The sequence below is a fragment of the Streptomyces sp. AMJ-169 genome (assembly GCF_055597585.1).
Map to the genome: position 1 here is coordinate 57,672 of NZ_JBVLTJ010000004.1, position 55,939 is coordinate 113,610.

General features: G+C 72.1%; 51 protein-coding genes (2 of these 51 only partly in view). 23 read left to right on the forward strand and 28 right to left on the reverse strand.

Annotation, left to right across the window (positions count from 1 at the left end; all coding sequences use genetic code 11):
- Positions 1–187, forward strand: partial view of an alpha/beta fold hydrolase gene (locus ACYUD3_RS11290; RefSeq protein WP_470967525.1) — the 3' end only. The gene continues 644 nt to the left of window position 1, outside the view; the window shows 187 of its 831 coding nt (coding positions 645–831); the start codon falls outside the window, past its left edge; the stop codon is at positions 185–187.
- Positions 188–210: 23 nt separating this feature from the next.
- Here ACYUD3_RS11290 and ACYUD3_RS11295 read toward each other — a convergent pair whose 3' ends face one another.
- Entirely contained in the window at positions 211–552 is a 342-nt protein-coding gene (locus ACYUD3_RS11295) for a hypothetical protein (RefSeq protein ID WP_470967528.1), read from the reverse strand.
- A gap of 85 nt (positions 553–637) precedes the next feature.
- Complete coding sequence (locus tag ACYUD3_RS11300) at positions 638–1,261, reverse strand: flavin reductase family protein (protein WP_470967531.1); 624 nt, start codon at positions 1,259–1,261, stop codon at positions 638–640.
- A gap of 366 nt (positions 1,262–1,627) precedes the next feature.
- On the opposite strand from ACYUD3_RS11300, the gene ACYUD3_RS11305 reads away from it, so the two are divergent.
- Positions 1,628–4,183 (forward strand): C40 family peptidase, encoded by a 2,556-nt coding sequence (locus tag ACYUD3_RS11305; RefSeq protein WP_470967533.1) that lies wholly within the window; start codon positions 1,628–1,630, stop codon positions 4,181–4,183.
- A gap of 66 nt (positions 4,184–4,249) precedes the next feature.
- On the opposite strand, the gene ACYUD3_RS11310 is transcribed toward ACYUD3_RS11305, so the two are convergent.
- From ACYUD3_RS11310 to ACYUD3_RS11335, 6 genes are all read right to left on the reverse strand, one after another.
- On the reverse strand, positions 4,250–4,831 hold the full coding sequence (locus ACYUD3_RS11310) for a phosphatase PAP2 family protein (protein ID WP_470967535.1): 582 nt from the start codon (positions 4,829–4,831) through the stop codon (positions 4,250–4,252).
- 152 nt (positions 4,832–4,983) lie between these two features.
- Positions 4,984–6,357, reverse strand: a complete 1,374-nt coding sequence (locus ACYUD3_RS11315) for a diacylglycerol/lipid kinase family protein (RefSeq protein WP_470967537.1) — start codon at positions 6,355–6,357, stop codon at positions 4,984–4,986.
- A gap of 89 nt (positions 6,358–6,446) precedes the next feature.
- Positions 6,447–6,620: a hypothetical protein gene (locus ACYUD3_RS11320; protein ID WP_470967540.1), complete on the reverse strand. Its 174-nt coding sequence runs from the start codon at positions 6,618–6,620 to the stop codon at positions 6,447–6,449.
- Between the two features lie 136 nt (positions 6,621–6,756).
- Complete coding sequence (locus tag ACYUD3_RS11325) at positions 6,757–8,424, reverse strand: hypothetical protein (RefSeq protein ID WP_470967543.1); 1,668 nt, start codon at positions 8,422–8,424, stop codon at positions 6,757–6,759.
- Between the two features lie 106 nt (positions 8,425–8,530).
- Positions 8,531–9,394, reverse strand: a complete 864-nt coding sequence (locus ACYUD3_RS11330; RefSeq protein ID WP_470968482.1) for a hypothetical protein — start codon at positions 9,392–9,394, stop codon at positions 8,531–8,533.
- 421 nt (positions 9,395–9,815) lie between these two features.
- Entirely contained in the window at positions 9,816–11,243 is a 1,428-nt protein-coding gene (locus ACYUD3_RS11335) for an alkaline phosphatase family protein (protein WP_470967545.1), read from the reverse strand.
- 297 nt (positions 11,244–11,540) lie between these two features.
- On the opposite strand from ACYUD3_RS11335, the gene ACYUD3_RS11340 reads away from it, so the two are divergent.
- From ACYUD3_RS11340 to ACYUD3_RS11355, 4 genes are all read left to right on the forward strand, one after another.
- A complete protein-coding gene (locus ACYUD3_RS11340) occupies positions 11,541–14,234 on the forward strand; it encodes a SpoIIE family protein phosphatase (RefSeq protein WP_470967548.1) in 2,694 nt (897 codons plus the stop codon).
- Positions 14,235–14,391: 157 nt separating this feature from the next.
- Positions 14,392–15,756, forward strand: a complete 1,365-nt coding sequence (locus ACYUD3_RS11345) for an FAD-dependent oxidoreductase (RefSeq protein ID WP_470967550.1) — start codon at positions 14,392–14,394, stop codon at positions 15,754–15,756.
- 327 nt (positions 15,757–16,083) lie between these two features.
- Entirely contained in the window at positions 16,084–16,605 is a 522-nt protein-coding gene (locus ACYUD3_RS11350) for a hypothetical protein (RefSeq protein WP_470967553.1), read from the forward strand.
- A 427-nt stretch (positions 16,606–17,032) separates the two neighbouring features.
- The gene (locus ACYUD3_RS11355) at positions 17,033–18,202 is read left to right on the forward strand and encodes a hypothetical protein (protein WP_470967556.1); all 1,170 of its coding nucleotides are present in this window, start codon (positions 17,033–17,035) and stop codon (positions 18,200–18,202) included.
- 54 nt (positions 18,203–18,256) lie between these two features.
- Here the strand turns inward: ACYUD3_RS11355 and ACYUD3_RS11360 are convergent, their stop codons facing one another.
- The gene (locus tag ACYUD3_RS11360; RefSeq protein ID WP_470967558.1) at positions 18,257–19,597 is read right to left on the reverse strand and encodes a hypothetical protein; all 1,341 of its coding nucleotides are present in this window, start codon (positions 19,595–19,597) and stop codon (positions 18,257–18,259) included.
- A 238-nt stretch (positions 19,598–19,835) separates the two neighbouring features.
- Between ACYUD3_RS11360 and ACYUD3_RS11365 the strand changes: the two genes are divergently transcribed.
- The 4 genes from ACYUD3_RS11365 to ACYUD3_RS11380 all read left to right on the forward strand — a co-directional run bounded on the left by ACYUD3_RS11365 (position 19,836) and on the right by ACYUD3_RS11380 (position 22,429).
- Positions 19,836–20,126 (forward strand): DUF1232 domain-containing protein, encoded by a 291-nt coding sequence (locus ACYUD3_RS11365; RefSeq protein ID WP_470967561.1) that lies wholly within the window; start codon positions 19,836–19,838, stop codon positions 20,124–20,126.
- Between the two features lie 194 nt (positions 20,127–20,320).
- The gene (tgmA, locus tag ACYUD3_RS11370; protein WP_470967563.1) at positions 20,321–20,512 is read left to right on the forward strand and encodes a putative ATP-grasp-modified RiPP; all 192 of its coding nucleotides are present in this window, start codon (positions 20,321–20,323) and stop codon (positions 20,510–20,512) included.
- Between the two features lies 1 nt (position 20,513).
- Positions 20,514–21,452, forward strand: coding sequence for an ATP-grasp ribosomal peptide maturase (gene tgmB, locus ACYUD3_RS11375; protein ID WP_470967566.1), 939 nt, complete (start codon positions 20,514–20,516; stop codon positions 21,450–21,452).
- An 86-nt stretch (positions 21,453–21,538) separates the two neighbouring features.
- Positions 21,539–22,429, forward strand: coding sequence for a Gfo/Idh/MocA family protein (locus tag ACYUD3_RS11380; RefSeq protein ID WP_470967569.1), 891 nt, complete (start codon positions 21,539–21,541; stop codon positions 22,427–22,429).
- A gap of 108 nt (positions 22,430–22,537) precedes the next feature.
- Here the strand turns inward: ACYUD3_RS11380 and ACYUD3_RS11385 are convergent, their stop codons facing one another.
- Positions 22,538–23,011, reverse strand: a complete 474-nt coding sequence (locus ACYUD3_RS11385; RefSeq protein WP_470967571.1) for a carboxymuconolactone decarboxylase family protein — start codon at positions 23,009–23,011, stop codon at positions 22,538–22,540.
- An 85-nt stretch (positions 23,012–23,096) separates the two neighbouring features.
- Entirely contained in the window at positions 23,097–23,426 is a 330-nt protein-coding gene (locus ACYUD3_RS11390) for a hypothetical protein (protein WP_470967574.1), read from the reverse strand.
- A gap of 138 nt (positions 23,427–23,564) precedes the next feature.
- On the opposite strand from ACYUD3_RS11390, the gene ACYUD3_RS11395 reads away from it, so the two are divergent.
- Positions 23,565–23,753: a hypothetical protein gene (locus tag ACYUD3_RS11395; protein ID WP_470967577.1), complete on the forward strand. Its 189-nt coding sequence runs from the start codon at positions 23,565–23,567 to the stop codon at positions 23,751–23,753.
- On the opposite strand, the gene nicT is transcribed toward ACYUD3_RS11395, so the two are convergent.
- The 3 genes from nicT to ACYUD3_RS11410 form a co-directional block, all read right to left on the reverse strand.
- Complete coding sequence (nicT, locus tag ACYUD3_RS11400) at positions 23,750–24,838, reverse strand: Nickel transporter NicT (protein WP_470967580.1); 1,089 nt, start codon at positions 24,836–24,838, stop codon at positions 23,750–23,752. The two genes, ACYUD3_RS11395 and nicT, sit on opposite strands and share 4 nt — an antisense overlap.
- 197 nt (positions 24,839–25,035) lie before the next feature.
- The gene (locus ACYUD3_RS11405) at positions 25,036–26,163 is read right to left on the reverse strand and encodes a lysylphosphatidylglycerol synthase transmembrane domain-containing protein (RefSeq protein ID WP_470967582.1); all 1,128 of its coding nucleotides are present in this window, start codon (positions 26,161–26,163) and stop codon (positions 25,036–25,038) included.
- Between the two features lie 331 nt (positions 26,164–26,494).
- Positions 26,495–26,914, reverse strand: a complete 420-nt coding sequence (locus ACYUD3_RS11410; protein WP_470967585.1) for a nuclear transport factor 2 family protein — start codon at positions 26,912–26,914, stop codon at positions 26,495–26,497.
- A gap of 155 nt (positions 26,915–27,069) precedes the next feature.
- On the opposite strand from ACYUD3_RS11410, the gene ACYUD3_RS11415 reads away from it, so the two are divergent.
- Complete coding sequence (locus ACYUD3_RS11415) at positions 27,070–27,711, forward strand: hypothetical protein (protein WP_470967588.1); 642 nt, start codon at positions 27,070–27,072, stop codon at positions 27,709–27,711.
- Between the two features lie 13 nt (positions 27,712–27,724).
- On the opposite strand, the gene ACYUD3_RS11420 is transcribed toward ACYUD3_RS11415, so the two are convergent.
- The 5 genes from ACYUD3_RS11420 to ACYUD3_RS11440 form a co-directional block, all read right to left on the reverse strand.
- Positions 27,725–29,548, reverse strand: coding sequence for a hypothetical protein (locus ACYUD3_RS11420; protein ID WP_470967591.1), 1,824 nt, complete (start codon positions 29,546–29,548; stop codon positions 27,725–27,727).
- 6 nt (positions 29,549–29,554) lie between these two features.
- Complete coding sequence (locus tag ACYUD3_RS11425) at positions 29,555–30,433, reverse strand: carbohydrate ABC transporter permease (protein WP_470967594.1); 879 nt, start codon at positions 30,431–30,433, stop codon at positions 29,555–29,557.
- Positions 30,434–30,458: 25 nt separating this feature from the next.
- Positions 30,459–31,436 (reverse strand): carbohydrate ABC transporter permease, encoded by a 978-nt coding sequence (locus ACYUD3_RS11430; protein WP_470967597.1) that lies wholly within the window; start codon positions 31,434–31,436, stop codon positions 30,459–30,461.
- 44 nt (positions 31,437–31,480) lie between these two features.
- Positions 31,481–32,815 carry an ABC transporter substrate-binding protein gene (locus ACYUD3_RS11435; RefSeq protein WP_470967599.1) on the reverse strand — a complete coding sequence of 445 codons (1,335 nt, stop codon included), beginning with the start codon at positions 32,813–32,815 and terminating at the stop codon, positions 31,481–31,483.
- Between the two features lie 277 nt (positions 32,816–33,092).
- Complete coding sequence (locus tag ACYUD3_RS11440; protein WP_470967602.1) at positions 33,093–34,250, reverse strand: ROK family transcriptional regulator; 1,158 nt, start codon at positions 34,248–34,250, stop codon at positions 33,093–33,095.
- A 294-nt stretch (positions 34,251–34,544) separates the two neighbouring features.
- Between ACYUD3_RS11440 and ACYUD3_RS11445 the strand changes: the two genes are divergently transcribed.
- The 5 genes from ACYUD3_RS11445 (at position 34,545) to ACYUD3_RS11465 (ending at position 40,823) form a co-directional block, all read left to right on the forward strand.
- Positions 34,545–35,468 carry an N-acetylglucosamine kinase gene (locus ACYUD3_RS11445; RefSeq protein WP_470967605.1) on the forward strand — a complete coding sequence of 308 codons (924 nt, stop codon included), beginning with the start codon at positions 34,545–34,547 and terminating at the stop codon, positions 35,466–35,468.
- A 149-nt stretch (positions 35,469–35,617) separates the two neighbouring features.
- Entirely contained in the window at positions 35,618–37,537 is a 1,920-nt protein-coding gene (locus ACYUD3_RS11450) for a phosphatase PAP2 family protein (protein WP_470967608.1), read from the forward strand.
- A gap of 86 nt (positions 37,538–37,623) precedes the next feature.
- Positions 37,624–39,231 carry a phospholipid carrier-dependent glycosyltransferase gene (locus tag ACYUD3_RS11455; protein ID WP_470967610.1) on the forward strand — a complete coding sequence of 536 codons (1,608 nt, stop codon included), beginning with the start codon at positions 37,624–37,626 and terminating at the stop codon, positions 39,229–39,231.
- A gap of 64 nt (positions 39,232–39,295) precedes the next feature.
- Positions 39,296–40,222: a MurR/RpiR family transcriptional regulator gene (locus ACYUD3_RS11460; protein ID WP_470967613.1), complete on the forward strand. Its 927-nt coding sequence runs from the start codon at positions 39,296–39,298 to the stop codon at positions 40,220–40,222.
- Positions 40,223–40,253: 31 nt separating this feature from the next.
- The gene (locus tag ACYUD3_RS11465) at positions 40,254–40,823 is read left to right on the forward strand and encodes a hypothetical protein (protein WP_470967615.1); all 570 of its coding nucleotides are present in this window, start codon (positions 40,254–40,256) and stop codon (positions 40,821–40,823) included.
- Positions 40,824–40,865: 42 nt separating this feature from the next.
- Here the strand turns inward: ACYUD3_RS11465 and ACYUD3_RS11470 are convergent, their stop codons facing one another.
- Complete coding sequence (locus tag ACYUD3_RS11470) at positions 40,866–42,518, reverse strand: purine-cytosine permease family protein (protein ID WP_470967618.1); 1,653 nt, start codon at positions 42,516–42,518, stop codon at positions 40,866–40,868.
- Between the two features lie 242 nt (positions 42,519–42,760).
- On the opposite strand from ACYUD3_RS11470, the gene ACYUD3_RS11475 reads away from it, so the two are divergent.
- Positions 42,761–43,216, forward strand: a complete 456-nt coding sequence (locus ACYUD3_RS11475; RefSeq protein WP_470967621.1) for a MarR family winged helix-turn-helix transcriptional regulator — start codon at positions 42,761–42,763, stop codon at positions 43,214–43,216.
- A gap of 4 nt (positions 43,217–43,220) precedes the next feature.
- On the opposite strand, the gene ACYUD3_RS11480 is transcribed toward ACYUD3_RS11475, so the two are convergent.
- Positions 43,221–44,300, reverse strand: a complete 1,080-nt coding sequence (locus ACYUD3_RS11480; protein WP_470967623.1) for a substrate-binding domain-containing protein — start codon at positions 44,298–44,300, stop codon at positions 43,221–43,223.
- 171 nt (positions 44,301–44,471) lie between these two features.
- On the opposite strand from ACYUD3_RS11480, the gene ACYUD3_RS11485 reads away from it, so the two are divergent.
- Entirely contained in the window at positions 44,472–44,846 is a 375-nt protein-coding gene (locus tag ACYUD3_RS11485) for a hypothetical protein (protein ID WP_470967626.1), read from the forward strand.
- On the opposite strand, the gene ACYUD3_RS11490 is transcribed toward ACYUD3_RS11485, so the two are convergent.
- Complete coding sequence (locus tag ACYUD3_RS11490) at positions 44,832–45,527, reverse strand: peptidoglycan-binding domain-containing protein (RefSeq protein WP_470967630.1); 696 nt, start codon at positions 45,525–45,527, stop codon at positions 44,832–44,834. The two genes, ACYUD3_RS11485 and ACYUD3_RS11490, sit on opposite strands and share 15 nt — an antisense overlap.
- A 226-nt stretch (positions 45,528–45,753) precedes the next feature.
- Here ACYUD3_RS11490 and ACYUD3_RS11495 point away from each other — a divergent pair, with 226 nt between their 5' ends.
- The 3 genes from ACYUD3_RS11495 (at position 45,754) to ACYUD3_RS11505 (ending at position 47,995) form a co-directional block, all read left to right on the forward strand.
- Complete coding sequence (locus tag ACYUD3_RS11495; protein WP_470967633.1) at positions 45,754–46,602, forward strand: bifunctional methylenetetrahydrofolate dehydrogenase/methenyltetrahydrofolate cyclohydrolase; 849 nt, start codon at positions 45,754–45,756, stop codon at positions 46,600–46,602.
- A 71-nt stretch (positions 46,603–46,673) separates the two neighbouring features.
- Positions 46,674–47,399: a TetR family transcriptional regulator gene (locus tag ACYUD3_RS11500; protein ID WP_470967636.1), complete on the forward strand. Its 726-nt coding sequence runs from the start codon at positions 46,674–46,676 to the stop codon at positions 47,397–47,399.
- 188 nt (positions 47,400–47,587) lie between these two features.
- Positions 47,588–47,995 carry a Zn-ribbon domain-containing OB-fold protein gene (locus ACYUD3_RS11505; RefSeq protein ID WP_470968485.1) on the forward strand — a complete coding sequence of 136 codons (408 nt, stop codon included), beginning with the start codon at positions 47,588–47,590 and terminating at the stop codon, positions 47,993–47,995.
- Between the two features lie 7 nt (positions 47,996–48,002).
- Here the strand turns inward: ACYUD3_RS11505 and ACYUD3_RS11510 are convergent, their stop codons facing one another.
- Positions 48,003–49,277: a Gfo/Idh/MocA family oxidoreductase gene (locus ACYUD3_RS11510; protein ID WP_470967638.1), complete on the reverse strand. Its 1,275-nt coding sequence runs from the start codon at positions 49,275–49,277 to the stop codon at positions 48,003–48,005.
- A gap of 402 nt (positions 49,278–49,679) precedes the next feature.
- On the opposite strand from ACYUD3_RS11510, the gene ACYUD3_RS11515 reads away from it, so the two are divergent.
- Complete coding sequence (locus ACYUD3_RS11515; RefSeq protein ID WP_470968487.1) at positions 49,680–52,223, forward strand: alpha/beta hydrolase family protein; 2,544 nt, start codon at positions 49,680–49,682, stop codon at positions 52,221–52,223.
- 46 nt (positions 52,224–52,269) lie between these two features.
- On the opposite strand, the gene ACYUD3_RS11520 is transcribed toward ACYUD3_RS11515, so the two are convergent.
- The 5 genes in view from ACYUD3_RS11520 to ACYUD3_RS11540 are tightly spaced (at most 25 nt apart) and all read right to left on the reverse strand, a layout consistent with a single transcriptional unit that may run on beyond the window.
- On the reverse strand, positions 52,270–52,659 hold the full coding sequence (locus ACYUD3_RS11520) for a PPOX class F420-dependent oxidoreductase (RefSeq protein ID WP_470967640.1): 390 nt from the start codon (positions 52,657–52,659) through the stop codon (positions 52,270–52,272).
- Positions 52,660–52,675: 16 nt separating this feature from the next.
- Positions 52,676–53,926 (reverse strand): glucarate dehydratase family protein, encoded by a 1,251-nt coding sequence (locus ACYUD3_RS11525; RefSeq protein ID WP_470967642.1) that lies wholly within the window; start codon positions 53,924–53,926, stop codon positions 52,676–52,678.
- A complete protein-coding gene (locus tag ACYUD3_RS11530) occupies positions 53,923–54,825 on the reverse strand; it encodes a 5-dehydro-4-deoxyglucarate dehydratase (protein WP_470967645.1) in 903 nt (300 codons plus the stop codon). Before ACYUD3_RS11530 ends, ACYUD3_RS11525 begins: the two co-directional genes overlap by 4 nt.
- Positions 54,826–54,850: 25 nt before the next feature.
- On the reverse strand, positions 54,851–55,795 hold the full coding sequence (locus ACYUD3_RS11535) for a carbohydrate ABC transporter permease (protein WP_470967647.1): 945 nt from the start codon (positions 55,793–55,795) through the stop codon (positions 54,851–54,853).
- Positions 55,792–55,939, reverse strand: partial view of a carbohydrate ABC transporter permease gene (locus ACYUD3_RS11540; protein ID WP_470967650.1) — the 3' portion only. It continues 761 nt past the right edge of the window; only the last 148 of its 909 coding nucleotides appear in the window; the start codon falls outside the window, past its right edge; it ends in the stop codon at positions 55,792–55,794. Before ACYUD3_RS11540 ends, ACYUD3_RS11535 begins: the two co-directional genes overlap by 4 nt.

The window sequence follows — 55,939 nt, forward strand, 5'->3', positions numbered from 1 at the left end:
CGTCGCGGCCGGCGCCGGCTCCGAGGACCAGACCGTCCACCGCCCGGCGGTCGCCCTCGCGGAACTCCTCGGCCTGCCGCTGCTCAAGTTCCCCGGCGGGCATGTGGGGTACGCGAAGTGGCCGGAGGAGTTCGCGGATCAGCTGCGGGAGGCGTTCGCGGGGCTGCCTCGGGGGTGTGCGGGGTGAGGGCCCGCGCGGAGGTCAGCCCCTCATGCGCTGCCCCTCCCCCGCCGCGCCGTCAACGCGCACGCGAGGATCACCCCCGCCGCCGCGACGACCGCGACCTTGCCACGACGGGAGCGCCAGGACAGCACCGCCCCGGACGACTCGGCGGACAGCACGGACCCCAGGCTCAGCCAGGACCCCGCGGAGACGGCCGACGCGGCGGAGCCGAGGGAGCCCACCGACAGGAAGCTGCCGACCGAGCCGACGGACAGCGCGCTGCCCACCGAGCCGATGGAGAGGAAGGAGTCCACGGAGCAGACCGACAGCGCGGAGTTCTTCGAGCGGAACGAGCGCCAGGAACCGTCGGCGGGGTTGCGGGACGTCATGGGGCGATCCTGCCAGAGGGGCTCCGCGCGGGGAGTTCCGCCGAGGTCGGGGACGGCAGTGCCGACGCCGATGCCGGCGCCGGTGTCAGGAAGCCGGTCCCTGGCCCCCCGGCCAGTCCTGGTACGAGATGCGGGCCAGGTCCCGGATCTCCCCCATGGTCCCCCACTCGTTGCGCCCCAGCCGCGAGAGCGGGCTGAGCCGGTGGATGTCGGGATGGCCGTCGACAAGGACGTCCTGGTCGACGACGGCGTGCACCACCTCGCCCAGGACGAGGGTGGAGTTGCCGATCCCGAGGGTGGAGTGCAGCCGGCACTCCAGGGCGACGGGGGCGGCGGCCACGCGCGGGGGCTTGACGCGCAGGGACGGCTCCTTGGCGATGCCGACGGCGTCGAACTCGTCGTGTCCGGCGGGGAAGTCGGTCGCGGTGGCGTTGATCTGCTCGAAGAGCCGCTCGGGCGCGAAGTTGACGACGAACTCGCCGGTCGCCTCGACGTTGCGCAAGGTGTCCTTGCGGCCCACGGAGGTGAACTGCACGATGGGCGGGACGGTGCAGGCGACGGTGAAGAAGGAGTGCGGGGCGAGGTTCGCGGCCGTGCCGTCCGCCGTCACTGTCGAGACCCAGGCGATCGGCCGGGGTACGACGACGGCGGTGAGCAGCCGGTAGAAGCTCTGCGGGCCCTGGGAGTCGGGTGAGTAGTCGACGCGCATGGCAGCCAGTTGTACCGCCTCGTGCCGGTACGGCGCACTCGCCCCGCTGTGCGGGGGCGGGACGTGACCCGGACCTTGCGTCAACTCTCCGCCGCCGCACAGGCGTTACCAGCGGTCACCAGCAAAGAAGAGACCAAGGTCACGACTACGTATCGGACATTTAACGCTTCAATCTTCACGGCAGTCACACAAGTTGGCTAAGTTGACGCCGGGCCGCACGACCGACTCCGGTGAACCGCCGGGCCGCGCGGCCTCCGCCGGTCCGAGTGGCGACTTTCGGCGAGGTCGGACCTGACCGTCGTACCGGCGAACCAGGCTCCGTACCCGCCGGCTTGGCAGGCGGTGCACGGAAGGAGTACGTCTTCCATGGCGACGGACCGAGGCCAGGGCCCCGCAGGTAAAGGTCTTCCCGGACGTGGCTCCGCGGAGGCGGACGGCCTCAGCCTGGACGACGGACCCGAGCCGAGCCGGGCGGAGATCCAGCAGGCGGTCACCTCCCTCTACAACCGTGCCGAGACCGACAGCGGCACCTTCAACGCGACCCGCGCGATGTCGCTGCGCGGGCAGCGGGGGGGCTCCGGCGGGCGTGGGGGCGGGGGCGGGCGCCGCTCCGCCGAGCCCGGCCTTGAGGCCGTCACGCGGCAGTTGTTCGACGTCGCCCGCAATTCGCTCGGGCCGACCATCCCCGCCGTCCTCCCCCGCGACCGCCAGCAGCCCGCCGCCCGCCCCGGCGGCGGCGCCCGTCCCGCCAGGAGCGACGGGCTGCCGTCCGTACGGGAGTTGGAGGCGGCGCTGGAGAAGCGCGCCGAACTGACGGCGGGCCGCACGGCCCCCGCCCTGCCCCCGGCCCCGGAACCCCGCCAGGCCCTCCCCCCGGCCCCGCCGACGGCCGCGTTGCCTGTGGGGGGTGCGGGTGTTGGTCCCGGGGGGCCTGGCGGGGGTGCGGGCGGTGTGGCTGGGATGGCCGGCATGCCTGGTCCCGGCGCGGGCGGAATGAACGGTGTGTCCGATGCCGGGACTGGTTCGATGCCTGCGGTGTCCGCACCCGGCGCCGGTCAACTCCCCAACCCTGGCGTCCCGATGGGTGGGGCGGCCGCCATGTCCGGCCCCGGCGTAGGAGGTTCGGGCGGTGTGATGTCCGGTATGGACGCCGCTCCCACCGCCGTCATGCCGCCCGTGCCCGGGCAGACCCCTGACTCCCGTCCCGGGATGGGCAGTTGGGACACCGGACCGTTGCCGATGTACAGCCCTGCGGACAGCGCGCCGCAGACCGCCGTCCTGCCGTCCGTCCCCACGTGGGACACGGGTACGTTCCCGGCGTACGCGTCTCCCGCGCAGACCGGCGGCACGGGCGCGTTCCCGGCGGCGCCCGCCGCACCCGCCGCCCCGCAGGCGGACGCGTCCTGGAACACCGGGTCCCTGCCGATGTACAGCCCCGCAGACAACGCCCCGCAGACGGCGGTGCTGCCGTCGGTGCCGACCTGGGAGACGGGGGCATTCGCGACGTACGAGGCTGGGGGGACGTCGACTTGGCAGCAGTCGCCGCAGCAACAGGCTCCAGCGGAACCGGCGTTCACGTCGACCGTGATGACGCCGGGGGCATCGGCTCCCGCAACTCCCGCTCGTGAGCCGGAATTCACGTCCACGTTCATGGCACCCGGCGCGGGCGCGCCCGCCTCGCCCGAGGGGGGATTCACATCGACTGTGATGACCCCGGGCGCATCCGGCACCCGAACTCCGGCTCCGGAAGCGGGATTTGCAGCTACGGCCATGTCCCCGGGGACCACACCTCCCGCGACCGACCCGGGCTTCACCTCCACCGTGATGACCCCCGGCGCATCCACCCCCCACCCCCCAGCACAGCCCCAACCCCAAGCCCCCACCCCCGGCTTCACCTCCACGGTCATGTCCCCCGGCGCCGCAGCGCCCCGCCCCCCGGCCGACCCCGGCTTCACCTCGACGGTCATGACCCCGAGCGCCCCCCGCACCGCCACCGCCCCCATGTCCCCACCCCAGAACCCGGCGTTCACGTCCACCCTGATGGCCCCCGGCGCACCCACCGCCCAGCCCCGACCGCAGCCTCAGGCCCAGCCCCAGCCTCCGGCCCCGGCCCAGGTGCAGGCCCAGGCTCCGGCCCCCACCCTGGACATGCTCCTGACCTCCACCGTCATGACCCCAGGCGCCCCCCGCACAGCACCCCCCGCCCCGACCCCGCCCCAAATGCCCACCACCGACCCGGCATTCACGGCAACCCTCATGTCCCCCGGCGCCCAGACAGCCCCACCCCAAATGCCCACCATGACGCCCCCTCAGAACGGCTTCACAGCCACGCTGATGGCCCCGGGCCTCCAGACCCCCACCATGGCACCCCCAGCCCCCACAGCACCCCCTCAGGCCCCTCCAGCACCCATGGCAGCACCGGCCCCCACCATGCCGACACCTGCACAGGCACAGGCACAACCCCCCGTACCCCCCGCATCCGCCATCCCCACCCAGCCCACACCCCAGCCCCAACAACCCCCCACCTCCGCCCCCCTCCCCCCACAAGCACCCCCCACCCCCCCGGCAAAAGCCGAAAAAGCCGTCGCCTTCGCGCGCGCGCAGATCGGCAAGCCCTGTGTATGGGGCGCGAAGGGCCCGGCCGCGTACGACAACGCCGGCCTCACCCAGGCCTCTTGGACGGCAGCCGGCGTCCCCCTCCCGAGGGCGACGACCGAGCAGGCGCTGTACGGCAGGGAGGTCGACATGGCCACGCTGCAACCCGGTGACCTGGTCTTCTTCTTCGACGGCCTGACCCACACCGGCCTCTACAGCGGCAACGGGATGATGATCCACGCCCCCGGCCCGGGCGCGTTCATCCGCGAGGACTCGATCTTCCACGCGGGCGAGGCCGCGATCCGAGGAGCGATCCGCCCCGCCTGACGGACCGGCACACACGAATACACGAGTCAACGGGCCCGGCACGGAACATGTGCCGGGCCCGCGACTTCAGCGCTCTTCGGCGATCCCCGCGACCGTCAGCACCAAGGCCGCCGCCCCGGTCCCGAGAACGGCCCCGGCGATGACGTCCCCGGGATAGTGCACCCCGGTATGCACCCGGGAGTACCCCACGGCGCAGGCGAGCAGACCGAGTGGCACGGTGGCGGCGGGCAGCGCGCTGCCGACGGCCGCCGCGAAGGCCACGGCGGACGCGGTGTGCCCGGAGGGGAAGGAGGCGGAGTCCGGCATGGGGACGTGCCGGCCGGGGAACGGCGAGTCCTCCGCGCGGTGCGGCCGGGCGCGCCGTACGAGGCGTTTGCCCAGGAGGTTGGCGCTCGCGGAGGCGACGCCGACGGCGGCCACGCCGAGGACGGCCGCGCGGCGAGTGCGGCCGGGGCGCAGGGCCAGGGCCGCCGCCGTGGCGAAGGACAGCTTGGAGTGGTTCGCGGCGGTCGACAGGCGGCGCAGGGCGGTGTCCAGGGTCGGTGTCCGGGTGACGGTCACCGCCTCGTACAGCGCCTGGTCCAGCGCGGCGAGATCACGCACCAGGCTGACACCGGACAGCCGGCTGCGGGGACGGGGGTCGGGCATGGTCGTTCCCTAAGGGTGGTGGGCGGTCCGGGAGGGCCGGCGGTCGTTCTGGGTGGAGCTGGGTGAGCGGGAGGGCACGCGCGCGTGGGCGTTCGCACAACCCGCGCCCACCGAACCCGCACCCGACGAACCCGCACCCACGCGCGCGTAGTTCACTCCTCCCCCACCACCACCGGCCGGTCCAGCGCCAGCCTCACGATCCGTCGCCAGTCCACCGTGGGCGGCGCGTAGGTCGCCCCGGGCCGCCGGCGCGGGACGCGGACGCGCAGGGCCGCGGGGCGCAGGGTGCAGACGACGGGGACGGGCAGCACGAGGGCTTCGCCGTCGATGGCGACGGGGATGTGGTCGCGGTCCGCGCGGACCTCGACGCGGCGGGCGGGTACGGAGGTGATGCTGCCCGCGCGCTCTCCCAGGAGGGCGATCTCGGCGGCCTGGGCGGCGCCTTCGACCTTGATGCCGATGACGCCGAGGGCGCCGGAGTCGAGGCGGGGGCGGCGGCCGACGCCGAAGGGGTCCGCGCGCGCGTAGGGGTTGTTGCTGACGAGGACGGCCTGGGGCGCCTGGAGGCTGGTGCCGGCGATGTCGACGCTGAGGGTGGCGCCGGCGTCGCCCATGAGGAGGTCGGGCAGGAGGTCCAGGGCCGTGAAGGCTTTGGCGTCGCGGTACTCGGGGCGCTGGACTATCTCGGCGTAGGCGCCGAAGGAGACCGTGTTGACGAAGGCGCGGCCGTCGACGTCCCCGAGGTCGACGCGGAGTTCGACGCCGTCGGTGAGGGCGTCGAGGGAGGTCACGGGGTCGGTGCGGTCGAGGCCGAGGTCCATGGCGAAGTGGTTGCGGGTGCCGGCGGCGATGACCAGGAAAGGGATGTCGTGGGCGGCGGCGACGGCCGCGACGAGGGCCTGGGTGCCGTCGCCGCCCGCGACGCCGAGGAGGTCGGCGCCGGCGGCGATGGCGCGGCGGGCCTCGGCCTCGGGGTCGGTGCCGCCGTCGGGGTCGATGAGGATGACCCGCGCGCCGAGGGCTTCCGCGCGGCGCACGAGGTCGTGGCGTTCGACTTTTCCGCCGCCGGAGCGGGGGTTCATGATGAACACCGGCTGCTTGGGCGGCGGGGTCTTACGGCCGCGGCGGCGGCGCCCGTGGTGCGGCTGGCGCACGCTGCGCAGGGCCGCGCGGGCGCTGGCGAGGGCGGCGGTCCACAGGCCGATCGCGGCGACGGCGACGACCCACAGCCCGGAGGAGGCGTAGAGGGCGAGGACGCCGAGGGGCACGGAGAGGGCCAGGAGGGCCCCCAGGAGCCTCGGCCAGCCCCGGTGGGCGAGCGCCCACCACAGGCCCGCTCCGGCGAGCGCGAGGCCGCCCACGCCGGTCAGCAGGACGAGCCAGCCGTCCTTGTCGGAGCCGGCGACGACGACGAGGAACGTGAGGAAGGCCAGCAGGAGGGCGAGCCGCGCCCAGTTGCGTGCCCGGCGGGCTTCTTGTGCCCGTACGGACCGCCGCGCCGCTTCCTGCGCGCGCGTGTCGTTCACTGTGTGGCCCCCTCGGGTCCCGCGCCTGTTGCCATGATCGTGATTACCACATCGTGGCGCAGGGCGCGGTAAAGGGGGCCGCGTCAGGCTCAGTTCGGTGTCGAACCGGCGCGTGCCTGTTCCCTGCGGGCGTTGTTGTAGGCCCGCATGAGGAGTTTGGAGACCGCACAGGGGGTCGAGTCGGCATGGCACTGCCGGCAGGTGCGGGCGTGCTCCTCGTAGGCGGCGCGGGCCTGTTGGAGCGGGTCCTCGGAAAAGGTCATGGTGGTCCTCCGACCTGGGTGGGGCAGGGGGAGTGGGCCGGACACCGTGGTGTGTGTAAGCGCCACTTAAAGTCAGAGTGGATCATGTTACTTCCGGTAGTGGGAAGTTGGCTTTTCACCCACCCCACCAGGGGCCTCACTCACCCCCGCCGCAGCACCCTGAGGCCCGTCTCCGGCAGAAGCACGACGACTCCACCGGCACGTCCGCCAGCGCCCGCGCGAGCGTCAACTGCCGTGCCACCAGCGCCGCTTCCCCGTCCTTGCCGAGCCGTACGAGGCACTCGTGCAGCCCGTGCAGCGCCCAGACGTTGTTCGGGTGCTGCACGGGACGCGGCAGGGTCGTGTCCAGGCCGAGGTCCGCGCGGTAGACCGCCTCCGCCTCCTCGACGCGCCCCTGTTCGAGCAGGAGCGCGCCATAGGCGTGCCGGGTGGGCTGCATCCATCCCCAGGGTTCGTCGTAGGTGAGGCCGTCGGAGAGGGCGATCGAGCGTTCCAGGGCGGCGAAGGCCTCGTCGTAGCGGCCTTTGCGGTAGTCGAGTTCGCCGTCGAGCATGGCGGCGGCGATCTCCAGGACGTCCTGGCAGGTGTTGTTGAACAAGGTGCGCGACTCGGGGACGCGTGCGGCGGCCGCGCGGAACAGGGTGCGTTCGGTCTCGGCCTCCGGGACGCGTCCGGTGGCGGCGAGGGCGACCCCGCGCGCGTAGTGGTGCATCGCGGTGGTGGCGCAGTACAGGTCGGGGTCGGTGGGCCGGGGCAGGCTCAGGATGTCGTCCCAGCGGCCGAAGCGGATCAGCACATGGACGCGCATGGCGAGGAAGCCCTCCAGCCAGTCGGCCATGGGCGGGCTCTCCACTCTCAGCAGTTCCTCGGGGACGGCGGCCTCCAGGAGGTCGGCGGTCTCCAGGGCGATCGCGGAGGCGCCCAGGAACATCGCGCCGTAGATCCTGAAGTGCAGGTTGTGCGCGCGGTACAGGGTGTAGAAGTTCATCGCGCCCGCGCGCGTGGCCGCTTTCGCGTCGGCGGTGATCGCGGCGGTGTTGTCGGCGATCACCCTGCGGTAGTCGCCGCAGAGCACCTCCAGGTGCGACGGCATGTGCAGCAGGTGCCCGGCGTCGGGGACGAGGCCGCGCAGCCGGTCGGCGACCTGGAGGGCGGCCTCCGGGGTGGGGGACATCTCCATGAGGTGGATGTACAGGTGCGCAAGCCCTGGGTGGCGGCCCTGGGGGTCGAGTGCGAGGGCGCGTTCCAGGACGTCCCTGGCCTCCGGAGTGCGCGCGTCGGCCGCCGGTTCACCCGTGGCGGTGTCCCAGAGCTGCCATGGGGTGAGGTTCATCAGGGCCTCGGCGTACAGGGCGGCGACGTCGAGGTCGGCGGGGGCCAGGTCGTACACCTCGCGCATGGCGGCGGCGTAGGCGTGGTTCCACACCTCGCAGTCCTCGGCCGGCTGTGCGCGCGGGTAGCGGGCGCGCAGGGCGCGGATCAGGGCCTGTTCGACGGGGGGTGCGCTCTCGGCCTTCTCGTGGGCCAGTTCGACGGCGGCGTGGGTGCGTTCCACGGTCTCGGCGAGGTCCTTGTCGTCGAAGAACTCCCAGGGTTTGTTGTAGTGGGGGCCGAGCGCGTAGGCGAGGCCCCAGTAGGCCATCGCGCACTCCGGGTCGGCGTCGGCGGCCCGCTGGAAGCAGGCGGCGGCCTCTTCGTGGTGGAAGGCGTACGTCCACACCAGGCCGCGGTCGAACCAGGTCTGTGCCGTGCCGGACGCCGTGGTCACCGGGCGTCCGTGGTCCCCGAGGTCGTAGTACTCCATGGCCGCTCCCCTGTTCGCGCTCCGCCCTGCGGCGGCTCTGGGGCCGACATATACCGTCCGCCTCACGCGCGCGCGGGTGCCTCCGCGCGGGAGCACCCGAAAGGCGTCACGTCGGTGAGTGCGGAGCCGTCTCTCTGCCCATCCGCGCGGCGGCCCCCTCCTTCTCCTTGACGTCGCCCCGCGCGCCCGCTGCTGTCTCGGCGGACCCCCGCTGCCGCCCGACGAGGGCCGCCCGGGGTGTGGCCCGCGCGGGCAGCGGCACCCACTGCGGCAGCGCGGCCCGCAGCCGGGCGCGCAGGCGTGCGCCGCGCCCATGGAGGAGGCCGAGGACGACGGCGGCGGCGACGGCGATGAGGTGTTCGCGGCCGGCGAGGTTGGGCTTGGCGATGGACTCGACGACCATCGAGCCGCCGGTGAGGGTGAAGACGATGGGGGCCCGGCGGATGACGGACATGTACGTGAAGAGGCCGACGACCGCGGCGGAGGGGCCGGTGTCGAGGACCTTGCCGATCTCGGGCGGCAGGCCGAGGCCGCCCCAGCCGGGGCCGAGGGCGAGCATGATCCGGACGGTGAGGGTGCCGGAGAGGGTGGCCGCGTAGGCGATGACGAGGGTGCGGGCGCGGCCCAGGGCGACTTCGGCGAGGGCGAAGGCGAGGAACAGCTGGGTGATGCCGGCCCAGACGGGCAGGTCGAGCGCGGGGACGTAGAGCGAGACCGGGGTGCGCAGGAGGGCCTGCCACAGGGGCAGGTCGCCGTGGACGCCGCCCAGGACGCGGACCACCGTCTCCCCTCTGGGGTGCTGGGCGATCGCGTGGAAGAAGATCACGCCGCCGCAGGCGACGAAGGCCAGCGACAGGGCCGCCGGTCCGCGTCGGCGCAGTTCGATCAGAGGGTCGATGACGATCCCCTTGATCTCGCCCCACAGGGTGCGCCCGAGGAATCTGACGCCCCGGGCGGGCAGCGATCTCAGCCGTGCCCCGTCCCGGCCGGCGTCCCCGCGCCGCCGCTCCGTCTCGCCCAAGATCGTCCCCACCTGTCACCGCACACACATTCGGAAGATCGAATCTAACTCCTCAACCGGTCCGGAATCGACATACTGGCCGATTTCGGCACCGGACGCGCGAGCGGCCCATAACCCGATACGACAGCCCACACACAGAGAACGACGGAACTACGGGCATGGAGGTTTACGCGTCCCCCTTTCACAGTGACCATCACCACATCTCGCGATCAGCGGTTTGACCGCACTGTCAGTGGCCCCGGTTACAGTCCGTTCATGGACCCGTACACGTATCCGGCCCGGTACGCACTGCGCGTCACCGCCCGAGGGGGGTGACGCGCAGATGATGAGGGCGACAGGGACAAGCCCCGCCTCCCGTCGGGCGGCCGGCTCAGACGTGCGGCCTGCTCCCCCGCTCCTGCTGGGGGAACGTCTGCTTCGCCCCGGGCAGGGTCGGCTTTGGCAACGTTGCCACCTCCTCCTTGGCCTTCTCCAGCTGCTCGGCCGTGTCGTCCGGGAGGTGCGGCGGGCGGGGGCGGGCGCTCGGGAAGCGGAAGGCGGAGGTGAGGTCGCCGAAGGTCTCCCGGCGCCAGGGCGTCACGTTCGGCTCCTCCACACCCGTGAAGCGCTCCAGGAACTGGAGGGCCGAGGTGTGGTCGAAGGGTTCCGAGGCGACCCAGCCGCCCACGGTCCAGGGCGAGATGACGATCGCCGGGACGCGGAAGCCGCCGCCGATCGGCAGGCCCTGGATGAACTCGCCGGGGGTGCCGGCGCGCGGGGTCGGCGGGGCGACGTGGTCGAAGAGGCCGTCGTTCTCGTCGTAGTTGAGGATGAAGGCGGTCTTGCGCCACACCTTGGGGTTGGCCGCGATCGCCTCCAGTTTGGAGGCGACGAAGTCGGCGCCGGCGGCCGGGAGGTAGTCCGGGTGCTCCGACTGGTAGCTGGTCGGCATGATCCAGGAGACCTGCGGGAGCCGGTCGGCCCGGGCGTCGTCCTCGAACGTCCCGGCGGGCCGGCGGCGTACGCCCCGCTCGTACAGGGCCGAGCCGGGCGCCGCGTTCTTGAAGTTCGCGAACTGCTCCAGCATGTTGCAGCCGTAGTTGTCGTCCTCCTGGTACACCTTCCAGCTGACCCCGGCGGCCTGGAGGCGCTCGGCGTACGTCGTCCAGCGGTACGGCGTGGGCGCGGAGTTGCTGATGACCGGGCCGCCGCGGGTGCCCTCGGGGTCGATGGTGCCGGTCATCCACATCAGGCGGTTGGGCCAGGTGGGGCCGAACACCGAGCAGTGGTAGTGGTCGCAGATGGTGAACGTCTCGGCCAGCGCGAACTGGAACGGGATGTCCTTGCGGGTGTAGTAGCCCATGACGTACGGGCCGTTGACGCCGTCCGCCTTGCGGTGCGCGGGCAGCCAGCGGTCCATCCGGCCGCCGTTCCAGGCCTCGTGCTGGACCGACCAGGCGTGGCTGGTGGACGGGATGGCCTGGGCGCTGGAGGTGTGGGTGTCGAGGTGGAAGGGGAGCAGGTAGCCCTTGGGGTTCTCGGCGTCGGGCTGGTAGAAGACCGAGCGGCCGGTGCCGAGTCTCTGCGCGTGGGGGTCGGCGAAGCCGCGGACGCCTTTGAGGGTGCCGAAGTAGTGGTCGAAGCTGCGGTTCTCCTGCATCAGCATGACCACGTGCTCGATGTCGTGGAGGGAGCCGCGGGCGGGGGCCTCGGCGGCGACCGCCTTCTGGAGGCTGGGCGGGAGGAGGGAGAGGGCCGCGGCGCCGCCCAGCGTGCCGGCTGCGGATCCCAGAAGTCTGCGACGGGTCAACTCGGCCATGAAACATTCCCCTTGGTGAGTGACGGACGCTCCGCCTCCACTCTTCCCCCGCACCTGACGTGGCATCAGGTACCTCGGGTGAAATCGAGACAAACGTGCCCCAAGGAGTTGGCCAAGCCTTGGCCTACGCCATCATGAGGACGCCCGCCCGTCGTCCGGCCGTAAGCGCCGTACCCCGGCCGTCCACCGCGGGCCCGGTGATCACTCTCCGCCGCTCCTCCCCCGCCCCCGGCGGCCACACCATCACCCTCCGTCACGCCCCTCGCCTCACGAGGCGTGACCGTGTAGACATGGCGCATGGCCCGTCGTACCCCTGGACCGCGCGATCCGCGTCCGTCCGATCCCGCCCGCCGGGCGCTGGGCGGGCGGAGTCTGGCCACGCAGGTGTTCCTGCTCCAGGTGCTGATCGTGCTGCTGCTGGTGGTGGCGGCCGTGGTGGCGCTGGTGCTCCAGGTGCGGCACGACGGTACGCAGGAGGCCCGCAACCGCTCCCTGGCGGTGGCCGAGACGTTCGCCAACTCCCCGGGGATCGCGCAGGCGCTGGTGTCGGCCGATCCGTCGGCGGTGCTCCAGCCGCGCGCGGAGGCGGCGCGCAAGGCGGCGGACATGGACTTCATCGTCGTGATGAACCCCGACGGCATCCGTTACACGCACCCCAAGGCGGACCGGATAGGGAAACGGTTCGTCGGGACGATCGCGCCCGCGCAGGCCGGGGGCACGGTCGTCGAGGAGGTCGACGGGACGCTGGGACCGCTCGTGCAGGCCGTCATCCCCGTGGAGGACGGCGCCGGGAAGGTCGTAGGGCTGGTCTCGGCCGGGATCACCACGGAGAGTGTGGGCGGGACCGTGGACCGGCAGCTGCCGCTGGTGCTGTTCACCACCGGGGCGGCGCTGCTGCTGGCGACCGGGGGCACGGCGCTGGTCAGCAGGCGGCTGCTGCGGCAGACGCACGGGCTCGGGCCGCGCGAGATGACGCGGATGTACGAGCATCACGACGCGGTGCTGCACGCGGTGCGCGAGGGGGTCCTGATCGTCGACGGGGGCGGCCGGCTGCTGCTCGCCAACGACGAGGCGGAGCGCCTGCTGGAGCTGCCCGCGCGCGCCGAGGGGCGGGCCGTGGCGGGCCTGGGGCTGGACTCGGCGATGGCGGAGCTGCTGGTGTCGGGGCGGGCGGTGACGGACGAGGTGCGCCTGGTCGGGGACCGGCTGCTGGCGATCAGCCAGCGGCCCACGCAGCTGGCCGGCGGCCCGGCGGGGAGCGTGGCGACGCTGCGCGACTCCACCGAGCTGCGGGCGCTGTCGGGCCGCGCGCAGCAGGCACGGGAGCGGCTGGACATGCTGTACGCGGCCGGGGTCGGCATCGGCACCAGCCTGGACGTGACGCGCACGGCGGAGGAGCTGGCGGAGCTGGCCGTGCCCCGGTTCGCGGACTTCGCGACCGTCGATCTGTACGACTCCGTGCTGAGCGGCGAGGAGCCGGAGCCGGGTGCGGCGCTGCGCCGGACCGCGTCGACCGGGGTGCGCAAGGGGGCGCCGCTGTACGGGGTGGGTGAGCCGCTGAAGTTCGTGGAGTCGGCGCCGCAGGCGCGCAGTCTCGCCGAGGGGCGGGCGGTGCTGGAGGCGCGGCTCGGGCAGTCGCCGGGGTGGCGGGCGCAGGATCTCGAACGGACCGAGCAGGTCGTGGAGTTCGGTATCCATTCGCTGATCACGGTGCCGGTGCGGGCGGGCGCGCTGGTGCTGGGGGTGGTGAGTTTCTGGCGTTCGGAGCGGCCGGGTCCGTTCGACTCCGAGGAGGTGGCGCTGGCGGAGGAGCTGGTGGCGCGGGCGGCGGTGACGATCGACAACGCGCGCCGCTACACCCGGGAGCACAGCCTGGCGGAAACGCTTCAGCGCAGTCTGCTGCCGCGGACGCTGCCCGCGCAGAACGCCCTGGACATCGCCTACCGCTATCTGCCGGCGCAGGCCGGGGTGGGCGGCGACTGGTTCGACGTGCTGCCGCTGTCGGGTTCGCGGGTGGCGCTGGTGGTGGGGGACGTGGTCGGGCACGGGCTGCTGGCGGCGGCGACGATGGGCCGGCTGCGGACGGCCGTGCACAACTTCTCGGCGCTGGACCTGGCGCCGGACGAACTGCTGGGGCTGCTGGACGAGCTGGTGAACCGGATCGACCAGGAGGGCGACGCAGCCGGTCCGGTGACCGGGGCGACCTGTCTGTACGCGATCTACGACCCGGTGTCGCGGCGGTGCACGATGGCGCGGGCCGGGCATCCGCCGCCGGCCGTCGTGCACCCCGACGGGCGGGCCGACTTCGCGGAGGTGCCGGCCGGGCTGCCGCTGGGCCTGGGCGGGCTGCCGTTCGAGACGGCGGAGGTGGAGCTGGCGGAGGGCAGCCGGCTCGTGCTGTACACGGACGGTCTGGTGGAGTCGCGGGAGCGGGACATCGACAGCGGCCTGGATCTGCTGGCCGGGGCGCTGGAGCGGTCGGCGGCGGACCCGGAGTCGACCTGCCGTACGGTCCTGGACGCGCTGCTGCCGGTGCGGCAGAACGACGACATCGCGCTGATCGTCGCCCGTACGCGCGCGCTGGGCCCGGACCGGGTCGCGGAGTGGGAGGTGCCGATGGACCCGGCGGAGGTGGGCCGGGTCCGCGCGGCGGTGGCGCGGCGCCTCATGGACTGGGATCTGGAGGAGCTGTCGTTCACCACGGAGCTGATCCTGAGCGAGCTGGTCACCAACGCGATCCGCTACGGCGCCGCCCCGGTGCGGGTGCGGCTGCTGCGGGACCGGACGCTGATCTGCGAGGTCTCCGACGCGAGCAGCACGTCACCGCATCTGCGGTACGCGGCGATGACCGACGAGGGCGGGCGGGGGCTGTTCCTGGTGGCGCAGATCGCCGAGCGGTGGGGGACGCGGTACTCGAAGACCGGGAAGGTGATCTGGGCGGAGCAGCCGCTGCCGGGGGAGGCGTCAGGGGCGCCGGAGGGGGCCGGATAAACTGCTGGTCGGCTCATATGGACACCGACCGAACAGGCGCCCGACCCATAAAACCCGTTTATGGGCTCATAGACCGGACCCCCGTACCGGGTTAGGCTTGCCTTAGTTTAGGCTTCCCGTCGAGTCGATCATCCGCCGCTCGAAGGGAATCTGAATCATGCCCCGCCCCCTGCGGGTAGCCATCGTCGGAGCCGGCCCCGCCGGGATCTACGCCGCCGACGCGCTGCTCAAGTCCGATGCGGCCGCCGACCCCGGTGTCTCCGTCGACCTCTTCGAGCGGATGCCGGCCCCGTTCGGACTGATCCGCTACGGCGTGGCGCCCGACCACCCCCGCATCAAGGGCATCATCACGGCCCTGCACCAGGTGCTGGACAAACCGCAGGTCAGGCTCTTCGGCAACGTCGACTACCCGTCGGACCTCAGCCTCGACGACCTGCGCAGCTTCTACGACGCGGTGATCTTCTCGACCGGCGCCATGGCCGACCGCGAGATGTCGGTCCCGGGCATCGAGCTGGACGGCTCCTACGGCGCGGCCGACTTCGTCTCCTGGTACGACGGCCACCCGGACGTCCCGCGCACCTGGCCGCTCGAGGCCGAGAAGGTCGCGGTCCTCGGCGTCGGCAACGTCGCCCTGGACGTCGCCCGCATCCTCGCGAAGACCGCCGACGAGCTGCTGCCGACGGAGATCCCGGCCAACGTCTACGACGGCCTCAAGGCCAACAAGGCGCTGGAGGTCCACGTCTTCGGCCGCCGCGGCCCGGCGCAGGCGAAGTTCTCCCCGATGGAGCTGCGGGAGCTGGACCACTCCCCGAACATCGAGGTCATCGTCGACCCCGAGGACATCGACTACGACGAGGGCTCGATCGCGACCCGGCGCGGCAACAAGCAGGCCGACATGGTCGCCAAGACGCTGGAGAACTGGGCGATCCGCGACGTCGGGAGCCGCCCGCACAAGCTGTTCCTGCACTTCTTCGAGTCGCCCACCGAGATCCTCGGCGCGGACGGCAAGGTCGTCGGCCTGCGGACCGAGCGCACCGAGCTGGACGGCACCGGCAACGTCAAGGGCACCGGCAAGTTCACCGACTGGGACCTGGGCGCCGTCTACCGCGCGGTCGGCTACCTCTCGGAGAAGCTGCCCAAGCTCCCCTGGGACCTCGACTCCGGCACCGTCCCCGACGAGGGCGGCCGGGTCATCGAGGAGAGCGGCAGCCACCTCCAGTCCGTCTACGTCACCGGCTGGATCCGGCGCGGCCCGGTCGGCCTCATCGGCCACACCAAGGGCGACGCCAACGAGACGGTCGCCAACCTCCTGGCCGACCACGCGGGGGGCCGTCTGCACGAGCCGTCCGCCCCGGCCCCCGAGTCGGTCGACGCGTTCCTGGCCGAGCGCGGCGTCCGTTTCACCACCTGGGAGGGCTGGTACAAGCTCGACGCCGCCGAGAAGGCGCTCGGCGAGCCCCAGGGCCGTGAGCGCGTGAAGCTCGTGGAGCGCGAGGACATGCTGCGGGAGAGCGGCGCCTGAAACGCGTGAGGAGAGGGCCCGGGGCTGCGCGCCGCCGGGCCCTTTTCGTCGTCGGGGCCGGCGCGCGCCAGGGCTGATCAGCGTCGCGGAACGCCGCAGGTGTCATGGACTTTCGCTCCCATGGGAGTGAATGTTCGCGCCTCGGGGCCACGCATCCGGCCGGAAGGAGAACCCTTCGGCATGCTGTGAACCGGCTCGGAGCCGGGTAGGTCTCCCTGAGCGCACCTAAGCGCAGCACTCTCGACGACAAAAGGACACATGGCCTTGGCTCTCGCGTACCCTGACGCACCATCAACTCGACGCCCGGGACGGTCGTGGACGATCCGGGTGACGGGGCACCGCGACCGCACCGCCTCCGTCACCTGCTCATCGGGCTGCCCCATGCCGGGCCGCTCCCGGGACGTGGCGGCCCTGCGCCGCTTCGCCGAAGCACACGCCGCCGCCCACGCGCGCGCGGCCACCGTCCGCCCCGACGCCGCCTGCGGCTGCCGCCAGCACAAGTGCGCGGCGCACGAAGGCACCCGGGTCAGCTGTGCCGGGGCGGTGGTCCTCGTGCTGCGGCACGACCCCGCGGTCGGCCAGGTGTGGACCCTCAGCGAGGTCTGCTCGGCCTGCGCCCCGCTGATGTCCCACGCGCGGGTCGTCGCCCGGGCGGCACCCCGCGCCCGGCAGGGCGGTGACGCGCCACCGCCCGCGCAGCCGGACCGCCAGGCGCCCGCCGCCCCGGCGGAGTCCCGCGCGGTCCCCGGCGGCTTCAGCGCCCCGGCCCCCGACCCCGCGGCCCTGCGCGACACGGTCCCCCGCCGCCGCCAGGGCCGGGGCCGCCCGGGAAGCGGAGGCCGCCCCTGAAAGACGACCGGGACAACGGGGGCATGCCGTACGACAACGGGGGTGGTCGTGTGCAACGGGGGGCCACGGCAGAGTGGCGGTACCGATGGGGGCCTTCTCTGAAGAGGGCCCCTTTGAGCTGCCCCGTGCGGACAGGGCCCGCCCCGACGCGGATGAACGGGCGGGCCCTGTCCGCCCTGTCGATTGTCACCGGCGACGAGGCGGCCCGGACACGGGTGTGCGGCACTGGTACAGGTGCGCCGGATGCGCCCCGCGTGCCCGGCGCGAACGGGGTGTGCGCGCCGGTGAAGTGCTTCGATGCGCCTCCCGCGTCGGCGGCCGTGCGTGCCGGCAGCCGAAAATGAGGCCGGACCCCCACTTGATCGTCAGGGGGGCCGAGCGACGATACTGGGGGAACCGTTCTCGTCACCTCTCCCCAGATGGACCCATGCCGACCTCAGCCTCCGACCGTTCCCCGACCCCGCCCACCGTGTGGCTGACCCGGGGCCGCCACACCGGCACCGCTCCGGGCGAGGTCCTGCGCGGCCATCTCCAGCGGCTCAAGGAGGACGGCGGTGTGTACGACTTCCGGGAGCTGGCCGAGGACGAGCGCCCCGAGGGCCGGCAGGTCTTCGAGGCCCGCTGGCTGGTGCCGGACGAGGTGACCGTAAGGGCCCGGCTCGAACTCGCCGAGGAGGCGGACCGGGAGCAGACGCGGGAGTGGACGCTGGTCGCGGAGGCGGAGGCGTTCTGGAACCGGCGCTGGCCCTCGCCCGCGACCCGGTTCTGGCCGGAGGACCCCTGGGACATCGACGGCCAGTGGGACCACACGCGGATACCGGGCCTGCGCTTCCGCGAGGTCAACACGCTCCCCTCGGACGACAAGGAGCTGCGGCGGGTGCTGCGCGCGGCTCTGCGGGAGGACTGGGCGGTCCATCTCGTCGTGCACGAGGCGATGACCCCCGACGCGCAGGGCCGCCGTCCGCTGGCCCGCTTCCTGCCGCCGTCCTTGCGCGACCGGGTCGTGGAGCACCGCGCGGCTCCGCATCAACTGCGCGCGGTGAACTGGGCGTTGAAGGACTCGGGGGCCGAACTCCCGCGTGGCGGCGCGGTCATGCTGCCCGCCGCCGGCGGCGACCCCGACGGCCACTCCGTCCGCACCGTCTTCCTCGACGGCACCGAGCCGACCGAACTCATCGACATGGTCATCGAGTTCGCGGCCGAGCCGAAGCAACTCCCCGAGGGCGCCGCCGACTTCCTCGCCCGGCTCCGCGACGACTGGCATCTCCTCACCCTGGAGGAGGAGTTGGTCCGCGAACGGCAGCTGGTCGCCATGTACGCCGACGCCCTCGACGCCATGACCAAGTCCCGCGACCTCTACCGCGAGGCCGCCGACCGCGCCCACGAGGCGCTGGAGGTCTACCGCGAGCAGGCGGCCTCCGTCGACACCACGTCCGAGCCGTCCCCGCCACGCCCGGCCCCGTTCCAGGGGCTCCAGGGGCTGACGCGGACCTTCGAGCGATTCAAAGGGAAAGGGATGAAGGGGGCGAAAGGTGCGAAACCGAAGCCACCCGAGTCCCCCGAGTCCTCCGAGCCCCCCAAGTCCTCCGAGCAATAAGGCGGGTGGGCCCGCGCCTGACCGGCACGGGCCCACCCTGTCCTCAACTCCCGCTCACCGCCCCGGAGTCGGCTGCACCGTCAGCAGCAGCGCCGCCAGCGCGGACAGCCCCGCGCACGCCGCGACGGCTCCGGCCAGCCAAGGCGGCACCGCCGTGAGATCCAGCGCCCGGGACAACTGCGCCGACCCGAACCGCCCTTCCAGGAGCCGAACTGCGGCCAGCCCCGCCGGGAGGACGACCGCCGGCAGCAGGAGCAGCACACCGGGCCGGACGGCGAGCAGCAGCCCCAGCAGCACACAGGCCGCTGCCGCGCCGAGGACCAGCCCGTAGGCGGTCATGGAGACGTCCTGCCGGTGCGGCGGCGCACAGACGGCCCCGGTCCCGATCAGCAGCAGCGCCGAGAACCGGGCCACCCCACGGGTGGTGCGGTCGAGACTGCGGCGGGCGCGGGGTACGACGACGGAGTCGGCCCGGCCGGCGACCGCGACCCGCCCCTGACGTCCCGCACCGGGAGCGAACCCGGAGTTCCCGTCGTACCCGGCACCGGGACGGCCCTCGCCGGCCCGCCCGTACCCGGGGTCCTCGCCGGAGTACCGCCCGTCGGCAGGCGCACGCCCTCGACGCGCGCCCTCTTCCCGCGCCGCCGGCGCCTCGGCTTCCTCAGGAGCCGTACGCCCCCGGCGCGCGCTCCTTTCGCGCTCCGGTGCCTCCGTCCGGCCCGAGCGCAGGAACCCCCGGCCCCGCGTGGTGGGCCCGTCCGGCGCGTCTGCGGAACCGGGGGCGTCGTACGCGAACGGCGCTAGGTGGGTCGGGTCGCCCGGGTCGATGCAGCCGCGGCCCGGCCGGACCGTCTCGCCTCGGGACAGGCGGTCCTGCGCCGCCGCTCTCGTCGTCTGTTCCTCCTCGCTCAAGTGGCCGATGAGCTGGGCGAGTTCGTCGATAGAGCGGCGGGTGGCGGCGGTGCGCAGGGCCTCCTGTTCGCAGTGGGGTTCGAGGGGGGTGCGGTGGAGCAGCGACATCAGGTGGCTGACGTCCTCGACCGGGCGGCGTTCGGCGGCGGCCCGGATGATCTCGTCGGCGCCCTCGGCGGCGCGCGGCGGCCGGGTGAGAAGAGTCACCAGGCGGGTCACGTCCTCGACGGAGCGGTCGGTGCCGGCGGCGCGCAGGGCGTCGACGGCCGCCTCGGCGCAGGCGGGGGACTGCTCCAGGAGGGTGATGAGCTCGGCCAGCTCCTCCAGGGGCCGGTCGGCGACGGCGGCGCGGACCAGACCGTACGCGGCGGCGCCGCGCGGGGGTTCGGCGGGGACGGGGGGCGGTGCGGAGGAGGCTGCTGGCGCCTCGCTCGGGGATATGGCGGGTGGGTTCGGTCGGACGGACGGTGAGCGCGTGCTCATGCTTGCTCCATGAGAGGGGTGCGGCCGATGCTGCGCCCCCGAGATCCGGCGCGCGGCTACCCTGCTCATTAGGGACACCCGTACGGCTCCGCACCACTCGGGTGAGCCGGTGGAGTGAGCCAAGCCTGACCGAACCTGGCTTTCACCGGCGTACCCGGGGCTATGCCGGGCCCGTGCGGGTACTTCGGAAGACAGGGCCGCGTGACCCGCGCGGCCCCCGGACCCTCCGGGAGGAGACGTGGACACGACCACGACCGCCATCGTGATCGCCTGCGCCGCGCTCCTCGCGGTCGCCCTGCTCGCCGTCGCCGTGGTGCTGGCCGTCCGGCTGGTGCGCACGCGGCGGCGGCTGCGGCGGGCCGGCCTGCCGACCGGTCCCCGCTGGATCTTCTGGGGCGCGGTCCTCTACCTCGTGCTGCCGACCGATCTGCTGCCCGACCCGGTCTATCTGGACGACATCGGGGTGCTGCTTCTCGCACTGCGCTCCCTGCGCACCCCGGCCGCCGACCGGCCGGGTGACCTGGCCTGACCTCGGGATCAACCTTTCCGCCCCGCTTCTTCGTCTCCGGTGCCGGGCACCGGAACGCGCTGCCGTCACGCAGCGTGAGGAAACCATTCACCCGTTCGATTCGTATAAGTCAATGGAAGCCCAAGGGAAGACCGGGCGAGACGGCGACGCGGCAGACGACGGCTTGGTCGGCGACAGCCCGAAGAGGAGAGACGATGCAACCGTTCGCGCTCAACTACGCCCGCCCGGCGGCGGAGTTGGAGTCCACCACTCCGTACGTCTACGACCCCGGAATGCAGTTGAACGTCCTGTCGGACGGGCGGATCGCCGCCTCTGACCTCGCCCTGCTGAGGGAGCTGGGCACCACCACGTCGACGGCCGGCTCGAAGACCCACTTCGACGACTGAAATGACCGTTCTCGTCCTGACCTGCGAAGAGGATGTGACGGCCGACATGGTCGTGGTGCATCTGAACGCGTCCGGGGTTCCGGTGGTCCGGCTCGACCCCGCCGATCTGACCGGCGGGGTCGCGCTGTCCGGCGAGTGGGCGCACGGCGCGTTCCGCGGCCATCTGTGGGCGGCCGGGCGGCTGGTGGGCCTGGACGGGCTGCGGTCGGTGTGGGTGCGCCGGCCGGGGGTGCCGGCGGCCCGCGCGGCGCAGCCGTCCGACTGGCTGTCGCAGGAGTCGGAGCAGGCGTTCTACGGCATGCTGCGCGGCGCCGGGGTGCGCTGGATGAACCATCCGGACGCCGCGCGCCGCGCCCGGCACAAGCCCTGGCAGCTGCGGATCGCCCAGCTGGCCGGGCTGCCCGTGCCGGCCACGCTGGTCACCACGTTCCCGCAGGCCGCGCGGGAGTTCGCCGGGCGCTACCCGGATCTCGTGGTCAAACCGGTCTCCGGCACCCACCCCCAGGAGCCGGCGCGCGCGGTCCCGACCAGCAGGGTCGCGCCGGACGCCGACTTCTCGGCGGTCGCCTACGGGCCGACCCTGCTCCAGCGCCGGGTGCCCAAGCGCGCCGACATCCGCCTCACGGCCGTCGGACGCCAACTCCTCGCCGCCCGCAAGGAGTCGGCGCCCGACGCCGACGAGGTCGACGTCCGCTTCTCGTCCACGTCCGCCCCCTGGACCCCGGCGGAGATCCCCCCGAGCATCGTCCAGGGTGTCCACGTCTATCTGCGTGAGGCCGAACTCGCCTACGGCGCCTTCGACTTCGCGGAGGACGCGGACGGGATGTGGTGGTTCCTGGAGTGCAATCAGTCGGGTCAGTTCGGCTTCGTCGAGGTCGAGACGGGCCAGCCGATCGCGCGGACGATCGCGCAGTGGCTGGCCGGCCCGGATCCCTCCTGACCCGGTGAAAGGGCTTGCGCGGCGGGCCGGTACCTGTGTCAGGCTCACCGCAGTTTCCTGACGGGCTTCATGGGAGAGGCGGCTCTATGCGCATCGGACTGCTCGGCACCGGCCCCTGGGCGCAGATGGCCCACGCCCCCGCCCTCGCCGCGCACCCGCGGCTGGACTTCACCGGCGTGTGGGGCCGCCGCCCGGAGGCCGCGAAGGACCTGGCGGACCGGCACGGGGTGCGCGCGTACGACGACGTGGACGCGCTGCTGGCCGACGTGGACGCCGTCGCCGTCGCCCTGCCGCCGGACATCCAGGCGGAGTTGGCGCTGCGGGCCGCGCGGGCGGGGCGGCATCTGCTGCTGGACAAGCCGCTGGCGCTGTCGTCCGCCGAGGGGCGGGCGGTCGTGGCGGCGGCGCGGGAGAGCGGGGCGGCGTCGGTGGTGTTCTTCACCGCCCGGTTCGATCCCGCGCTCGCGGAGTGGATCGGGCGGCAGGCCGCGGTGGGGGGCTGGTTCACCGGGCGGGCGCAGTGGCTGGGGTCCCTGTTCGCGTCCGACAGCGACAGCCCGTTCGCCGATTCGCCGTGGCGGCGGGAGAAGGGGGCGCTGTGGGACGTGGGGCCGCACGCGCTGTCGGTGCTGATGCCGGTGCTGGGGGATGTCCGCCGGGTGAGCGCGGCGGGGCGGGGGCCCGGGGACACGGTGCATGTGGTCCTGGAGCATGCGAGCGGGGCGTCCAGCACGCTGACGCTGAGTCTGACGGCGCCTTCGGCCGCTGAGGGGAACGCCGTGGAGCTGCGCGGCGAGGCCGGGGTGGCGGTGCTTCCGGAGGGTTCGGGGGACGGTGCGGCGGTCACGCTCGGGCGGGCCGCGGACGCGTTGCTGGAGGCCGTCGGTTCGGGGGTCGCGGACGCTTGTGACGTGGGGTTCGCGGCGCGGGTGACCGAGGTGTTGGAGGAGGCGGAGAGTGTGTTGGGGGCGGGGTGACCTTTTCGGGCTTTCGGGGGCCGGCTTCTCAGGCCGGCCTCTCAGCGCCGGGCCGGCCCGGTTCCGTAGGGGGAGCCGGGTCGGCCCGTCTCCCCCTCCGCCCTCCCCTCAGCCGAACATCCCCGGCTGATAGTCCCCCGCCGGCTGGCGGACGATCACGTTGGCCCGGTTGTAGGCGTTGATGAGGGCGATGAGGCTGACCAGGGCCGCCAGTTGCTCCTCGTCGTAGTGCTTGGCGGCGGCGGCCCAGGCCTCGTCGGTGACGCCGCCGGCCGCGTCGGCGATGCGGGTGCCCTGTTCGGCCAGTTCCAGGGCGGCGCGCTCGGCGTCGGTGAAGACCTTGGCCTCGCGCCAGGCGGCGACCAGGTGGAGGCGCTGGTCCGTCTCGCCGGCCGCCGCCGCGTCCTTGGTGTGCATGTCGGTGCAGAACCCGCAGCCGTTGATCTGGCTGGCGCGGATCTTCACCAGCTCCTGGGTCGCGGCCGGCAGGGCCGAGTCCGAGATGACCTTGCCGGCGGAGTTGATGTGCCGCAGGGCCTTGGCGAACAGCGGGCTGCCGAAGAGGTCGAGACGGGCTTCCATGGTGGGCTCCTGTGCCGTTTCCGATGGGTACACCTCTTTGACCGGACAGCCCCGCACGGCGTGACAGCCGTCGCTGTGACCCGCGTCACCTCTCTTCGAAGGGTTCGTCGCTCCAGCGGAACCAGGCCCGCTCCCCCTCGACGTGCAGCAGGAACTCGGCCACCGGGCCGTCCGGTGAGACCAGGGAGACACGGCGCTCGATCTCGCCGTACACCCGCTCCCACTCCCCCATGCTCCCCTCTCCCTCCTCGTTCAGCAGCGCGAGTTCCCGGGTGAACAGGGGCGCGAGCGCCGCGTACGCCGGGCCGGGGGTGAAACGGCCCGCGAGCCAGGGGAAGTCGGCGTCGTCGACGACGATCTCCCCGGCCGGCTCCGCCCCGCACCGCACCCGCCAGATCTCTCCCTCGAACCCCATGCGCCCTCGCCCTCTCGCCGTGCCGCGGTCGTCCACATCTTTTTACGGCACCCCGGCCCCCTCCGGGATGCACTCGCCGCCCGGCCGGTGAATGGTGGAGGAACCACCCTCCGGATGCGACCCGAAGGAGCCCCCGCCATGTCCTCGCCCCAGCCTTCAGACGACCGGGTCACCCCCGACTCCTTGCTGCACACCCGTACCGGAGAGATCTCGGCGGAGGACGTCGTCCTCGCGGCGGGCCGTGATCTCACGCCGAAGAATCTCGAATGGGCGCGCCGCAAGCTGGCCGAGGAGGGTTCGGCGGCGATCGACAAGCTGCTGCCCTAGAGGACCGGACTGCTCGGCTCGGCCTTCTCGCGCGGGGCCGCCGTCCACTTCTCCTCGATGCGGGCCGCCTTCCACACCACGAGGGCGATCACCCAGGCGGCGATGAACAGGCCGGTGACGGCGAAGCCCAGGGTGTTGAGGTCGAGGGCGGCGACCCAGTCCCAGAAGGCGCCGTGCAGGTCGAGCTTCTCGGCGGCCAGGCCCAGGAGTTCGGCGGTGCCGATGAGGAGGGCGACGGCGACGGAGAGGCCGGTCACGGTGAGGTTGTAGTAGACCTTGCGCACGGGCTGCGAGAACGCCCAGCCGTAGGCGAAGTTCATGAACGAGCCGTCGATGGTGTCCAGCAGGGACATGCCGGCCGCGAAGAGGACGGGCAGGCAGAGGATCGCGTACCAGGGCAGTCCGGAGGCGGCGCCCGAACCGGCGAGGACCAGCAGGGCGACCTCGGTCGCGGTGTCGAAGCCGAGGCCGAACAGGAGGCCCAGCGGGTACATCTGCCAGGGCTTGGTGATCGCGTTCATGACCCTGCCCAGCAGGCGGTTCATGAAGCCCCGGTTGTTGAGGTGCTCCTCCAGCTCGGCCTCGTCGAACTCGCCCGTGCGCATCCGGCGGAAGACCTTCCAGATCCCGGCCAGGATGACGAGGTTGAGGATCGCGATGACGTAGAGGAACGTGCCGGACACGGCCGTGCCGATCAGGCCGGTGATGTCGTGCAGGCTCGAGTTGTCGTCGCGCAGCGGGCCGGCCAGCGTCTTCACGCCGAAGGAGAGCAGGAGGGCGAGGGCGAAGACGACGCTGGAGTGGCCGAGGGAGAACCAGAAGCCGACCGACAGCGGGCGTTGGCCCTCGCTCATCAGCTTGCGGGTGGTGTTGTCGATGGCGGCGATGTGGTCGGCGTCGAAGGCGTGGCGCATACCGAGGGTGTAGGCGGTGACGCCGATGCCGACGCCGAAGGTCTTCTCGCCGATGCTGTAGTGGTGCGGGGCGACGATCGCGATGAGCGTGAACCAGCCCACGACGTGCAGGGCGAGGACGAACGCGGCCATGCCGGCGACGCGGGTCCATTCCTGCCGGGTCATCGTCATGGGGTGCTTGCCTTTCGCCGGACGTGCGTGAGCAGCCGCACACGGGCAGCCGTTGCCATCCTCTGCTAGTTGCACATCATGTGCAGTAAAGGGGGCGGCAGATCTTTGCCATGGGTTGATCAAGGGGCCGGGGATTTATAGCGGGCGGCGGCTTCAGGGCGCGCGGGGTCCGGCTGGGGGCTGGGAGTCGGGGGGCTTCACAGCGCCCGGCGTCTGACCAGCACGCCGAGGACGATCAGGCCCGGCAGCAGCGGGAGCCACACCGTGAGGAGCCGGTACCCCAGTACGGCGGAGGCGGCGGCCACCGCCGGGGCTCCGCTCGCGGTGAGCCCCAGCACCAGCACCGCGTCCAGCGAACCGATCCCGCCCGGCGTCGGCAGCAGCGCGGCGGCCGTGCTCGCGGCGAGGTACAGCAGCGCGACCCGGAGCGGGGAGAGCGGCAGCCCGACCGCCCGCGTGACGGCGACGACGACCAGCGCGTGCAGCGCCGCGAACGCGAACGAACCGCCCCACAGCGCCGCCGCCCGGCACGGCCGTACATGCACGGCCCTGATGTCCCCGGCGACCGCCGAGACGGCCTGCCGGCAGCGCGACCACAGGAAGACGGCGGGGAACAGCAGGACGGCGACGACGGCCGCGGCGACGGCCGCTCTCGGGACGTGCGGGATCCGCAGGACGCCGGGGCACAGCGGGGTCAGGGCCGCGATCAGCGTGACGCGCGAGAGGCCCGACGCGGTCGCCTTCACGCCGAGCGCGGTCGCGGAGCGGGTCGCGGGGAGGCCGCAGCGCATCAGGAAACGGATGTTGACGGCGGAGGCGCCGAGGCCGGCGGGGAGCAGGTGGTTGGCGGCGGAGGCGGCGAACTGGGTCGCGACCAGCCGTCCGCCGGGCAGCCGGGACGTCACCGCGCCCTGCTGGGCGAGGGCGGCACAGCACCAGGTCCCGAGCGTGGCCAACGCCCCGAACATCAGCCACCCCTGATCAGCAGCGGCAAGCCGCCCGGCCCCATCGGCGAGCACCGGCCAGTGCCGACGGGCGAGGTAGAGGATGCCCAGGAGGACGAGGAGGGAGAAGAGAGTGGGCCAGGGGATGCGGCGGAGGGGGTGGGGGGTGACGGGGGTGTGGGGGGTGGCCGGGGTTTCCGGGGTGGCCGGGGTGAGGGCGGGGGCTGCGGAGGTCGCCGAGGCGGGGAGGGCGGCTGAAGCGACCGGGGGGTTCGGGACCGCAAGGGTTTCCGGGGCCGCTGGGGTTGCCCGGACCGCCGGGGTTGCCGGGGCCGCAAGGCTTTCCAGGACTGCCGGAGCCGCCAGGCTTTCCAGGGCCATCGGGATTGGCAAAGCGGCCAGAGTTTCCGGAGCCGTCGGGATTGCTGGAGTCGCCGGAGTCCGAGAAGCTCGCCCAGTCTCCGAAGTCCGCGCAGCCTCACGCGCCTGCGATGTCCCCGGGGCAGCCTCACGCGCCTCCGAAGTCCCCGGCGTACCCTCACACTCCTCCGGTGTCTCCGGCGTAGCCGTGCGCGGCTCGGGAGTCATGCGGGTTGCCTTTCTCCACGGCCGACGGAAGTCGCGCAGGGTGCGGAAAGCCACGCCAACGTAACCCGAAGTGACGCGCTCAGGCGTCTCCGGTACACCCGCCCGGCGGAGCCCCGCCCCCGGCTCAGTCATGCGGGAAGGAGTGGTGTTCGTGCGCGATCACCCACTCCCCCCGCTCCTTGACCAGCCCGAACGTGAGCCGCAGCCGCAGTTCGGGGCGTTCGGCGAGCTCCTCTTCGGTGCCGCACCGGATGAGGGCGTGGGCGTAGGCGACGTCGGTGCCGGCGGTGACGTCCAGTTCGGCGAGGTCGAAGCGGGCGCCGAGGGCCTGCCAGGCGAAGAGGGGCGGCCAGATGACCCGGTAGGCGGCGCGCGAGCGCACCCCCTCGTACGGTGGCGCCACGTTGTACATCACCAAGTCCTCGGCGTGCCGCTCCAGCACCCCGCCGATGTCTCCGCGATGCACGGACTCGGCCCACCGCTCGATCAGCGCACGGATGCACGCCTCGTCGTCGACGACTTCAGAAACCCGGGACGGGCACACGGCGACCGCCCTCCTTCCTCTCCCCTCCCACCCGGACACGAGAGTGCGGTGTCTTCCTGTGAGGGGGCTGAATCCCAGCAGTGCACTCCGTTGAACGTCCGACTCCCACCGCCCCGTTCCCCGCCGGTAACTCCGGTCTGAGTAGGGTGAGTCACATGGGGACGGACATCACCGCTCTGATCGTCGACTGGCCGGAACTGGAACGCAGAACACCGGCGGAACGCGAGGAGCTGCTCTACGAGGCGGTGTGCCCGGAGGAGGACCTGTACCGGGACACCCCGGACGGCTGGACCTTCCCGGCCTCACCCAAGGTCCCCTGGTGCGGACGCTACGACTTCTTCGGCACCCTCGGCTCCTACAAACCCCACTTCTGGGCCGCCGAAGGCTGGGAGAAAACCCGCCCGTTCGCCGCCCCCCAACTCCGCGAACCCCTGGACGCCTTCCTGCTCGACCTGATCTGGTCGGGCGATGACCCCCCAGAGGACACCTCCGAGGGCATCCCAGAGGACACCCCCGAGTACGACACCCCCGAGGACCCCCTGGAGAACGCGTACACACCCTGGCACCCAGCACAGATCGTCGTCTGCACCCCCTCCAAAACAGCGGAACGCGCCGCCCATTGGACACACGCGGAACCCCTGCTCGCGGACCTCGCCACCGCCTACGACCGGCACGCCGCGCGCGGCCCCAACAGCTGGATGAGGGACTTCACCGAGTTCTCGGACCTCGTACGGCAATGGGGCGACGTCCTCACCGAAGCCCACCGACGCAAATGGGGCGTGCTCGGGATTTCCTGAGCACGCCCCCACCTCACACCGTGAGCGTCAGCCCCGGCTCCCCCCGTTCGTCCGGGCCCCCGATCACCGCCGTGAACGCGTCGGTCCGTACGACCAGTTCCTCCCCCGCCCACTCCACCCGCACCGACAGCTTCTCCTCGGTGCCATAGCGGATCGCGAAGACGTGGAGGTCGGCCGGGGATTCTGGGAGGGGGCCTACCTCCAGGGCCGTCGAGCTGGTCAAGTGGCTCCAGCCCTCGTCCGGGTTGCCGTAACCCCTTGGGTCCGCCGCCAGAACGAACGCCGCCTGTTCCTGGGTCAGTTCGGCGCGCGCGTCGAAGTGGTCCGGGGTTTCCTCCACGGGGTGGGTCAGGCGAAGTCCCGCCGCTGACACCGCCGTTGCCTCAGCGGTGCGGCGGACCCGGTCCGCGTCGTCCGCCGCGTACGGGAGGCCCGCCAGCAAGTACGGTTCCCCCGCGAGGCGTTCGACCGCCACCGTCGTCCACAGAGACGTGCCGTCGGTGACGTACAGGGAGCGGACGCCGCGCAGGACATGGTCGCGGCCCACCACCGGTTTGGTCACCAACTTCGCCGCAAATGAACCTACTTGCACGTCCCGCACCCGCACCTCCCCCATCGGGCGGCAGTACAGGAAGCCGTCGAGGACCGGGCCGAAGCCGTGCTGGCGGTTCACCGCGGCCGGGAGGTAGTACGTGCCGGCCGCCTCCAGCAGCGCCGGCGTCATCTTGGAGTCGAACGCCACCGACACGCTCCCCGACCGGAGTTGATGCCTCAGCGGCTGCCCCGAAGGGGTCCGGTGCCAGGGTGTGCCGTCCTGGATCTGCCAGACCAGCATCCAGGCGAAGTGCCCGTCGACCCCGCCGTCGGGCTTGACGGCGTGCCGGCCCCAGCGGGTGTCCCCCCGGTAGCGGCCGATGTCCGCCCCGACGCGGGCCCCGAAGTACCGCAGCCCCAGCACCGCTTCGAAGCCGGAGTGCTGCTCGCTGTAGCGCGGCCCCCCGTTGTCGAAGCCGCCGTTGGTGAGCCGGGCGTCGATGTAGCGCGCCAGCGTCTCGCCGTCCTCGGCGAACATCTCCTCGCCGCTCACCCGGTGCGCCTGGGCGAGGAAGGAGAGGGAGATGGGGCCGTAGTTGTTGTCGTACGCGCCGCCGTGCTCGGGCGGGAGGAGCGCGCCGCGGTCGGACACGCGGTGGGCGCGGATCTTCGAGCGGTACAGGCCGAGGGCCGTCGTACGGATCGACTCCCCCTCCGCGCCCGGGAGTTGGGCCGCCAGCATCAGGCCGCCGACCACGCAGCCGATCGCCTGGTTGCCCGCCTCCTGCGGGTTGAAGAACGTCGCTTCGGTGAGCCAGGACCAGTAGCCGCGCGCCACCTCCAGCAGCCGCGCCCGCTGCTCCTCGGGGACCAACCCCTCCGACAGTTCAAGGATGTTGACCGCCTGGAGCAGCGCCCACACCGTGCTCGGCCAGTCGCCGATCGGGTGCTCCCCGGCGGCGAGGACGTAACGGGCGTACGGCAGGCCCGAGTTGCGGATCCGGAGGTTCGGGTAGCCGGGGTTGTCCTCGGTGTAGACCCGTTCGTCCAGGTGGAAGGCGAGGCTCCGCACAACCGCTTCCGGCAGGCGCGGGTCGCCCGAACGCTGCCACGCCAGCGCCAGCAGCGACGTCACGCCGAGCGAGGTGTCGCCGATGTCGTCGTCGCAGTCGGGGTGTTCGAGGCTGCCCTCGGGGGTCAGGCGGGCCAGGGCCTGCTCCGCGACGTCGGCGAGGACGGCGTCGTAGGCCTCGGGGGTGTCGGGGAGGTCGTGCAGCGGGGCGCGCTGGTGGCGGAGACGCACTCGGGGTCAGCCCTTCATACCGGAGGTGGCCATGCCTTCCACCAGGCGCTTCTGGAAGATCAGGAAGCAGATCAGGGTGGGGGCGAGGGCGATCGTCGACATGGCGAACATCGCGCCGTAGGAGGAGCCGCTGGTCTGGTCGAGGAAGAGGGTGAGGCCGAGCGGGACGGTGAACTTGTCGTTGTGCTGGAGGTAGACGAGCTGGTGGAGGAAGTCGTCGTAGGTCCAGATGAAGGTGAAGATGGTCGTGGTGACCAGGGCCGGCTTCATCAGGGGCAGGATGATCTTCCAGTAGACCTGCCAGGGGTTGGCGCCGTCCATCATGGCGGCCTGGTCGAGTTCGCGCGGGATGGAGCGGATGAACTGGACCATCAGGAAGATGAAGAAGGCGTCCACCGCGAGGAACTTGGGCACGATCAGCGGCAGGTAGGTGTTGATCCAGGTCAGGTTGTAGAAGATCGTGTACTGCGGGATCAGCACCGCCTGGGTGGGCAGCATCAGGGTGCCGAGCATCAGGCCGAACCAGATCTTCTTGCCGCGGAACTCGAAGCGGGCGAAGGCGTAGGCGGCCAGCGAGCAGGAGACGATGTTGCCGATCACCGCGCCGATCGTGACGATCAGCGAGTTGGTGATGTACAGCGAGAAGGAGTTGCCGGAGCCGCTCCAGCCCTTGCTGTAGTTCTCGGGGTTGAGCTTGTCGGGGATCAGCCCGGGGTGGGTGAAGATCTCGGTGTCGGGCTTCAGGGAGCTGCTGAGCATCCACAGCAGCGGGTAGAGCATGACGATCGCGACACCGATGAGGACGGTGTGGATGAAGATGCGGCGGGCGCCGGTCGCGGAGCGGAGCTTCTGGAGCGGCGACATGTTCGGGGAGATGGCAGACATGGGGTGACTTCCTCGATCAGGCGGCTTAGTCGTCGTAGTGGACCCAGTAGCGGCTGGCGACGAAGTTGACCGCCGTGAACGCCGCGATGACCAGGAAGAGCACCCAGGCCAGCGCCGAGGCGTACCCCATCTGAAGGTCGGTGAAGCCCTTCTTGTAGAGGTACAGGGAGTACAGCATCGTCGAGTTGAGAGGCCCGCCGGAGCCGTTGCTGATGACGAACGCCGGGGTGAAGGTCTTGAACGCGTCGATGATCTGGAGGACGACGTTGAAGAAGACGATGGGCGTCAGCAGCGGCAGGGTGATCCTGAAGAAGCGGGTGACGGGCTTCGCCCCGTCGATCGCGGCGGCCTCGTAGACGTCCTTGGGGAGCTGCTTGAGGCCGGCGAGGAAGATGACCATCGGGGTGCCGAACTGCCAGACGGCCAGCAGGATCAGGGTGTAGATGGCGGTGTCGGGGCTGGAGATCCAGTCCTGGCCCTTGATGCCGAACCAGCCGAGGAAGTCGTTGAACAGTCCGTCGCCGCCGAAGACCTGCCGCCAGACGATGGCGATGGCGACCGCGCCGCCGAGCAGCGAGGGCAGGTAGAAGGCGGCCCGGTACAGGCCGATGCCCTTGATGTCCCGGTTGAGCAGCATCGCGACGCCGAGCGCGAGGCCGAGCTTGAGGGGCACGGAGACGATGACGTAGAGGAGGGTCGCGTGCACCGAGTCCCAGAAGACCGGGTCCTCGGTGAACATCCGCTGGTAGTTGGCGGTGCCGACCCACTTCTCCGGCGTCAGCAGGTCGAAGTCGGTGAACGACAGGTACAGCGAGTCGAGCATCGGGTAGATCGTCAGCCCGAACAGGCCCACGAACCAGGGGGCCAGGAAGAGGTACGGCCACCAGCCGCCGCCTCGCTTGCGTGCGAGGCGGCGCCGCTGCCGTTCGCGCTCCCGCCGGTCGGCGGCGGACGCCTCCCGCGGCGCCCCCTGCACGACCTCGTCGGTCTTCGCGGTGGTCATACTCATCTCCCTGGCCCTCTCCCGGTGTTCCGCGTACGCCCGCTTTACGCGGACAGGATCCCTGCCGCCTGATCGAAGAACTTGCCCAGCTGCGACTTGATGCTCGCCTTGCCGAAGGCGACGGCGAGGTTGGACTGGAACAGCAGGTCCCAGATCTGGTCGGCGCCCTGCGGCGGCGGCACGGGGTTCGGCAGGACGTTCGTCGCCTTGCCGACGCGCTGCGAGATGTAGTCGGCCATCGCCACGTTGAGCTTGTCGGTCGCGGAGAGGCTGGACGCGATCAGGCCGCGGGCCTTCTCCGTCGGCGGGATGCCGCGGAAGAGCTGCATGTCCTTGATCGCGGTGTCGTTCTGCGCGAAGAACGTGATGATCTTGACGGCGTCGGCGGTCCGCTTGCTGGTCTTGGTGGCGCTGAGCAGGACGCCGCCGTTGACGTAGTTGCCCTCGCGGGCGCCGGACCAGTCGCCCTGCGGGGTGGGCAGGAAGTCGAGCTGGGCGTTGGTGATCGAGCCGCCGGCGCCGTAGATGCCGGAGTCGAAGCTGATCAGGGCCTTGCCGATGACGACCGCGTTCTTCGTGAGGTCGTTGTGCGCGGCGGAGGTGATCGCGGGCGGCGGGGAGGCGTTGGTCTTGCGCATCTCGGCCCAGTACTCCCACCACTCCTGGAGGGTGTCGGAGGTGAAGCCGAGCTTCTTGCCGTCGGTGGTGAAGAGCTGCTGGCCCTTCTCCCGGGCGAAGATCTCGAAGCACTGGAGGGTGGAGCCGCCGCCGTCGTCGACGCCGTAGGTCTTGCCGCCGCTCTTCTTGTAGATGTCCTGGGAGACCGACTTGAGGTCGGCCCAGGTCCACTCGCGCTCCGGGAGCTTCAGGCCGAGGGCTTCGAGGCCGGTGCGGTTGATGGTGACCTGGTTGACGCCGATGCCGGAGGGGACGCCGTAGAGCTTGCCGTCGACCGTGCCGGAGGCCAGCAGGGTCTTGGAGAAGCCGGTGAGGTCGAGGGCCTTGCTGGTGACGTACTCGTCGAGCGGGGCGAGGACACCCTTGCGGGCGTACTGGGCGACCAGCGCGGTGTCCATCTGCATCAGGTCGGGGGCGGAACCGCCGGCGACGTTGGTGTTGAACTTGTCGAAGTACCCGTCGTAACCCTGGTAGGTCTCCTGGATCTTGATCTTCGGGTTGTCCGACTGGAACGTAGCAAGCGCTTTCTTGTAAGCGGCGTGACGCTGGTCGCTTCCCCACCACGTCATGGTGAGTTTGCCGCTGCTGCTGCCCGCCCCCGTGCCGCCGCCGCAGGCGCTCAGCGTGGTGCCGAGTGCCGTCGCGACGGTGATGCCGCTCGCGGCGCGGAAGATGGTTCTGCGCGAGATCTCGTGACCCACCGGGTCCTCCCTGGATGATGCGTGACGGAATCTTCCGGCCGGTGAGGCGGCACGGGTCCTTAGTGGTTCCTGCCAGTTCCCTGGGGAACAAGCGCTTTCGGTCGGTGGCCTCGCCCGGCCGCCCAGACCGCTTCGGGAGCGGGAGCCGCGGCGGTCGGACACGAGCACGCCCCCGTGATCCGTTCTGTTCGCCGCGCCATGTTTCCCGCCGCCGGGCCGGGGTCCCGCCCGGCCAGAAAGCGCTTGTCCGGACATTGGCAGAAGCGGACGGAGTCCGTCAATGCCTCTTGTCCGGCCCCTCGGTCACGGTTTGGATTCCCCGGGCCACCGCCAGCCGGGCGGCGCCCGCCACGGTCGCGTCGTCGCCGACCTCGCTGCCGACCACCTCGGTGGGCCAGCTCAGCCGCCCCAGTTCGGCCCGGACACCGGGCAGGAGCTGCGGGTTCGCGCCGATGCCGCCGCCCAGGACGATCAGCCCGGGGTCCAGGACCGCGACGGTCGCGGCGGCCAGCCGGCCCACCTCCCTGGCGTGGTCGGCGACGAAACTCAGCGCGCGGGGGCTGCCCTCGGCGGCCTTGGCGAAGAGTTCGGCGGCGTCCAGCGGGATCAGGCCGTCCACCGGCGCCCACTCCCCGCCGCGCCACCCCTCCCGCACCCGCCGCATCAGCGCCTCGGCGCCCACGTACGCCTCCATCCCCTCCAGGACCGACGGCCGCTCGGGGAGCCAGGGGTAGGGCAGCCGGGCCAGCTCACCGGCGGCGCCGCCCGCTCCGCGCAGGACGTGTCCGCCGACGACTATCCCGAGGCCGATGCCGTAGCCGACCTGGAGATACCCGAAGGTGTGCCGGCCGCGCGCGGCGCCCTCGTGGAGTTCGGCGAGGGCCGCGCAGTTGACGTTGTTCTCCAGGTGGAGGGGGAGGTCGGGAGGGAGGGCCAGGGCGTCCACGGCGGCGGCTATGGAGGGGGTGGCCGGGCGGGCGGTCCGTATCTCTTGTACGGGCGCCGAGGCCTGCGCGGGCACCCCCGCCGGCCGCACCACGTCCGGTACCGCCACCACCACCGCCCGCACCGGCCCCGGCACCTCCGCCAGCAGTTCGCGGACCACGGCCGCCGGGGCGCCCTGCCGTGTCGTGCGCGAGGCGACCAGGGCGCCGTCGAGGGCGCAGGCGCGGACCGCCGTGTGGGTGGAGCCGAGGTCGACGGCGAGGACCGTGCCGGCCGCCGGGCCCAGCCGGTAGACGGCGGCGGCGCGTCCGGTCGTGCCGTGGGTGGTGCCGGCGCGGGCGGCCAGGCCCAGGGCCTCCAGTTCGGCGACGGCGCTGGAGACGGTCGGTTTGGACAGGCCGGCCAGCCGGGCCAGCCCGGGGCGGGTCGCGTCGCCCGCCGCGGCGAGGACGGCGAAGACGGCGCCCGCGCTCTCACTCAAGTGCTGCACAGGTCTCCCACAGAACAAGGGGTGGGCGAGCTCCACGGCGCGTTCGCGGCGCCGGAGTCACCAGTAATTCGGTGTGTACCAGACCTCTTGACGCACCCTACTTCGTTAGTTAATTTCCTAACGAAGTCACGGTACTCGCCTGCCGTGTTCACCAGAAGCCCGTCCCGGGGCTTCCCGAGGTTTGTTCAAGATCTGTTCACACGTGCCGCACGGTTCGCCCGCCGTCGCAGTCGTGTGCCCGTACCGCCGCCCGGCGGCGCGGAGCACATCCGACGAAAGACGAGAGAAGAACCCGTGCAGGACGCACCCCCCTCATGCCCGCTCGCGGTCGGCATCGACGTGGGCGGCACCAAGACGCATCTCCGCGCGGTCGCGGGGGACGCCGTGGTCGCCGATCACGTCCGTGCCAGCAGCGGCTGGCGCCCGCACGATGTCCCGTCCGCCGTACGGTGGTTGGCCGATCTCCTCGCCGAGGGGTTGCCAACTGGTGTACGTCCGGACGCTGTTGCCATCGGCGCGCACGCCTGCGAGACGCCCCGGCAGTGCGCGCAGCTGCGTGACGCCGTCCAGGAACTTCTCGGGGTGCCCGCGCGGGTCGTGGGCGACGCCGAACTCCTCGTGCCCGCCGCCGGGTTCGACAAGGGCGTGGGTCTGGTCGCGGGGACCGGTTCGGTCGCCGTGGGCCGGCTGCCCGACGGGACGGCCGTCCAGGTGGGCGGCTGGGGCGCGGTCCTCGGGGACGAGGGCGGCGCCGCCGGACTGGTCCGCGAGGCCGCGCGGGCGGTCTGGGCGGCCCATGACCGGGGCGAGGCACCGGACTTGCTCGCCGACGGCCTCGTCGCCTCGCTCGGCGTGCCCGAAGTCCCGGCGCTGGGCGCGGCGTTGGAGCGGGCCTCCGACGTCTCCGCCGAGTGGGGCCGGCACGCGCCGGCCGTCTTCACCGCCGCCGACCGCGGCTCCCCGCTCGCCCACGCCGTCATCGCCGAGGCCGGCCAGGCCCTCGCCGCGCTGGTCGCCCGGCTCGCCGAGCGCGGGGTCCCGGTCGACGACGTGGTGGTGGCCGGCGGGACGGTGCTGGCGCAGCCCGTGCTGTACGAGGCGTTCAGCGCGGGGCTCGCGCGGGCGGTGCCCGGGGTGCGGGTGACGCCGCTCACGGTGGCGCCGGTGGAAGGTGCGGTGGCGCTGGCGCGGGCGCTGCTCCTCCAGCAGGGCTTCTAGCACGCGCGCACAGGTCCCTGTGCGGGATGAACCGGCCGTTCACCTACGGGACATGACCCGGTCGCCGTTCCCACCCGAACCGGTCACGACTCACCCGTAGATCTTCGCTCGCACGTCCTCCCCTTCCCGAATTCCAGAGAGGCACTCGCATGTCGTCACCCGCCGCCGTGAACAGAAGGCGCTTTTTGAAGGCGTCTGTGGGTGGTTCGGCCGCGCTGCTCGCCGCGCCGACCCTTGCCTCATGGCTGACCGCCGCCGACGCCAAGGCCGCGACCGCCCCCACCGCCCCGGTGGTCAACAAGGCCGCCGCCTTCATCGACGACTACAAGACGAACGTCCCGCAGAACCTCACCCCCGAGACGAACGCCGTCGTGCGCATCCTCGGCGGCATGTCGAAGGTGTGGAAGACGGGCGCCGCCTGGAACACGGGCACGGTCCTCGACCGCGAAGTGCTGCGCGCGAACATGCGCTACTGCGCCGACCTCACGAAGAAGCGCACCCTGGCCCAGGCCAAGGAGGCGTTCCTGTACGACCGCCAGCACCAGAGCTACGCGATGATCGCGGGCCTCGGCCCGCTGGCCGCGCTGTACAAGTCCGGTGCGCTGGCGGTCACTTCGATCACGAGCGCCCCGGACTCCACCCCGGCGACGACGATCAACGACGCCGTGCCCGCCGACGCCCCCGCCGGTGCGGCGCTCGGCGCCGGCTCGTACACCTCGGAGCTGGGCCAGGTCGCCAAGCTCGTCGACACCCTGCGCGGCCCGTACGCCTCCGGCAACCAGGGCAAGTACGCCTACCAGTACCCGCGGCCGTGGCGCATGAACGAGGACAGCCAGGTCGTCGACACGGGCAGGACGGACGCGCTGGGCTACCCGGTGTACGACTCGAAGGTGATCGTCGCCCCGCAGCTGCTGCGCCAGCGCAGCACCTCGCCGGTCGACGACGCCGGTTACCCGAGCGGTCACACCAACGCCTTCCACCTGGCGGGGCTTGCGTACGCGTACGCGGTGCCGGAGCGGTTCCAGGAGATCGTGACCCGGACGCTGGAGCTGGCGCACACCCGGGTCATGGCCGGCATGCACTCCACGGTCGACGTCATGGGCGGCCGGATCATGGCGACCGCGCTCGCGGCGGCGACCCTCGCAGACCCGGCGAACGCGGAGCTGAAGGCGGCGGCGCGGGCTCAGGCGCTGGCCTACTTCACCAAGGCGACGGGGACGACGCCGGACACGCTGTTCGCGTACGCCCACTCGGACGCCTCCGACCAGTACGCCTCCCGCGAGGCCAACGCCCGTCTGGTCGAGCCGAAGCTGACGTACGTGCTCAGCCGCAAGGGCCGCAGCGAGCCGCTGACCGTGCCCAAGGGCGCGGAGGTGCTGCTGGAGACGCGGCAGCCGTACCTGACGGCCGAGCAGCGCCGCGCGGTGCTGCGCACGACCGCGCTGGAGTCGGGGTACGTCCTGCTGGACGGCGTCGAGCAGTGGGGGCGGCTGAACCTGTTCGCGGCGGCGGACGGCTACGGCGCGTTCGAGAAGGACGTCACGGTCACGCTGGACGCGGCGAAGGGCGGCTTCCACGCGGCGGACGCCTGGCGCAACGACATCGAGGGCGGCGGCGCTCTGACGAAGAAGGGCTCGGGCACGCTGACGCTCTCCGGGCACAACCGCTACCACGGCGGCACGGTCGTCGCCGCGGGCACGCTGGTCGCGGGCCACGCGAACGCGCTCGGCCAGGGCGACGTCAAGCTGACCGGCGGCACGCTGCGCGCCGGGCTGCCGGTCCGCGTGCGCGGTACGTGGACGCAGGGCGCGGCCAAGCTGGAGGTGACGCTGCGCAAGTCGCACGGCGCCGTCGTCACCGTCTCCGGCCGGGCCCGTCTGGAGAAGGGCGCGGTGCTGTCGCTGCACCTCGACGCCAAGCAGCCGCCGGCCGCCGGGACCGTCGTCCACGTCCTCGCCGCCGCCCAGCTGCGCGGGCAGTTCGACAAGGTGGAGCTGAACTCGGCCCATCTGCGCGCCGTACCTGTCTACACGGCGGACGGTCTGTCGGTACGACTCCTGAAGCGGTGACGCGCTGAGGGGCGGGCGGCGGGGCAGAGTGGGCCCATGAGGCTTCTCGGATCCGCGCCCGCCCCGGCCCGGCCATCGCGTGGCGGATGATGGCAACCCTTCTCGAACGACCTCGCACCCTGCTCCCCCGGGTACGCAGGCGCCCTTGGCTCGTACCCCTGTTGGTGTTCCTGCTGCTCGCGCAGATGGCGGCCGCGATGGTCACGACGGCCGTGCGGCAGACGCCGACGATCGACGAGCCGGTGTACGTCGGGACGGCCGCCGACTATCTGCACGCGCACCGGGTGCGCTACAACCCCGAGCATCCGCCGCTCGGGAAACTGGTCGTCGCGGCCGGGGTGGCCCTCGCCCGGCCGCACTACGACGCCGCCTTCACCGGGGACCAGGGCGCGGTGGGCCGGCATCTGCTGTACGGGTCCGGCAACGACCCGTGGGATCTGATGCTGTGGGCGCGGCTCCCGGTGATCGCGCTGACGCTGCTGTTCGGACTGGTCGTCTTCTGCTTCGCGCGGGACGTCGGGGGGCGCGCGGCGGGGCTGGCCGCGCTGGCGCTGTACGCGTTCACGCCGGACGTCATCACGCACGGCTCGCTGGCGACGCTGGACGTCCCGGCGGCGGGGTTCGTGCTGACGTCGTGCTGGCTGCTGTGGCGGGCGCGCCTCGACGCGCGGCTCCATCTCCCGCTGGCGGGGCTGGCGTTGGGGGCGGCGCTGGCGACGAAGATGAGCACGCTGGCGGCCGTGCCGGTGCTGGCGGGGCTCGCGGTGGTGTCGCTGTGGCCGGCGCGGCGGTGGCGGGCGCTGTGGGGCGCGGGGCTGGTGGTGGGGGTCGCTCTGGCGGTCGTATGGCTGTCGTACTTGGTGGTGGATCCGCGTTTGCGTGGCGCGCCGGGTCCGGTCCCTTCCGTGCACGGGCTGCGGGCGCTGCTGATCGAGTTGCTGCCGGTGCCGGAGTCGTACCGCGACGGGATGCGGATCCAGTTCGGCTTCGAGAACCAGCCCTGGCAGGGGTTCCTCTTCGGGGAGCTGTACACGGGGTCGCGCTGGTACTACCTGCCGGCCGCGCTGCTGGTGAAGACGCCGCTGGGGCTGCTGGCGCTGGGGGCGGCGGGGGTCGTCGTGCTGCTGCGGCGGTGGCGGCGCGCGGCGTTGTACGTGCTGGTGCCGGCCGGGGTGCTGCTGGCCTCGGCGATGACGGGGGCGCGGGATCTGGGGACGCGGTACGCCGTGTTCGTGCCGATGTTCCTCGCGGTGGCGGCGGGTTGTGTGGTGACGGTGCGCCGGGCTCGCGCGGCCGGGTGGGCGCTGGTCGCCTTCGTCGCCGTCAGTTCGCTGCGGGTGTTCCCCTATTACCTGCCGTACTCCAACGAGGCGTTCGGTGGTCCGGCGGCGACGCATCTGCGGCTGCACGACTCGAACGTGGACTGGGGGCAGGACCTCGGGCGGCTCGCGGACCGGCTGCGGGAGCGGTATCCCGGGGAGCGGGTGTGGCTGGTGTACAAGGGGGCGGGGGTGCCGTCGGCCTACGGGATCCGGGCGGCCGATCCTCGGGCGGTGCCGGTGGACCGGGTGCGGGGGCTGCTGGTGGTGTCGGACTCGGCGGCGGCGAAGGCGCGGGGGCGGCTCGCGGAACTGCTGGCGGGGAGCCGGGCGGTGGATCAGGTGGGGTACTCGATCACGCTGTACCGGCGGTGAGAAATGATCTTCGCCGGGGGCCGTGAGCTATGTTGAGCCAGTGGGAGAGCATCCAGGAGACAGAGTGTCCTCGTCGCAGCGGGCGCGTGCGCAGGCTTCGGCCATCACCTCCGGGCGGACCGCCCCGGCGACGGAACCCTCCCCCACTTCCCAGCTGCGGACGCTCTTCGACGGCCCGCACCTCTCCCCCGGCCAGCGGCGCATCGCCCAGTTCCTGATCGAGAACTTCACCGAGGCGGCGATGCTCTCCATCACCGACCTCGCCGAACGGGTCGGGGTGAGCCAGCCGTCGGTGACGCGGTTCGCGACGGCCGTGGGCTTCTCCGGCTATCCGGCGCTGCGCGAGCGGCTCCAGACGATCGCGCTGAGCACCCGCGGGAGCGGTGCGGTGGCGGCGGCCGAGGTCAACCGGGCCAACGAGCTCCAGGCGGCGGTCGACGCGGAGATCACCAACCTGGAGAACCTGCGCCGCGACTTCGCCGACCCCGACCAGGTCATCGCGACCGGCCGCGCCCTGTCGGAGTCGGCCCCCCTGACCGTCCTCGGCCTGCGCATCTCCGCCTCCCTCGCCGAGTACTTCGCGTACGCGGCCCGCCGGCTGCACCCCGACGTCCGCCTGATCACCCGGGGCGGCAGCGTCGCGTACGACGCCCTGCTCCAGTCCCGGGAGGCGGGCGGGACCTGGGTGCTGGCGTTCTCGATGCCCCGGCACGCGCAGGAGACGCTGACGGCGCTGGGGGTGGCGCGGGGGGCGGGGCTGAAGGTGGCGCTGGTGACGGACCTCGCGCTCGGTCCGCTGGCCGACGAGGCGGACGTGACGTTCGCGACGGGGACGGGGTCGCGGCTGGTGTTCGACTCGTACGCGGCGCCGGGGGTGATGGCCGCCGCGCTGCTCCAGGCGATGTCGGACGCGGGTCCTGAGCGGACCCAGGCCCGGCTGGAGGAGTACGAGCAGGTGGCGGAGCGGCACCGGTTCTTCCTGCGGGAGTAAAAGTGCCAGAGGTCTCCGCTAACCTCGCCGCATGTCTCTCACAGTCGATCAGTTGACCGGATACGTGGACCAAGGTCTGGACGCCGATCTGGCGCGCTGGTTCCCCGATGTGCCCCGGGTCGCGCTGCCCGCGTCGACGCGGCCGGTCGAGGCGTTCCTCGCCAGGCTCCCGGAGGAGGCGCGGGCCTCGCTGGCCGGGTTCGACCGCAGGGCCAGGTCGGGGGCGCTGTCCGAGGTGCTCGACGTCGACGACTGGTCGTACGGCTTCGACTTCGCGGCCAACGGGTGCCGGGTGCTGGACTCCGACTACGAGACGGAGCTGTCCGGCGCCGACGTCTGGTCCGTGTGCGCGGACGGCGGGGGCAACTACCACGTGGTGCTGGCCAGCGGGCGGGTCGCGGTGTGGTTCCACGAGGAGGAGGTCATAGAGGCCGACACCCAGTACGACAACCTGGACGTCTTCCTCTGGTCGGTGCTGCGCTACCACGCGATACGGGCCGGCGCCCTCGAACTGTCCGAGGTCGAGGCGGACTTCAGGTCGCTGGGGCAGCCGGGGGTGCTGGCACCGGAGATCGGGCTGCTGGCGCTGCTGTCCGCCTGACCGCGCGAAAGGTCCCGGCGGATCTCCCGCCGGGACCTTCTGTCAGACGGTGGCGGGCAGGACGTGCTCCCCGAGGGTGTCGGTGCTGAGGCAGAGCGAGCAGACGACCGCGTCGTGGCCGGCGCAGGCGGCGAGGTCGGGGCGCTCGTAGGGCTGCCGGCAGACGTGGCAGTCGTACGTCGTCGCGCTCGGGTTGCCGTCCGGGTCCAGCAGGGGTTCGGCGATGCCGTCGTCGGTGCGGCGCAGGTAGTACTTGCCCTTCGTGGCCACCGCCATGAGCGGGGTCAGGACGAAGGCGATCACGGCCGCGGCGACCGGGGAGTACGGCTGGAGGGTGTCGCCGAGGGCGTGGAAGTACAGGGCGATCGACAGGCCCGAGGCGGCGACGAAGGAGACCACGCCGACCGGGTTGACGTCGTGCAGCATGCCCCGGCGGAACTCCGGCTGGAGCGGGGAGATCTTCAGCAGGTACTTGTTGACGCCGATGTCGGTGGCGACGGTGACGACCCAGGCGATGGCGCAGTTGGAGTAGAAGCCGAGGATGCTGTTGAGGAAGCTGAACATGTCGGCCTCCATCAGGATCAGCGCGAACGTCAGGTTGACCAGGACGAAGACCATGCGGCCGGGGTAGCGCTTGGTGACGCGGGTGAAGGAGTTCGTCCAGGCCAGGGAGCCGGAGTAGGCGTTGGTGACGTTGATCTTGATCTGGCTGATCACGACGAGGACGACGGCCAGCGGGACGACCAGCCAGGACGGCATCATCGCGTCGAAGGCGCCCCGGAACTGCTGGATCGGCTCGGGCGCGGCGCCGGCGCCGACCTTGGCGATGATGTAGACGGCGAGGAAGACGCCGATGGCCTGCTTCAGCGCGCCGAGGACGACCCAGCCGGGCCCGGCCATGATCACGGCCGTCCACCAACTGCGCTTGTTCGCCTCGGTCTTGGGCGGCATGAAGCGCAGGTAGTCGATCTGCTCGCCGATCTGCGCGATGAGCGAGAGGCAGACCCCGGCGCCGAGCAGCACGGACGCGGTGTTGACGCCGCCCTCGCCGTCCGTGCCCGCGTAGTCGAGGAACTTGTCGACGGTGCCGGGGTCGGTGGCGATCAGGTAGACCAGGGGGCCGACCATGAGCAGCAGCCAGATCGGGGTCGTCCACACCTGGAGCTTGCTCAGTGCCTTCATCCCGTAGACGACGAGCGGGATGACCATCAGGGTGGAGATCAAGTAGCCGAGCCAGAGCGGGAGTCCGAGGCCCAGCTTCAGGCCCTGGGCCATGATGGAGCCTTCGAGGGCGAAGAAGATGAAGGTGAAGCTGGCGAAGATGACGCTGGTCAGCACCGACCCGTAGTAGCCGAAGCCGGAGCCGCGGGTGATGAGGTCGAGGTCGATGTTGTAGCGGGCGCCGTAGTAGGCGAGGGGGAAGCCGGTGACGAAGATGACGACGGCGGCCACGGCGATCGCCACGAGCGCGTTGCCGGTGCCGTGCGCGAGGCCGATGCCCGCGCCGATGGAGAAGTCGGCCATGTAGGCGATGCCGCCCAGCGCGGTCGTCGCCACGACCATCGGGGTCCAGCGGCGGTAACTGCGGGGCGCGAAGCGGAGGGTGTAGTCCTCCAGGGTCTCCTTCGTCGCCTGATCGGTGCCGGACGCCGGTGTCTGTTCGACCCGGACGTCCGCTTGCGGCTCGACACTCATGACCAACGCCTCCTGGTGTGTGCACTCGCGGCGAGACGTTAGGAACGGTGTATTACCCGCGAGTCCTCCCCGTCGTGAACGGCACGTTACTTCCTGAGTGAAGTACCGCTGATGCGCGGATCTCCAGAGGTTTCAGGGTGAGGCGGCCCTCGTTCCCCTGTTTATTTCGTTCCTTTGGAAAGGACTCTGTGAAGAGGTACTGTCGCAAGGACGTCGGGGGAGCGGACAAGGAGGGGAACACCGTGCCGGAACCGCCCCGGGACCTGCCGCGGCTGCTGAGCAGCGCGGAGCGGCTGCTGACCCGACGGCTCGCGCTCGCGCTGGAGCCCGAGGACTGTTCCGTCGAGGAGTGGCGGGTGCTGTCGCTGCTGTCCGACGGCCGCGGCCACGCCATGTCCGATGTCGCCGAGTACGCGCTGATGCCCGCGCCGAGCCTCACCAAGCTGGTGGACCGGCTGGTGTCGGCGGCGCACGCGTACCGCCGCAAGGACCCCGGGGACGGGCGCCGCGTCCTGCTGTATCTCTCCGCGCGCGGGCGGACCCGGTACCGGGTGGTGGCCGGACTCGTCCGGGCGGCGCAGGAGGAGGCGCTGGAGGGGATGGGCGGGATGCCGGAGCTGGTGGACGCGCTCACCCGGCTCGAGCTGGTGCTGGGGCCGCAGGGGCGGGCGGCTACGGCGGTCAGAGTCGGCTGGTGATCTCTCAGAGCCGGCTGGTGATCTCGAAGTCGACCGCTTCGGCGCGGGCGAGGTAGAGCCGCTGTTCGAGGTGGTTGCCGCGCATCCGGAGGGTGCCGCGCGGGCCCTCGTAGGAGATCGTGTCGTCCGGTGCGGGCGGCTGCGACAGTCCGGGGCCGCTGCGGGCGGCGAGCGCGGCCAGCAGCAGGATGCCCTCGAAGCAGGACTCGCCGAGGCTGCCGGCCACCGGGGCCTCGGGGCCGAAGCGGCGGGTGTAGCGGTGGCCGAAGGACAGGCTCTCGGTGGTCATGAGGGAGTCGAAGTAGCCGGAGGCGGCCCAGAGTCCTTCGGTGGCGTCGGGTCCGGTGGCCAGCAGCAGGTTCTCGTCCATGTGGGTGCTGAGGCGTACGCAGCGCCGGTGCAGTCCGGCGGCGCTGAACGCGCGGTTGAAGCGGGCGGCGTCGTCGCCGAGGAGCAGCATCAGCAGGGCGTCGGCGCCGCTGGCCTCGATGCGGCGCAGGGCGGGGCCGTACTCCTCGGTGCCGAGCGGGAGGAAGAGTTCGTCGACGGTGGTGCCCCGGCAGTCGCGGGCGAAGTGGCGGGCGGTGCGGGCGGTGACCCGGGGCCAGACGTAGTCGCTGCCGACGGTGCACCAGCGGCGGGCGCCGGTGGTCTCGGCGATCAGCCGCATGGCCGGGGCGAGTTGCCGCACGTCCGTCTCCCCGGTGAGGAACACCCCGGGGGTCCGCTCGCCGCCTTCGTACTGGGCGGTGTAGATGTAGGGCACGCGGCGGGCGATGCGCGGGGCGAGGGCCTGGCGCACGGCGGAGGTGTGCCAGCCGACGACGGCGTCGACGGCGCCGAGCGAGACGAGCCCCTCGACCTCGTCGGCGACCTGGTGCGGAGGGCGGCCGCCGTCGATCACCACGAGCCGTACCTCGCGGTCGTGGATCCCGCCGGCGGCGTTGAGCTCCTCGACGGCGAGCTGTGCGGACAGTTCGCAGGCGGGGCCGAAGATGCCGGCCGGGCCGCGCAGGGGGATGACGAGGGCGACGAGAAGCACGTCCCGTCCGTCCGGGCGCAGGTGTGCTGCCGCCGTTTCCACCGCACCTCCGGGATCTCCGACGTCGGCGGACTCTAGACCCCTGCGCGGGGCCTGACAATCGCGGCCCGGTGGTGCGAGTCTTCCGTGAATGTTTTCATACGCCTTGCAAAGGTGACGGCATATATAAATACTGCTCACGGTCGCACTGCCGCACGATCGAAGGCCACGCTCATGACTCTCACGACGACGCGCCTCAGCCCCGACTGGCCCCGCCACGTCAAGACCCCCGGCAGCTACGACTGGGAGCGCTCGGCCGTCAGATGGCTGCGCGAGCTGGTGCCCGCGCGGTACGCGAGCTACCCGGCGATGCAGCGCCACCCCGTGCTGCTGGCCCGGCACGCGCACCTCCAGGTCCAGCAGGAGGTGCGGGTGGCGCGCACGGCGCTCCAGACGGCGCGCGCGGACCTGCCCGCGCTGGGGCTGCACGAGTCGGCGATCGAGCACACGATCAAGATGTACGCGGCCGAACTCGCCCAGCTCCAGCACATCGCGCGCGGGGTGCGGGCGGTCACCGAGGCGCTGCTGGCCCAGTCACGAGGTGCGTGACTCCAGGTCCTTTCTGGTGTCGTCGCCGTACACGCCGTTCTCGTCGCCCCTGATCCCGTACCAGAGCTGGAAGCGGGCCACGGCCTCCTTGAGGGTGGCGTCGTAGGTGCCGGCGGTGGAGCCGTGGTCGTAGACGTTGGGGATCTTCCGCAGCCGCTGCTGGAGGTCGACCACCTCGGGGCCGCTGTCGCCCTCGCGCAAGGTGCCCTCGCCGTCGGGGTCGGGGGCCGCCTGCGGGGCGGACGGGGTGGGGTCCGCCGTGACCGAGGGGGTGGTCACGGGGATCTGGACCGCCGCGTCGCTCTCCTTGCCGGGGAGCAGGAGGGCGGCGGCGAAGCCCATCACGGCCGCCGCGCAGACGGCGGCGAGCGCGGCGGCCCTGCGCAGGCCCTGGCCGGACGCGCGGACCGGGGCCGGCTTCCTGGCCGGTTTCGGGGCCGGCTTCGGGGGGTTCGGCGGGAGCGGGGGGATGTACTGGGTGTCGTCTTCCTGTACGGGCGGCGGGGTCAGGTCCACCGCCTCGTACGTGCGGGTCTTGTCGTCCTGGCCCTGGGTGTCGCTCAGTTCCGTCAGTTCGCGGAACAGGTCCGCGAGGGCGTCGGTGCGGCGCGGTCTGAGGACCACGATGGGCTCCAGGACCTCCCGCTCGAACGGCTCCCCACTGGCCTCCGGTGTCGGCACGGCGGCTCTCCCTCCCTCTCTCGTATCCCCGGGGATGGATACGCGCGCGGGGGTGACCGAGTTCACGGCGGTTCGTTTTTTCCTACGAGAGCCCCGCGCGGGTGCCCTGTCCAGGAAGCGGTCCGAGGCCGGGTCGCGGGCCGGATCGTCGTACGATGGCACGAGGGGGCCGAGGACGTCCGCCGGTTCCCGCTGTACGACGTCTCGCCTGAAGGGCAGCACTCCCGTGACCACCGCGACACTTCTCGACGGCAAGGCCGCTGCGGCCGACATCAAGCGTGAGCTGGCCCTGCGCGTGCAGGCCCTCAAGGAGCGCGGGATCACCCCCGGGCTCGGCACGATCCTCGTCGGCGACGACCCCGGCAGCCGCTCCTACGTCGGCGGCAAGCACCGCGACTGCGCGCAGGTCGGCATCGCCTCGCTCAAGGTCGAGCTGCCCGCCAACGCCTCCCAGGCGGACGTCGAGGCGGCCGTCCTGCGGCTCAACCAGGACCCGGCGTGCACGGGCTTCATCGTGCAGCTGCCGCTGCCCGCGCACATCGACACCCACGCGGTGCTGGAGCTGATCGACCCCGCCAAGGACGCCGACGGCCTGCACCCCACCAACCTCGGCCGGCTGGTCCTCGGCATCCCGGGCCCGCTGCCCTGCACCCCGCGCGGCATCATCGACCTGCTGCGCCGCCACGACGTGGCGATCACCGGCCAGCAGTTCTGCGTGATCGGCTGCGGGATCACCGTGGGCCGCCCGCTGGGCCTGATGCTGACCCGCTCCACCGAGCACGCCACGGTGACGCTGTGCCACGAGGCGACGCAGGACGTCGCGGCGCACGCCCGGGTCGCGGACGTCGTCGTCGCCGCCGCCGGTGTCGCGCACCTCGTCACCCCGGACTGGGTCAAGCCCGGCGCGACCGTCCTGTCCGTCGGCCTGACCCGCACGGTCGAGGGCATCCTGGGCGATGTGCACCCGGACGTCACCGATGTCGCCGGTTCCTTCGCGCCGCCGGTCGGCGGGGTGGGTCCGATGACGCGGGCGATGCTGCTGACGAACGTGGTCGAAGCGGCCGAGCGGTTCTGACGTCTTCGCGGGATGGCACTCGGTACGCCCCGTCAGGGAACTGAGTGCCATCCCGTGCTACGTTCCCCGGCATGAGACCGGAGAGCGTGACACCGGCGGGCGGAGCGCCGGCGGGCACGGCGCCCGCGAAGCCGTCCATGCGGGACGCGCTGGTGACGGCGGCCTTCCAGCTGTTCCTGGAGCGCGGCTACGAGCAGACCACGGTCGACGACATCGTCACCCTCGCCGGGGTCGGCCGCCGCTCGTTCTTCCGCTACTTCCCCTCCAAGGAGGACGTGGTCTTCCCCGACCACGAGAGCGGTCTCACCGGGCTGACGGCGTTCCTCGCCGCCGGTGAGAGCGGGCCCGACCCCGTGGCGCGGGTGTGCGACGCGGTCCGGGTCATCCTGCGGATGTACACCGAGAACCCCGCCTTCTCCGTGCAGCGCTACCAACTCACCAAGCGGGTCCCCGGACTTCGGGCGTACGAGCTGTCGGTGGTGTGGCGCTACGAACGCGCGCTCGCCGGATATCTGCGCGGCCGGCTCACCGGTTCCGACGGACAGCTGCGGGCCGAGGTCATCGCCGCCGCCGTGGTCGCCGCCCACAACAACGCGCTGCGCTCCTGGCTGCGTTCGGGCGGCGCGGGGGACGCGCACGCGCTGGTCGACCACGCGCTGGAGTACGTCCAGCGCACGTACGGCCTCGCCGCCCCCGCGAGCGCCCCTGCGGACGGGGACGTCGTCGTGGTCGTGGCCCGGCGGGACGCGCCGCTGTGGCGGGTCGTGCAGGAGGTCGAGACGGCGCTGGGGCGCTGACCCCCCCCTAGCGACCCCTTGCCGCCCCGGCGACCCCCTGCTTCCCAGCACGACCCCCTGCTTCCCGAGTTAAGGGTACGCAGTGCCTTTACGACTGACACTGAGTGCCATAGCCTGGCTCCGTGCACGGTCGCACCCGCGTACCGCGCATGGCTGATCTGCCGGGCGTATGCAGGGAGTTGACCAGCGTGTACCACCACTCGAACGCGACGCAGCGGGCGTCCGGCGCGGCGGGCGTCCTGGAGCGCCGGGCCGAGACCTCCGAGACGATGCACTACCAGCGCTGCACCTGGTGCGGCACCACGATGTACCAGCGGCTGCTGTGCCCGGTCTGCCGGGGCAGCGAGCTGAGCACCGAGCGCAGCGAGGGCGTCGGCACGGTCCGGCACTCGACGGTCCTGCACCGGGGCACCCCGGGCGCGCGCAATGTCTCGATGATCGAGATGGCCGAGGGGTTCGTGGTCCGGGGCCGGGTCATGGGACCGCCGATCGGGGTGCACAGCGGGGACCGGGTGCGGCTGTCCGCCGCCCAGGACCCGGTGCGGGGCGAGCCGGTCTTCCAGCTGCTCGACGAGCCGTACCGGGCCTGGACCTGAGCGGCTCTCAGAACAGGCCGGGCAGCAACTCCCTTGTGCGGACCGGGAGTCCGCTTCCGAAGCAGCGGTTCGCCGCGAGCCCCACGGCGAGCGCGAACCCGCCGTCCCGCTCGGTTGCGACAGCCCCCTCCCCCGCCCCGAACAGCGCGTCCAGCATCCGCCGGTCCCCGCCCCCGTGCGGCGCGTGGTCGAAGTCCAGCGGCACTTCGGCCGGCGGCTCCCACAACGGCCGTACGGTCAGCCGGACTCGGCTCTCGGCCCGGCGTCCGCTGCCCGGCGCCGGGGCCCAGGAGTTCTCGGTGACCTCCAGCTCCAGCCGCCCCGAACTGCCGTTGACCATCACCCGGTAGCCCTCCCAGGGGGAGTACGCGGTGAGGTGGTACGTCATCGTCGCGCCCTTGGTGTAGCGGACGAGGACGGACAGGTCGTCCTCGATGGTGACGGGGCCGCCGAAGACGTTGCGGTCGCGGTGGTAGCCGTCGTCCGCCTCGGCGTCCAGGTAGAGCGCGCGCAGGTCCGGGTCGGCGGCGAGGTCGAGGGCGAAGGGGTCGCCGGCCGCCGCATCGGCGCCGTGGGCGCGCTCGTAGGGGCGGGCGAGGCCGTGGCGGGCGCCCGCCTCGGGGCCGTAGAAGCCGAGGCGGCCGTAGGCGAAGACCTCCTCGGGGGTGTCGGCGAGCCACCAGTTGACGAGGTCGAAGTGGTGGCTCGCCTTGTGGACCATCAGGCCGCCGCTGTTGGCCTTCTCGCGGTGCCAGCGGCGGAAGTAGTCGGCGCCGTGGCGGACGTCGAGGAGCCATTCGAAGTGGACGGAGAGGACTTCGCCGACGGCGCCCGAGGCGAGCAGGGCGCGGACCTTCTCGTGGACGGGGTTGAACCGGTAATTGAAGGCGACCGTCAGGGAGTTGCCGCTCTCGCGGATGGTGTCGAGGATGCGGGCGCAGCGCTCGGCGTCGACGGTCATGGGCTTCTCGGTGACCACCCGGCAGCCCGCCTTCAGCGCGGGGACGATGTAGCGGTCGTGCTCGGCGTCGACGGTGGTGACGACGACCTCGTCGATGCCCTCCTTGCCGAGGAGTTCGGTGAAGCGGTCCGGTTCCCAGACGCTCGCGGCGGGCGCGCCGCAGGCGGTGAGCAGGCGGTTGTGGACGGCCATGCGGGTCGGGCTGGGGTCGCAGAGGGCGGCGACCTCGTGGCCGGGGCGGGCGGCGAGGTCGGCCGTGAAGGTGCGGGCGCGGTGTCCGGTGCCCACGACGGCCGCGCGCAGTACGGGAGTTCGGCTCATGGTGAGGGGCCTTTCCGCGCGGGGCGCGGCGCACGCGCGTTGGCTTGATCTTTTCGCTCGGAGTTCAGAACTTCGAACACACAAGCAACTCATAGGGCGTTCTTTTGCATCTCTTGGGATGTGCGTGGCGCCCGGGACCGAAGGGCCGCCCGTACCCCCGTGTTTCCCGTGCGAGGAGGAACCCTCTTGTCCCCATCCCGGCGAATAGGTGTCACCGCCGTGGCCGCGCTCGCGGTCCTGGCGGGTTCACCGGGGCTCGCCCAAGCCCGGCCGCTACCGTCGGCGGCCACCCCTGAGGCGGCAGGACCGAACGCGGCGGGCCCGGACGCGGCCGGCCAACTGCCGCCCGGCTGGCGGATTTCCGGCCAAGATCTTCTGTGGCGCGCGCCGCGCCCGGTCCCCATGGGCGACGCGCGCGTGGAGTTCCACGCCGACGGCCGTCTCGTGGGCGTCCCGCAGGCCGCGCGCGACGGCCGCACCTTCCGGCTGCCGCTGACCGAGGCCACCGGCCTGACCGGCGATCTCGCGGGCCTCGAAGTCCAGGCGGGCGGACGCCGGTTGGACGCGGCGCCGCAGCACCGGCAGATAGCGCCCCAGGCCGTGCCGAGCGCCCCCGCCGCCCAGCCCGCCAATCCGGTCGACCCCGGCAAGCCGGGCCCGTACCGCACCACCACCGGCGAGTACTCCCTCGCCTCGGTGAAACTCCCCGGCTTCAAGGTCCCGGTGGAGATGAAGGGCCTGGTCGTCGCCCCCGCGAACGCCACCGGCAAGCGCCCGGTCGCCCTCTTCCTGCACGGCCGCCACTCGACCTGCTACAAGCCCGGCACCGACCGGGTGAGCGGCGACTGGCCCTGCCGGTCCGGCTTCCGGCAGATCCCCAGCTACCAGGGCTACCTCAAGGACCAGCAACTCCTCGCGTCCCAGGGCTATGTGACCGTCTCGATCTCCGCGAACGGCATCAACGGCCAGGACGCGGAGATCGAGGACGCCGGCGCGCAGGCCCGCTCCTCGCTGGTGCGCCGGCACCTGGCCCGCTGGGCCGACTGGGCGGCGAAGCCCTCCTCCGCCCCCGCCGCCGTCCGCAAGGCACCTGCGGCGGACCTCTCGAAGGTGCTCCTCGTCGGGCACTCGCGCGGTGGTGAGGGGGTCAACCGGGCCGCCATGGACAGCCTTTACCCGCCGCCCGCGAAGCAGGACGGGGCGCCGGGCAAGGTGCGCTGGCGCATCAGCGGCAATGTCCTGATCGGGCCGACCATCTTCGGCCAGAACCCGGTCGCGGACGTGCCGTCGGTGACGATCCTCCCGGGCTGTGACGGCGACGTCTCCGATCTCCAGGGCGAGGTCTACACCGACGGCACCCGCGCGATCAGCAAGGGCAGCGCTCTGCACAGCTCGCTGTACGTGGTCGGCGCGAACCACAACTACTTCAACTCGGAGTGGACGCCCGGCAGTTCGCAGGCCCCGTCCGCGGACGACTTCTACGACGTCCCCGAGGCCCGCGACCCGGTCTGCTCGCCGGGCACGGCGACCCGGCTGACGGCGGGGCAGCAGCATCAGGCGGGCGCGGCCTATATCGCCGCCGCCGCACGGCTGTTCGTCGCCGGTGACGACAAGGTCCGTCCGCTGCTGGACGGTTCGGGCACGCGGATGCCGTCCGCGGGGCCGGCGCAGGTCCTCACGCACGCCGTGGGCGCGAACCGCACCGGCGGCTTCCTGCCCGACGGGCCGGTCACGGTCACCGGCGCGCGGCTGTGCGACGCGGTGAACGACAACGAGGCCAAGTCCTGCCGCACGGAAGGCTTCTCGCCGCACTTCGCGCGGTGGGACACCGACTTCGAGACCGGCCGCCGCGCGGTCGCCCTCGACTGGAAGAAGCCGGGCACGGTCGCGCGGATCAGTTCCGCGCAGCCGCTGTCGCTGGCCGGTGCGCAGTCGCTCGCGCTGCGGGTGTTCGTGCCGCCGAACTCCCGGGGCACCAAGCTGGACGTGGCCGTCGTCGACGCGGCCGGGAAGCGCGCGAAGCTCGGCCAGGTCAGTGTCGACGGCCTGCCCGGCTCCGACCGCACCACCTCCGCCTGGGCGCGCGAGGTCCGCGTCCCGCTGAAGGCGGGCTTCGACGTGAAGAAGGTCAAGTCCCTTGAGCTGACGCCGCGTTCGGCCACCGGCAAGGCGTGGCTGGTCGACGCCTGGGGCTGGCGTCCTGGCACCCCGGCGGTCTCCTCGTCGCCCCTGGCGCGCGTGGACGTCGGCCGCCTGACCGTCAAGGAGGGCGACTCCGGCGTGCGCACCTACCACGTCCCGGTCACCGTCTCCGGCAAGGGCAGCGGCCAGGTCCGCTACTACGTCATCGACCCGGCGACCGGCAAGGCCAAGGACAAGCTGGTCGGCGTCCGGCCGGGCGCGAACAGCATCGACGTGCCGGTCGAGGTGAAGGGCGACACCCGGTTCGGGTACGACATGCGGTACGACATCGTCGTCAAGGCCGTGCGCGGCGCGGTCGTCGGCGCGCACCGGGGCGGGGTGACCGCGCTGAACGACGATCCGCGGCCCGCCATGTCCCTCGTGCCCGTCGCCGACAAGGTGACCGAGGGCGAGACCCTGCGCTGGCGGCTCACGCTCGCCGAGCCGGCCGACGTCGATCTCTGGCAGTCGGCCCGGTTCGCGCCGGTCACCGGGGGCGCCGAGCTGTCGACGAAGGACGTCACGCCGCAGTGGCTGGCCGACAACTCGGGCGCCTCGCCCGATCCGGAGCGCCCGTTGTCCCAGGCGGAGCTGTGGATGTGGTGGGGGATCCCCGCCGGGAAGACCACGGTCGACGTCGAGATTCCCACCGTCCGCGACGACGTCGCCGAGCCGGTCCGTTCGGTGTGGCTCCAGCTGACCGACGAGATGGGGAAGCCGCTGCCGGGGAAGCCGGTGGTGGGGACGGTGACGGACCCCTCGTAGGGCTGTGAAGAAAGCGGGGGGTACGGGTTCTCGTACCCCCCGTTCCTCATTCCCCCGTCAGGGTCACCTTGATGCCGACCGTTCCGCCGCTGCCCCGGCGCAGCCTGCTGCCGAGCAGGGTGAGGCGGCCGAGGATGCCGTATTTGCGGGCGATCAGCTTGCGGTAGCGCTCGGTGGTCTCCGGGTCGCAGAGCTCCGCGGTGGCCGGCAGCTGCGCGCCCGTGGGGTTGCCGCGTACGTCGCAGGGGCCGGCGAGGATGCCGGGGCGGGCGCGGATGCGCTTGACCTTCCAGGAGTCGGCGACCGTCCATACGCCGAGGACGTCGCCGTCGCGCACCGCCCAGACGGGGGTGGCGACGGCGGTTCCGTTCTTGCGGTAGCTGGTGATCAGCAGGTATTTGCCCGCGGCCAGGGCGTCGAGCGGCTTGTCTTCCATGGCCGCAGTCTAAGCATCACCACCGGGGCAGCTTCAGTTCGTACTCCGGCTGGAAGCGCCGCATGTACCCGGTGTCGTCGCGGCCGGGCATCCCGGCGTCGAGGTAGCGGCGGTGCGCACGCTCCAGGGCGTCGGGGTCCAGTTCGACGCCGAGTCCCGGTCCGGTCGGGACCTTGATCTCGCCGTCCTCGATCTTCAGGGGGCCGCCGGCGATGATCTCGTCGCCGCTGTTCCACGGGTAGTGGGTGTCGCAGGAGTGGTCGAGGTTGGGGATCGCGGCGGCCACGTGGGTCATGGCGGCGAGGCTGATGCCGAGGTGGGAGTTGGAGTGCATGGACAGCGCGATCCCGAACGCCTCGCAGACGGCGGCGAGTTCACGGGTGCGGCGCAGTCCGCCCCAGTAGTGATGGTCCGTCAGCAGGACCTGGATGGCGTTCTGTTCGAGCGCGGGCCTGAGGTGTTCCCAGGCGATCACGCACATGTTGGTGGCGAGCGGCATCGACGCGGCCTTCGCGACCTCGGCCATGCCCTCGATGCCCCGGGTCGGGTCCTCCAAGTACTCCAGGACGCCGTCGAGTTGTTCGGCGACGTACTTCGAAGTCTCCACGGTCCAGGCGATGTTGGGGTCGAGCCGCAGCGGCTGTCCGGGGAACGCCTCGGCGAGGGCGCGGATCGCGGCGATCTCCTCGTCGGGCGGGAAGACGCCGCCCTTGAGCTTGAACGACTTGAACCCGTACCGCTCCTGCATCAGCCGCGCCTGTGCGACGACTCCGGCGGGGTCGAGGGCGGCGCCCCAGTCGTCGGTGATCGCCGGGCGGCCGTCCAGCTCGGGGTGTTCGGCCCACTTGTAGAAGAGGTACGCGGCGAACGGCACGGAGTCGCGGACCTTGCCGCCGAGCAGATCGCTGACCGGGCGGCCGAGCAGCTTGCCCTGGGCGTCGAGGCAGGCGACCTCGACGGCGGAGTGCGTCCAGCCGCGCTCGTGCGCGGAGGGCACCGACGGCAGCAGCGCCGTATCGACGGCCGCGCCGATCGCCGTCGTGTCGAAGACGTCCATGCCTACGACCGTCTTCGCGGCGAGCTCAAGTCGTTCCAGGCGGACCGCGCCGCCGGGGGACTCGCCGAGGCCCACCGTGCCGTCCTCCAGGACGAGTTGGAGGATGACGCGCAGGGCGAGGGGTTCGTGGCAGCCGTTGGAGTTGAGCAGCGGCGGGTCGGCGAAGGCGATCGGGGTGACGACGAGTTCGCGGATGCGGGTGGCGCTCATGCGGCGACGGTCTCCAGTCCGTGGGCGAGCAGTTCTTCCAGCCGGGCGAGGTGGTCCGGGGTGGGGTCGACGAGGGGGGCGCGGACGCCGCCGACGTCGAGTCCGCGCAGCCGGACGCCGGCCTTGACGAGGGCGACGGCGTATCCGGGGACCTCGTCGCGCAGGGCGACGAGGGGGGCGTAGAACTCGTCGAGGAGCGTGCCCACCAGGGCCGTGTCCCCTGCGGCGAGGGCGCGGTGGAAGGCGAGGGCGATCTCGGGGGCGAAGGCGAAGACGGCGGAGGAGTAGAGGTCCACGCCGATGCCCTGGTAGGCGGGGGCGGTCATCTCGGCGGTGGGCAGCCCGTTGAAGAACTGGAACTCCGGCCGTGTGGCGTGGATTCGGCGCACGATGCGGTGCAGCCGTTCCAGGTCGCCGAGGCCGTCCTTGAGTCCGGCGACCCTGGGCAGGGCGGCGATCGCGGCGGCGGTGTCCTCGGTGAGGCGGGCGGTGCCGCGCTGGTAGAAGATCACCGGCAGTCCGGTGGCGGCGGTGACCTCCTCGGCGTACCGCACGAGCCCCTGCTGCGGGGCGGTGACCAGGTAGGGCGGCAGCAGGAGGATCCCGTCGGCGCCGGCGCGGGCGGCGCGTACGGCGTGGTCGCGGGCGACCGGGACGGGCCCGCCGGCGGCGGCGAGGACCGGGACGCGCCCGGCGGTGACCTTGACGGCGGCCTCGGTGGCCTGCTCGACCTCTTCCGGGGTGAGGGCGTGGAACTCGCCGGTCCCGCAGGCGACGAAGACCCCGCCCGCGCCCGCCGTCACCCCGTTCTCGATGTGCCGGGCGAGCAACTCCTCGTCCAGCCGCCCGTCCTGGCCGAACGGGGTGACGGGGAAGAACAGCACTCCTTGGAACTTCATGTCTTCTCTCTACGGCCGTGGGGGGTCAGCCCTTGGTGGCGCCGGCGGCGATGCCGGTGACCAGCGAGCGCTGGAGGAGCAGGTAGACGATGAGGCTGGGGACGAGGGCGATGACGGCGCCGGCGAGCAGGACCCCGGAGCCGACCTCGGGGTCGGTGCGCAGGATCGACAGGGCGACGGTGACCGTGTAGTCCGTGGGGTCCTTGGAGGCGATGAGGGGCAGCAGGTACTGGTCCCAGATCATCACGAAGCCGAGGACGCCGGCGACGCCGAGGGCGGGCTTGCACAGCGGCAGGACGACCTGCCAGAGCATACGGAACTCGCCGACGCCGTCGAGCCGGGCCGCTTCCTCGATCTCGGTGGGGATGTCCTTCATGAACTCGGTGAGGAGCATGACGGAGAAGCCCCAGACGCCGAGCGGCAGGATGACGCCCCAGGTGGTGCCCTTGAGGTCGACGCCGACGACGGGGACATGGCCGAGGACCAGGGAGAGGGGGATCGCGATGACCTCCTCGGGCAGCATCATCGTCAGCATGAACAGGGTGAGGACGAGGGCCTGGCCGCGGAACCGGTGGCGGGCGAGGGCGTAGGCGGCGAGCACCGAGACGGCGAGCTGGAGCAGGAGGGCGCCGCCCGCGATGACGAGGGAGTTGGTGAAGTAGTCCCAGATGCCGCGCTCGCCGGCCACCTTGAAGTTGAGCAGGGTCGGGTGGTGCGGCAGGAAGTAGAGGGCGGAGCCGCTGGGATCGGTGGTGAAGGCGCCGGCGAAGATCGTCAGGAAGGGGACGGCGAAGACGGCGAGGGCGAGGGCGCACAGGAGGATGCGCAGGGCCCAGGCGAGTCCGGGGCGGTCGCTCCAGCCGAGGGCGGTGTCGAAGCGGGCGGGGGTGGTGTTTCTCGTCGCCGGGGACTTTCGCCCGGTGGCGGACGCCTTCGGTGTGCGGACGGGGTCGATGGCGGGCGCGCTCATCGGACGTCTCCCCTCTTGCGGAAGTGGTTGACCGTCACGGTCAGCAGGAGCGTCACGCACAGCAGCACCACGGAGGCCGCCGAGGCGCCGCCGATGTCGTTGCGTTCGAAGCCGAGCGTGTAGGCGCGGGTCATCCAGACCTCG

Excerpts from the sequence above, each read along its gene's own strand:
- ACYUD3_RS11295 (WP_470967528.1), bottom strand. The coding sequence starts at position 552 with ATGACGTCCCGCAACCCCGCCGACGGTTCCTGGCGCTCGTTCCGCTCG.
- ACYUD3_RS11300 (WP_470967531.1), bottom strand. The coding sequence starts at position 1,261 with ATGCGCGTCGACTACTCACCCGACTCCCAGGGCCCGCAGAGCTTCTAC.
- ACYUD3_RS11305 (WP_470967533.1), top strand. The coding sequence starts at position 1,628 with ATGGCGACGGACCGAGGCCAGGGCCCCGCAGGTAAAGGTCTTCCCGGA.
- ACYUD3_RS11310 (WP_470967535.1), bottom strand. The coding sequence starts at position 4,831 with ATGCCCGACCCCCGTCCCCGCAGCCGGCTGTCCGGTGTCAGCCTGGTG.
- ACYUD3_RS11320 (WP_470967540.1), bottom strand. The coding sequence starts at position 6,620 with ATGACCTTTTCCGAGGACCCGCTCCAACAGGCCCGCGCCGCCTACGAG.
- ACYUD3_RS11325 (WP_470967543.1), bottom strand. The coding sequence starts at position 8,424 with ATGGAGTACTACGACCTCGGGGACCACGGACGCCCGGTGACCACGGCG.
- ACYUD3_RS11335 (WP_470967545.1), bottom strand. The coding sequence starts at position 11,243 with ATGGCCGAGTTGACCCGTCGCAGACTTCTGGGATCCGCAGCCGGCACG.
- ACYUD3_RS11340 (WP_470967548.1), top strand. The coding sequence starts at position 11,541 with ATGGCCCGTCGTACCCCTGGACCGCGCGATCCGCGTCCGTCCGATCCC.
- ACYUD3_RS11345 (WP_470967550.1), top strand. The coding sequence starts at position 14,392 with ATGCCCCGCCCCCTGCGGGTAGCCATCGTCGGAGCCGGCCCCGCCGGG.
- ACYUD3_RS11355 (WP_470967556.1), top strand. The coding sequence starts at position 17,033 with ATGCCGACCTCAGCCTCCGACCGTTCCCCGACCCCGCCCACCGTGTGG.
- ACYUD3_RS11360 (WP_470967558.1), bottom strand. The coding sequence starts at position 19,597 with ATGAGCACGCGCTCACCGTCCGTCCGACCGAACCCACCCGCCATATCC.
- tgmA (WP_470967563.1), top strand. The coding sequence starts at position 20,321 with ATGCAACCGTTCGCGCTCAACTACGCCCGCCCGGCGGCGGAGTTGGAG.
- tgmB (WP_470967566.1), top strand. The coding sequence starts at position 20,514 with ATGACCGTTCTCGTCCTGACCTGCGAAGAGGATGTGACGGCCGACATG.
- ACYUD3_RS11380 (WP_470967569.1), top strand. The coding sequence starts at position 21,539 with ATGCGCATCGGACTGCTCGGCACCGGCCCCTGGGCGCAGATGGCCCAC.
- ACYUD3_RS11385 (WP_470967571.1), bottom strand. The coding sequence starts at position 23,011 with ATGGAAGCCCGTCTCGACCTCTTCGGCAGCCCGCTGTTCGCCAAGGCC.
- ACYUD3_RS11390 (WP_470967574.1), bottom strand. The coding sequence starts at position 23,426 with ATGGGGTTCGAGGGAGAGATCTGGCGGGTGCGGTGCGGGGCGGAGCCG.
- ACYUD3_RS11395 (WP_470967577.1), top strand. The coding sequence starts at position 23,565 with ATGTCCTCGCCCCAGCCTTCAGACGACCGGGTCACCCCCGACTCCTTG.
- nicT (WP_470967580.1), bottom strand. The coding sequence starts at position 24,838 with ATGACGATGACCCGGCAGGAATGGACCCGCGTCGCCGGCATGGCCGCG.
- ACYUD3_RS11405 (WP_470967582.1), bottom strand. The coding sequence starts at position 26,163 with ATGGCCCTGGAAAGCCTGGCGGCTCCGGCAGTCCTGGAAAGCCTTGCG.
- ACYUD3_RS11415 (WP_470967588.1), top strand. The coding sequence starts at position 27,070 with ATGGGGACGGACATCACCGCTCTGATCGTCGACTGGCCGGAACTGGAA.
- ACYUD3_RS11425 (WP_470967594.1), bottom strand. The coding sequence starts at position 30,433 with ATGTCTGCCATCTCCCCGAACATGTCGCCGCTCCAGAAGCTCCGCTCC.
- ACYUD3_RS11430 (WP_470967597.1), bottom strand. The coding sequence starts at position 31,436 with ATGACCACCGCGAAGACCGACGAGGTCGTGCAGGGGGCGCCGCGGGAG.
- ACYUD3_RS11450 (WP_470967608.1), top strand. The coding sequence starts at position 35,618 with ATGTCGTCACCCGCCGCCGTGAACAGAAGGCGCTTTTTGAAGGCGTCT.
- ACYUD3_RS11455 (WP_470967610.1), top strand. The coding sequence starts at position 37,624 with ATGATGGCAACCCTTCTCGAACGACCTCGCACCCTGCTCCCCCGGGTA.
- ACYUD3_RS11465 (WP_470967615.1), top strand. The coding sequence starts at position 40,254 with ATGTCTCTCACAGTCGATCAGTTGACCGGATACGTGGACCAAGGTCTG.
- ACYUD3_RS11470 (WP_470967618.1), bottom strand. The coding sequence starts at position 42,518 with ATGAGTGTCGAGCCGCAAGCGGACGTCCGGGTCGAACAGACACCGGCG.
- ACYUD3_RS11485 (WP_470967626.1), top strand. The coding sequence starts at position 44,472 with ATGACTCTCACGACGACGCGCCTCAGCCCCGACTGGCCCCGCCACGTC.
- ACYUD3_RS11500 (WP_470967636.1), top strand. The coding sequence starts at position 46,674 with ATGAGACCGGAGAGCGTGACACCGGCGGGCGGAGCGCCGGCGGGCACG.
- ACYUD3_RS11510 (WP_470967638.1), bottom strand. The coding sequence starts at position 49,277 with ATGAGCCGAACTCCCGTACTGCGCGCGGCCGTCGTGGGCACCGGACAC.
- ACYUD3_RS11515 (WP_470968487.1), top strand. The coding sequence starts at position 49,680 with ATGGGCGACGCGCGCGTGGAGTTCCACGCCGACGGCCGTCTCGTGGGC.
- ACYUD3_RS11520 (WP_470967640.1), bottom strand. The coding sequence starts at position 52,659 with ATGGAAGACAAGCCGCTCGACGCCCTGGCCGCGGGCAAATACCTGCTG.
- ACYUD3_RS11525 (WP_470967642.1), bottom strand. The coding sequence starts at position 53,926 with ATGAGCGCCACCCGCATCCGCGAACTCGTCGTCACCCCGATCGCCTTC.
- ACYUD3_RS11530 (WP_470967645.1), bottom strand. The coding sequence starts at position 54,825 with ATGAAGTTCCAAGGAGTGCTGTTCTTCCCCGTCACCCCGTTCGGCCAG.
- ACYUD3_RS11535 (WP_470967647.1), bottom strand. The coding sequence starts at position 55,795 with ATGAGCGCGCCCGCCATCGACCCCGTCCGCACACCGAAGGCGTCCGCC.